The 55,608-nt window shown below is 73.3% G+C and carries 52 protein-coding genes (1 of these 52 only partly in view); 25 read left to right on the forward strand and 27 right to left on the reverse strand.

Translation table 11 applies throughout. The features are described from left to right. The 3 genes from ACFV9T_RS20510 to ACFV9T_RS20520 all read left to right on the forward strand — a co-directional run. On the forward strand, nt 1-422 hold a 422-nt coding region (locus ACFV9T_RS20510; RefSeq protein ID WP_385442274.1), incomplete at its 5' end, for an electron transfer flavoprotein subunit alpha/FixB family protein. Nucleotides 423-605: 183 nt separating this feature from the next. Further along, entirely contained in the window at nt 606-1,886 is a 1,281-nt protein-coding gene (locus tag ACFV9T_RS20515) for a DUF6986 family protein (RefSeq protein WP_385442276.1), read from the forward strand. 103 nt (nt 1,887-1,989) lie between these two features. Beyond that, nucleotides 1,990-3,186, forward strand: coding sequence for a hypothetical protein (locus ACFV9T_RS20520; RefSeq protein ID WP_385442279.1), 1,197 nt, complete (start codon nt 1,990-1,992; stop codon nt 3,184-3,186). Nucleotides 3,187-3,205: 19 nt separating this feature from the next. On the opposite strand, the gene ACFV9T_RS20525 is transcribed toward ACFV9T_RS20520, so the two are convergent. Then, nucleotides 3,206-3,838 carry a GAP family protein gene (locus ACFV9T_RS20525; protein ID WP_385442281.1) on the reverse strand — a complete coding sequence of 211 codons (633 nt, stop codon included), beginning with the start codon at nt 3,836-3,838 and terminating at the stop codon, nt 3,206-3,208. 185 nt (nt 3,839-4,023) lie between these two features. Between ACFV9T_RS20525 and ACFV9T_RS20530 the strand changes: the two genes are divergently transcribed. Next, the gene (locus ACFV9T_RS20530; protein ID WP_385442284.1) at nt 4,024-4,407 is read left to right on the forward strand and encodes an SHOCT domain-containing protein; all 384 of its coding nucleotides are present in this window, start codon (nt 4,024-4,026) and stop codon (nt 4,405-4,407) included. A gap of 222 nt (nt 4,408-4,629) precedes the next feature. On the opposite strand, the gene ACFV9T_RS20535 is transcribed toward ACFV9T_RS20530, so the two are convergent. After that, on the reverse strand, nt 4,630-5,694 hold the full coding sequence (locus tag ACFV9T_RS20535) for a LacI family DNA-binding transcriptional regulator (RefSeq protein WP_385442285.1): 1,065 nt from the start codon (nt 5,692-5,694) through the stop codon (nt 4,630-4,632). Nucleotides 5,695-5,849: 155 nt separating this feature from the next. Between ACFV9T_RS20535 and ACFV9T_RS20540 the strand changes: the two genes are divergently transcribed. Continuing rightward, nucleotides 5,850-6,824 (forward strand): ROK family protein, encoded by a 975-nt coding sequence (locus tag ACFV9T_RS20540; protein ID WP_385442287.1) that lies wholly within the window; start codon nt 5,850-5,852, stop codon nt 6,822-6,824. A gap of 62 nt (nt 6,825-6,886) precedes the next feature. Next, nucleotides 6,887-8,497, forward strand: a complete 1,611-nt coding sequence (locus ACFV9T_RS20545; RefSeq protein WP_385442289.1) for a protein kinase — start codon at nt 6,887-6,889, stop codon at nt 8,495-8,497. Nucleotides 8,498-8,554: 57 nt separating this feature from the next. Here ACFV9T_RS20545 and ACFV9T_RS20550 read toward each other — a convergent pair whose 3' ends face one another. Beyond that, the gene (locus ACFV9T_RS20550) at nt 8,555-10,627 is read right to left on the reverse strand and encodes an NPCBM/NEW2 domain-containing protein (RefSeq protein ID WP_385442291.1); all 2,073 of its coding nucleotides are present in this window, start codon (nt 10,625-10,627) and stop codon (nt 8,555-8,557) included. 210 nt (nt 10,628-10,837) lie between these two features. On the opposite strand from ACFV9T_RS20550, the gene ACFV9T_RS20555 reads away from it, so the two are divergent. The 4 genes from ACFV9T_RS20555 to ACFV9T_RS20570 all read left to right on the forward strand — a co-directional run bounded on the left by ACFV9T_RS20555 (nt 10,838) and on the right by ACFV9T_RS20570 (nt 15,057). Continuing rightward, entirely contained in the window at nt 10,838-12,121 is a 1,284-nt protein-coding gene (locus ACFV9T_RS20555) for an ABC transporter substrate-binding protein (protein ID WP_385442293.1), read from the forward strand. Nucleotides 12,122-12,133: 12 nt separating this feature from the next. Then, nucleotides 12,134-13,048: a carbohydrate ABC transporter permease gene (locus ACFV9T_RS20560; RefSeq protein WP_385442296.1), complete on the forward strand. Its 915-nt coding sequence runs from the start codon at nt 12,134-12,136 to the stop codon at nt 13,046-13,048. Further along, on the forward strand, nt 13,045-13,908 hold the full coding sequence (locus tag ACFV9T_RS20565) for a carbohydrate ABC transporter permease (RefSeq protein ID WP_385442298.1): 864 nt from the start codon (nt 13,045-13,047) through the stop codon (nt 13,906-13,908). Before ACFV9T_RS20560 ends, ACFV9T_RS20565 begins: the two co-directional genes overlap by 4 nt. A 114-nt stretch (nt 13,909-14,022) precedes the next feature. Next, a complete protein-coding gene (locus tag ACFV9T_RS20570; protein ID WP_385442300.1) occupies nt 14,023-15,057 on the forward strand; it encodes an NUDIX domain-containing protein in 1,035 nt (344 codons plus the stop codon). Between the two features lie 178 nt (nt 15,058-15,235). On the opposite strand, the gene ACFV9T_RS20575 is transcribed toward ACFV9T_RS20570, so the two are convergent. Beyond that, nucleotides 15,236-16,588: a dipeptidase gene (locus tag ACFV9T_RS20575; protein WP_385442302.1), complete on the reverse strand. Its 1,353-nt coding sequence runs from the start codon at nt 16,586-16,588 to the stop codon at nt 15,236-15,238. A 149-nt stretch (nt 16,589-16,737) separates the two neighbouring features. On the opposite strand from ACFV9T_RS20575, the gene ACFV9T_RS20580 reads away from it, so the two are divergent. Continuing rightward, a complete protein-coding gene (locus ACFV9T_RS20580; RefSeq protein WP_385442305.1) occupies nt 16,738-17,943 on the forward strand; it encodes a geranylgeranyl reductase family protein in 1,206 nt (401 codons plus the stop codon). Between the two features lie 7 nt (nt 17,944-17,950). Here the strand turns inward: ACFV9T_RS20580 and ACFV9T_RS20585 are convergent, their stop codons facing one another. Then, on the reverse strand, nt 17,951-18,403 hold the full coding sequence (locus tag ACFV9T_RS20585) for a nitroreductase family deazaflavin-dependent oxidoreductase (protein ID WP_385442307.1): 453 nt from the start codon (nt 18,401-18,403) through the stop codon (nt 17,951-17,953). Nucleotides 18,404-18,543: 140 nt separating this feature from the next. Here ACFV9T_RS20585 and ACFV9T_RS20590 point away from each other — a divergent pair, with 140 nt between their 5' ends. The 3 genes from ACFV9T_RS20590 (at nt 18,544) to ACFV9T_RS20600 (ending at nt 21,333) form a co-directional block, all read left to right on the forward strand. Further along, complete coding sequence (locus ACFV9T_RS20590) at nt 18,544-19,242, forward strand: TetR/AcrR family transcriptional regulator (RefSeq protein ID WP_385442309.1); 699 nt, start codon at nt 18,544-18,546, stop codon at nt 19,240-19,242. Between the two features lie 100 nt (nt 19,243-19,342). Further along, nucleotides 19,343-20,662, forward strand: a complete 1,320-nt coding sequence (locus tag ACFV9T_RS20595; RefSeq protein WP_385442312.1) for a sensor histidine kinase — start codon at nt 19,343-19,345, stop codon at nt 20,660-20,662. Between the two features lie 5 nt (nt 20,663-20,667). Next, on the forward strand, nt 20,668-21,333 hold the full coding sequence (locus ACFV9T_RS20600) for a response regulator (RefSeq protein WP_385442503.1): 666 nt from the start codon (nt 20,668-20,670) through the stop codon (nt 21,331-21,333). 25 nt (nt 21,334-21,358) lie between these two features. On the opposite strand, the gene ACFV9T_RS20605 is transcribed toward ACFV9T_RS20600, so the two are convergent. The 4 genes from ACFV9T_RS20605 to ACFV9T_RS20620 all read right to left on the reverse strand — a co-directional run bounded on the left by ACFV9T_RS20605 (nt 21,359) and on the right by ACFV9T_RS20620 (nt 24,531). Continuing rightward, complete coding sequence (locus tag ACFV9T_RS20605; protein ID WP_385442313.1) at nt 21,359-22,258, reverse strand: DUF2797 domain-containing protein; 900 nt, start codon at nt 22,256-22,258, stop codon at nt 21,359-21,361. Further along, nucleotides 22,255-22,506: a DUF6332 family protein gene (locus ACFV9T_RS20610; protein WP_385442314.1), complete on the reverse strand. Its 252-nt coding sequence runs from the start codon at nt 22,504-22,506 to the stop codon at nt 22,255-22,257. Before ACFV9T_RS20610 ends, ACFV9T_RS20605 begins: the two co-directional genes overlap by 4 nt. Further along, complete coding sequence (locus tag ACFV9T_RS20615) at nt 22,503-23,237, reverse strand: maleylpyruvate isomerase family mycothiol-dependent enzyme (protein WP_385442317.1); 735 nt, start codon at nt 23,235-23,237, stop codon at nt 22,503-22,505. Before ACFV9T_RS20615 ends, ACFV9T_RS20610 begins: the two co-directional genes overlap by 4 nt. 61 nt (nt 23,238-23,298) lie before the next feature. Next, nucleotides 23,299-24,531 (reverse strand): MFS transporter, encoded by a 1,233-nt coding sequence (locus ACFV9T_RS20620; RefSeq protein WP_385442319.1) that lies wholly within the window; start codon nt 24,529-24,531, stop codon nt 23,299-23,301. Here ACFV9T_RS20620 and ACFV9T_RS20625 point away from each other — a divergent pair. Next, entirely contained in the window at nt 24,522-25,775 is a 1,254-nt protein-coding gene (locus ACFV9T_RS20625; protein WP_385442321.1) for an ROK family protein, read from the forward strand. The genes ACFV9T_RS20620 and ACFV9T_RS20625 overlap by 10 nt on opposite strands. A gap of 6 nt (nt 25,776-25,781) precedes the next feature. On the opposite strand, the gene ACFV9T_RS20630 is transcribed toward ACFV9T_RS20625, so the two are convergent. The 4 genes from ACFV9T_RS20630 to ACFV9T_RS20645 form a co-directional block, all read right to left on the reverse strand. After that, nucleotides 25,782-26,369, reverse strand: coding sequence for a DUF4865 family protein (locus tag ACFV9T_RS20630; protein WP_385442323.1), 588 nt, complete (start codon nt 26,367-26,369; stop codon nt 25,782-25,784). Between the two features lie 51 nt (nt 26,370-26,420). After that, nucleotides 26,421-27,002 (reverse strand): TetR/AcrR family transcriptional regulator, encoded by a 582-nt coding sequence (locus tag ACFV9T_RS20635; protein ID WP_385442325.1) that lies wholly within the window; start codon nt 27,000-27,002, stop codon nt 26,421-26,423. A 98-nt stretch (nt 27,003-27,100) separates the two neighbouring features. Next, on the reverse strand, nt 27,101-27,739 hold the full coding sequence (locus ACFV9T_RS20640; protein WP_385442327.1) for an ATP-binding protein: 639 nt from the start codon (nt 27,737-27,739) through the stop codon (nt 27,101-27,103). A gap of 186 nt (nt 27,740-27,925) precedes the next feature. Beyond that, nucleotides 27,926-28,252: a hypothetical protein gene (locus tag ACFV9T_RS20645; RefSeq protein WP_385442328.1), complete on the reverse strand. Its 327-nt coding sequence runs from the start codon at nt 28,250-28,252 to the stop codon at nt 27,926-27,928. A 175-nt stretch (nt 28,253-28,427) separates the two neighbouring features. Between ACFV9T_RS20645 and ACFV9T_RS20650 the strand changes: the two genes are divergently transcribed. Beyond that, nucleotides 28,428-29,561, forward strand: coding sequence for a PLP-dependent cysteine synthase family protein (locus tag ACFV9T_RS20650; protein ID WP_385442330.1), 1,134 nt, complete (start codon nt 28,428-28,430; stop codon nt 29,559-29,561). A 7-nt stretch (nt 29,562-29,568) separates the two neighbouring features. Here ACFV9T_RS20650 and ACFV9T_RS20655 read toward each other — a convergent pair whose 3' ends face one another. Together ACFV9T_RS20655 and ACFV9T_RS20660 are read right to left on the reverse strand one after the other, a co-directional pair. Next, complete coding sequence (locus ACFV9T_RS20655) at nt 29,569-30,039, reverse strand: SRPBCC family protein (protein ID WP_385442333.1); 471 nt, start codon at nt 30,037-30,039, stop codon at nt 29,569-29,571. A 44-nt stretch (nt 30,040-30,083) separates the two neighbouring features. Further along, nucleotides 30,084-30,935: a DeoR/GlpR family DNA-binding transcription regulator gene (locus ACFV9T_RS20660; protein WP_385442334.1), complete on the reverse strand. Its 852-nt coding sequence runs from the start codon at nt 30,933-30,935 to the stop codon at nt 30,084-30,086. A gap of 567 nt (nt 30,936-31,502) precedes the next feature. On the opposite strand from ACFV9T_RS20660, the gene ACFV9T_RS20665 reads away from it, so the two are divergent. Next, a complete protein-coding gene (locus ACFV9T_RS20665; RefSeq protein ID WP_385442505.1) occupies nt 31,503-33,539 on the forward strand; it encodes a hypothetical protein in 2,037 nt (678 codons plus the stop codon). Here the strand turns inward: ACFV9T_RS20665 and ACFV9T_RS20670 are convergent. The 5 genes from ACFV9T_RS20670 to ACFV9T_RS20690 all read right to left on the reverse strand — a co-directional run bounded on the left by ACFV9T_RS20670 (nt 33,509) and on the right by ACFV9T_RS20690 (nt 40,139). Further along, the gene (locus ACFV9T_RS20670; protein WP_385442336.1) at nt 33,509-35,950 is read right to left on the reverse strand and encodes a right-handed parallel beta-helix repeat-containing protein; all 2,442 of its coding nucleotides are present in this window, start codon (nt 35,948-35,950) and stop codon (nt 33,509-33,511) included. The two genes, ACFV9T_RS20665 and ACFV9T_RS20670, sit on opposite strands and share 31 nt — an antisense overlap. A 202-nt stretch (nt 35,951-36,152) precedes the next feature. Then, entirely contained in the window at nt 36,153-36,755 is a 603-nt protein-coding gene (locus ACFV9T_RS20675) for a hypothetical protein (RefSeq protein WP_385442507.1), read from the reverse strand. 91 nt (nt 36,756-36,846) lie between these two features. Continuing rightward, a complete protein-coding gene (locus ACFV9T_RS20680) occupies nt 36,847-38,598 on the reverse strand; it encodes a GAF domain-containing protein (protein ID WP_385442338.1) in 1,752 nt (583 codons plus the stop codon). A gap of 91 nt (nt 38,599-38,689) precedes the next feature. Further along, entirely contained in the window at nt 38,690-39,577 is an 888-nt protein-coding gene (locus ACFV9T_RS20685) for a universal stress protein (RefSeq protein WP_385442339.1), read from the reverse strand. A 94-nt stretch (nt 39,578-39,671) separates the two neighbouring features. After that, the gene (locus ACFV9T_RS20690) at nt 39,672-40,139 is read right to left on the reverse strand and encodes an ATP-binding protein (protein ID WP_257231666.1); all 468 of its coding nucleotides are present in this window, start codon (nt 40,137-40,139) and stop codon (nt 39,672-39,674) included. A gap of 209 nt (nt 40,140-40,348) precedes the next feature. Between ACFV9T_RS20690 and ACFV9T_RS20695 the strand changes: the two genes are divergently transcribed. After that, nucleotides 40,349-40,798, forward strand: coding sequence for a cyclic nucleotide-binding domain-containing protein (locus ACFV9T_RS20695; protein WP_385442341.1), 450 nt, complete (start codon nt 40,349-40,351; stop codon nt 40,796-40,798). Nucleotides 40,799-40,932: 134 nt separating this feature from the next. Continuing rightward, nucleotides 40,933-41,652, forward strand: coding sequence for a response regulator (locus ACFV9T_RS20700; protein WP_385442343.1), 720 nt, complete (start codon nt 40,933-40,935; stop codon nt 41,650-41,652). Between the two features lie 304 nt (nt 41,653-41,956). Here the strand turns inward: ACFV9T_RS20700 and ACFV9T_RS20705 are convergent, their stop codons facing one another. Beyond that, on the reverse strand, nt 41,957-42,811 hold the full coding sequence (locus tag ACFV9T_RS20705) for an MOSC domain-containing protein (protein ID WP_385442345.1): 855 nt from the start codon (nt 42,809-42,811) through the stop codon (nt 41,957-41,959). A gap of 135 nt (nt 42,812-42,946) precedes the next feature. Further along, nucleotides 42,947-43,459: a DUF6643 family protein gene (locus ACFV9T_RS20710; protein WP_385442347.1), complete on the reverse strand. Its 513-nt coding sequence runs from the start codon at nt 43,457-43,459 to the stop codon at nt 42,947-42,949. Nucleotides 43,460-43,665: 206 nt separating this feature from the next. On the opposite strand from ACFV9T_RS20710, the gene ACFV9T_RS20715 reads away from it, so the two are divergent. Further along, complete coding sequence (locus ACFV9T_RS20715; RefSeq protein ID WP_385442349.1) at nt 43,666-44,976, forward strand: TerD family protein; 1,311 nt, start codon at nt 43,666-43,668, stop codon at nt 44,974-44,976. Between the two features lie 11 nt (nt 44,977-44,987). Here ACFV9T_RS20715 and ACFV9T_RS20720 read toward each other — a convergent pair whose 3' ends face one another. After that, complete coding sequence (locus tag ACFV9T_RS20720; RefSeq protein WP_385442351.1) at nt 44,988-46,202, reverse strand: glycosyltransferase; 1,215 nt, start codon at nt 46,200-46,202, stop codon at nt 44,988-44,990. Between the two features lie 229 nt (nt 46,203-46,431). On the opposite strand from ACFV9T_RS20720, the gene ACFV9T_RS20725 reads away from it, so the two are divergent. Together ACFV9T_RS20725 and ACFV9T_RS20730 are read left to right on the forward strand one after the other, a co-directional pair. Next, complete coding sequence (locus ACFV9T_RS20725; RefSeq protein WP_385442353.1) at nt 46,432-47,235, forward strand: glutamate racemase; 804 nt, start codon at nt 46,432-46,434, stop codon at nt 47,233-47,235. A 72-nt stretch (nt 47,236-47,307) separates the two neighbouring features. Then, nucleotides 47,308-47,880, forward strand: a complete 573-nt coding sequence (locus tag ACFV9T_RS20730) for a hypothetical protein (protein WP_385442356.1) — start codon at nt 47,308-47,310, stop codon at nt 47,878-47,880. Nucleotides 47,881-48,469: 589 nt separating this feature from the next. On the opposite strand, the gene ACFV9T_RS20735 is transcribed toward ACFV9T_RS20730, so the two are convergent. After that, nucleotides 48,470-49,534: an O-antigen ligase family protein gene (locus ACFV9T_RS20735; RefSeq protein WP_385442358.1), complete on the reverse strand. Its 1,065-nt coding sequence runs from the start codon at nt 49,532-49,534 to the stop codon at nt 48,470-48,472. A 210-nt stretch (nt 49,535-49,744) separates the two neighbouring features. Between ACFV9T_RS20735 and ACFV9T_RS20740 the strand changes: the two genes are divergently transcribed. The 3 genes from ACFV9T_RS20740 to ACFV9T_RS20750 are packed head-to-tail and all read left to right on the forward strand — an operon-like array spanning nt 49,745 to nt 53,023. Continuing rightward, the gene (locus tag ACFV9T_RS20740; protein ID WP_385442360.1) at nt 49,745-50,224 is read left to right on the forward strand and encodes an NUDIX domain-containing protein; all 480 of its coding nucleotides are present in this window, start codon (nt 49,745-49,747) and stop codon (nt 50,222-50,224) included. 55 nt (nt 50,225-50,279) lie between these two features. After that, complete coding sequence (locus ACFV9T_RS20745) at nt 50,280-51,083, forward strand: 3-hydroxybutyrate dehydrogenase (RefSeq protein ID WP_385442361.1); 804 nt, start codon at nt 50,280-50,282, stop codon at nt 51,081-51,083. Then, a complete protein-coding gene (locus ACFV9T_RS20750; RefSeq protein WP_385442363.1) occupies nt 51,068-53,023 on the forward strand; it encodes a helix-turn-helix domain-containing protein in 1,956 nt (651 codons plus the stop codon). Before ACFV9T_RS20745 ends, ACFV9T_RS20750 begins: the two co-directional genes overlap by 16 nt. 44 nt (nt 53,024-53,067) lie before the next feature. Here ACFV9T_RS20750 and ACFV9T_RS20755 read toward each other — a convergent pair whose 3' ends face one another. The 3 genes from ACFV9T_RS20755 to dhaL all read right to left on the reverse strand — a co-directional run. After that, nucleotides 53,068-54,456: an MFS transporter gene (locus ACFV9T_RS20755; protein WP_385442365.1), complete on the reverse strand. Its 1,389-nt coding sequence runs from the start codon at nt 54,454-54,456 to the stop codon at nt 53,068-53,070. 185 nt (nt 54,457-54,641) lie between these two features. Further along, a complete protein-coding gene (locus tag ACFV9T_RS20760; protein ID WP_385442366.1) occupies nt 54,642-55,058 on the reverse strand; it encodes a PTS-dependent dihydroxyacetone kinase phosphotransferase subunit DhaM in 417 nt (138 codons plus the stop codon). After that, nucleotides 55,055-55,608 carry the 3' portion of a dihydroxyacetone kinase subunit DhaL gene (gene dhaL, locus ACFV9T_RS20765; RefSeq protein ID WP_385442369.1) on the reverse strand. 82 nt of this gene lie beyond the right edge of the window, so 554 of the gene's 636 nt are visible here — the last part of the coding sequence; the start codon falls outside the window, past its right edge; its stop codon occupies nt 55,055-55,057. The genes ACFV9T_RS20760 and dhaL overlap by 4 nt, the downstream gene beginning before the upstream one ends.

The raw sequence follows: 55,608 nt of genomic DNA on the forward strand, positions 1-55,608 counted from the left end.
CGAAGGTCGTCTCCCGCGCCGCGCGTGAGTCGACGGGCCGTCCGGACCTGACCGAGGCCGCGATCGTGGTCTCCGGCGGCCGTGGCGTGGGCGGCGCGGAGAACTTCCCCGTCGTCGAGGCCCTCGCGGACTCCCTCGGTGCGGCGGTCGGCGCGTCGCGCGCGGCGGTGGACGCCGGTTGGTACCCGCACACCAACCAGGTCGGCCAGACCGGCAAGACCGTCTCCCCGCAGCTCTACATCGCGGCCGGTATCTCGGGCGCGATCCAGCACCGGGCCGGTATGCAGACCTCGAAGACCATCGTGGCCGTCAATAAGGACGCCGAGGCCCCGATTTTCGACCTGGTCGACTACGGCGTGGTCGGCGACCTCTTCGAGGTCGTTCCGCAGCTCACCGAGGAGGTCAAGACCCGCAAGGGCTGACCGCTCGATCGATGACCGTGAGGCCCCGTACGCACTGCGCGTACGGGGCCTCACGTGCGTCAATGGGGTGTTGACCTCCACTCGGAGCCCGTATAACTTCGCTCTACGGATATTTGTTTCCGTAGAGCGGAAACATCTGGTCGGTTCGTTGTTCGAGTGAAGGCGAAAGGCGGAGGTGCGGGCATGACTCAGCACGAGACGGCGGGGACCAGCCTGCCGCGCGGCGTAGGCGAGGGGATCACCGCGTTCCTGGCCCCCGTCGACGCCGACCTCGCCCGCCGCTACCCGGGCGACTCCGGCACCCGCCAGCCCGTGCACACCGTCTACGTCCCCGCCGACGCCCTCACCGATACCACCGTGCGCGACTGGGGCGACCAGGCGCTCGCCGCCCTCGACGCCCACGCGCCCGACGCCGCCGCCCTCGCCGCCGTCCTCGGCATCCCCGACGAGCTGGCCGACCCCGTGTACCGGCGGGTGCGCGCCAAGCTGGAGCGCGAGCCGGTCGAAGACCTGCGCATCGACTTCGAGGACGGCTACGGGCCGCGCCCCGACACCGAGGAGGACGCCGCGGCCGCCCACGCCGCCACCGTGGTCGCCGCCGCCCACGCTGCGGGCACCGCACCGCCCTATGTGGGCATCCGGATGAAGTGCATGGAGGCCGCCGTCCGCGACCGTGGCATCCGCACCCTCGATGTCTTCCTCACCGGACTGATGGACTCCGGCGGTCTGCCGGACGGGCTCGTGCTCACCCTCCCCAAGGTGACGTACGCCGAACAGGTCAGCGCCATGGTCCGGTTGTGCGAGGAGTTCGAGAAGGCCCGTGGCCTCCCCTCGGGGCGGCTCGGCTTCGAGATCCAGATCGAGACCACCCAGGCCATCCTCGGCTCCGACGGCCGCGCCACCGTCGCCCGGATGATCGAAGCGGCCCAGGGCCGCGCCACCGGACTCCACTACGGCACCTTCGACTACAGCGCCTCCTGCGGCGTCAGCGCCGCCCACCAGTCCATGGACCACCCCGTCGCCGACCACGCCAAGGCCGTGATGCAGGTCGCCGCCGCGGGCACCGGCGTACGGCTCTCCGACGGCTCGACCAATGTGCTTCCCGTAGGCCCCACCGGGCGCGTCCACGACGCCTGGCGGCTCCACCACGGCCTCGTCCGGCGGTCCCTGGCCCGCGCGTACTACCAGGGCTGGGACATGCACCCCGGCCATCTCCCCACCCGCTACGCCGCCGTCTACGCGTTCTACCGCGAGGGCCTGGAGACGGCGGCGGCCCGGCTCGCGGCCTATGTGAACCGTACGGGCGGGGACGTCATGGACGAGCCCGCCACCGCGAAGGCGCTCAGCGGCCATCTGCTGCGCGGCCTGGACTGCGGCGCGGTCGACGCCGCCGAGGTGGAACAGCTCACCGGGCTGAGCCGCGCCGAACTCGACGCCCTCGCCGGACGCGGCCGACCCGCCTGATACGTCTGATCCCCCTGATCTCTCTGATCCGCCTGGCCACATCCGCTCACCCCTCCGTGTCACCCGGGATGCGCTCCCGGCGGGGAGGGCGGGAGATGGTGGCATGGTCAGAAGTGCCGTGTCAGCCCTGCTGATCCTGCTCGCCTGCCTGCTCGTACCGGTGTCCGTGCTGACCGTATGGGTCCACGGCATCGTGCTGGACACCGATCGCTACGTGGCGACTGTCGCCCCGCTGGCGTCCGATCCGGCGATCCAGGAGGCGGCCGTGGACCACGTCGGCGACGCCGTCGACCTCCGGCACAACAGCCGGAAGGTCACCTCCGACATCGCCGACTGGCTGCGCGACCAGGGCCTGCCGCCCCGGGCCGCCGACACCATCGAGGGCCTGGCCCCCCAGCTGGACGCGGCCCTCGACCAGGCCGTACGCAAGGTCGCGACGCACATCGTGCACACCGAGGAGTTCGCCGCCGTATGGACCGGCGCCAACCGGGCCGCCCACGCCGCCGTCGTGCACGCGCTCACCGGCGAGGGCCGCGGCCCGGTCGGCGTACGCGGCGACACCGTCACCCTGAACGTCGGCGCCGCCATGGAGAAGGTCAAGGTCCAGCTCGTGAACGCCGGATTCCCCTCGGCCCGCGACATCCCCGACATCCACCACCGGACGATCCTCTTCCACTCCCATCAACTCGACCGCGTCAAGCGGGCGGTGCGCCTGCTCGACCTGGTCGGCAACTGGCTGCCCACCCTGACCACCGTGCTCGGCGCCACCGGTGTGCTGCTCGCCCGGGGCCGCCGCCGCGCGCTCGCCCGCGCCGCCCTCGGCGCCGCCGTCGCCTCGCTGGCGCTGGCCCTCGCCCTCACCGTGGCCCGCCGGTACTGCCTCGACCATGTGCCGCCGGGCGTGCTGTCCCGGCCCGCCGCGTCGGCCCTCTTCGACACCGTGGTGCGCTTCCTGCGGTTCACCGTGCTCACCGTGCTGGTGCTCAGCGCCGTCGTCGCGGCGGGCGCCTATCTGGCCGGGCCCGGACGGCTGCCGCGCGCCGTACGGGACGCGGCCGAGCGCGCCGCCGACTCCGCCGCGTACTGGGGCGCGGCCCATGGGATGCGCACCGGACGGGCCGGGGTCTGGACCGCGGACCACCGGCGGGAGCTGACCGTCGCCGCGCTGCTGGCCCCGGCCGCCGTCTTCGCGCTGTGGAACCACCCCACCGTGCTGACCGTGCTGTTCCTGGTGCTGGTCCTGCTGGCCGTCCTCGCGGTGATCACCCTGCTGGCCGCGACGGGCCGGGACCGGCTCTGAGGCGTGCATCAGGGGCGAGTCAGGGGGTGAGGAGGAGCACGATGAAGAGCAGGCAGGCGGCGATGTTGACCACCCAGCTGTGGGTGTTCAGCCACTCCCGCAGCCGGGGCATCGCGCGCCGCGCCCGGTTCCGGAAGACGACGTAGACCAGCAGCGGCAGCGCCGCGATCAGCACGGTGGCACCGATGAACGGCAGCGCCTCCGCCAGGGGAGCCCGGTGCTGCTCCAGATGCGCCCCCACCGTCAGCAGCACCATGATGTCCGAGGGCATCAGCAGGATGACCAGCAGCCCGGTCCTCAGGGCCCGCAGGGGGCCCGCCTCCATCAGCGAACCCAGCCACTTCGGCGGTTCGACGGACTCCCGGCGTACGAAGTTCTTCAGTGCCACCAGGACCAGCAGCCCCACCAGCACCAGCTGCACGATCGTCGCGGCCGCCCCCCGGTCGGAGGGCTGGCCCAGGGTGACCGCGCTGCCCAGCAGCGCGAAGATCCCCCGGGCGACGGCGACCCCCACCGTCGTCGCGACCGCCACCCCCAGCAGGAACGCCGCCGACACCCGCACCGGCCGCGCGGTGGTCACCAGGATCACGTCGGCCACGATCTGCGGCCCCGCCATCATCGTGATGGCGAGCGGGAGAATCTGGAGGTCCATGGCCTGCCCTTCCGGCCCCGTCCGTCCTGCCTCCATTGGCACGCGGCCGGGCCTGCGGCGCACCTCGTGATGCGCCGACCGGGCCCGTGCTCCGGCCGGTGCCGCGCGCCCGCCGCCGTACGCTGGATACGTCGGCTCCGGTGGTGGCACCGGTCCCGCCGGGCATGTCCGACGGGAGGCAGACCATGGACTACCCACTGCTCAATGTGTTCTGGACCACGATGTGGATCTTCCTGTGGGTCCTGTGGCTGATGCTGCTCTTCCGGGTGATCGGGGACATCTTCCGCGATGACTCGCTCAGCGGCTGGGCCAAGGCGGGCTGGTGCGTCTTCGTCGTCGTCCTGCCCTTCCTCGGCGTCTTCGTGTACCTGATGGCACGGGGCCGTGGGATGGGCGGACGCGAGATGAAGCGGGCCGAGCGGGCGGAGGAGGAGTTCCGCGAGTTCGTCCGGGGGACCGCGGGAACGAGCCACGCCGAGGAGCTGTCACGGCTCGTGGAGCTGAAGAACCACGGTGACATCACGGCCGAGGAGTACGAACGGGCCAAGGCCAAGGTGCTAGCCGCCTGAAGGAAGGCCGGGACACCGCGGCCGACGGGGTGCCGCCCTCCTGTGAGCGGTCCGCGGCGACCGGTGCCTGCGCGGCCTGGGGGTTCGCCGCGCGGATCGTTCGCGTACGGCGTCCGGTCGTCGCCTCTCCCGTCCCGTCGGCTGGGGTCTCCCGGCCCTCCGCACCCACCGTGACGTGGGCGGCGGCCCGGGGCAACCGGTGCGGGGCCGTTCGCGACGTGCTCAGGACAGGGACGGGGGCAGTTCGCCGGAGCCTCGGGCGATCAGGCGGGTCGGCAGCACGACCCGCCGCGGTTCGCCGCTCGCGCCGTCGAGGCGGCGGAAGAGCAGATCCGCGGCGGTGCGGCCGAGCTGGGCCGCGTCCTGGGCGACCACGGTGATGCCGGGGGAGAGCAGATCGGCGAGTTCGAAGTCGTCGAAGCCGACCAGGGCGACGGGGGCGGCGGCGCCGGGGCGCTCGGCGAGGACCCGTACGACGGTGACCGTCACCCGGTTGTTGCCCGCGAACAGCGCGGTGACCGGCTCGGCGGCGTCCAGCATGGCGGCGGCCGCGCCGCGCACCCGCTCCGGGTCGGTCGGGCCGAGCGAGAGCCAGCCGTCGTGGACCGGCAGCCCGGCCCCGGCCATCGCGGCGTGGTAGCCGCGCAGCCGCTCGGCGGCGGTGTGGATGCCCGGCTGGTCGCCGAGGAAGCCGATCCGGCGGTGGCCCCGGGCGATCAGATGGGCGACCGCGTCCCGCGCGCCGCCGAAGCTGTCGGAGAGCACCGCGTCCGCGTCGATACGGCCCGCCGGGCGGTCGACGAAGACGGTGGCGACACCGGCCGCCATCTCGGGGGCCAGATAGCGGTGGTCGTCACCCGCCGGAATGACGACGAGGCCGTCCACCCGGCGCGCGCACAGGGCGAGCACCAACTCCTGCTCGCGGACCGGGTCTTCGGCGCTTGAGCCGTTGATCAGCAGCGCGCCATGGGACCGGGCCACCTCTTCGACGGCGCGGCTGAGCGGACCGTAGAACGGGTCGGCGAGGTCTTCCAGGACCAGGCCGACGCTCGCGGTGCGCCCCTTGCGGAGGATGCGGGCACTGTCGTTCCGGCGGAAGCCGAGCGCGGTGATCGCCTCCCGCACCCGGCGCTCGGTGTCGGGGGTGACGCCCGGCTCGCCGTTGACCACGCGCGAGACCGTTTTGAGGCCGACCCCGGCCCGGGCGGCGACGTCCTTCATCGTGGGCCGGGAGCCGTAGCGGTGGGGTGGCGTGGCGGCGGCGGTGTCCCGGGCGGTCTCGGTCACGGTGTGCTCGTCCCGTCGCTGGTCGTCGTGGCGGAAGTGGCGGAAGGGGTGTCGAGCATAGCCTCTGGACAACGTTGTCAGCGGCAGGGAAGACTGTGGCCTATACCGACGACACCGACCGATGACACCGACGCCCACCAGGAGAGTCGACCGCCATGGCACGTGACCTCATCGCCGCGCTGGACATCGGCGGCACCAAGATCGCGGGCGCCCTGGTGGACGGCGGCGGCAAGCTGGTCGTACGGGCCCGGCGCGCGACCCCCACGCAGCCCGACGGCACGGCGGTGATGCGGGAGGTCTCCGCGGTGCTCGGCGAACTCGGCTCCACCGCGCACTGGTCCCGGGTGGCCGCCGTCGGCATCGGCAGCGCGGGCCCGGTGGACGCCTCGGTGGGCACCGTCAGCCCCGTCAACATCCCCGGCTGGCGGGACTTCCCGCTGGTCGCCGGGGTCCGGGAGACCACCGGCGAGCTGCCCATCACCCTCGTAGGCGACGGACCGGCCATGACCGCCGCCGAGCACTGGCAGGGCGTCGCGCGCGGGCGCGCGAGCGCGCTGTGCATGGTGGTGTCCACCGGTGTCGGCGGCGGGCTGGTGCTCAACGGGCGGCTCTACCCCGGCCCCACGGGCAACGCCGGGCACATCGGCCACATCAGCGTCGACCTCGACGGCGATCTGTGCCCGTGCGGCGGGCGCGGCTGTGTCGAGCGCATCGCCAGCGGCCCCAACATCGCCCGCCGGGCGCTGTCCGGCGGCTGGCGGCCGGGCCCGGACGGCGACACCAGCGCCGCGGCCGTCGCCGTCGCCGCGCGCGCCGGTGACCCGGTCGCGCAGGCATCCTTCGACCGCGCGGCACAGGCCCTGGCCGCTGGGATCGCCGCGACCGCCGCGCTCGTCGAGGTCGAGGTGGCGGTGATCGGCGGCGGGGTGGCGGGCGCCGGTGACGTGCTCTTCGCGCCCCTGCGGCGCGCCCTGCGCGACTACGCGACCCTGTCGTACGTGCGGGGGCTGGAGGTCGTACCGGCGCAGATGGGCACCGACGCGGGCCTGGTCGGGGCTGCCGCGGCGGCGGCCCAGGACCAGCGGCTGGAGGGTTTCGCCCCGGCGGGCGCGCCTGGCGAGTCGAGTTGAGCCGTGCTGTCACCGGCTACCCCTAAGCTGTTCGCTCACTGCTGGCGATGGCGAGGGAGCCGATGGTGGCACCGGGGGACATGGGCGGTGATCTGTCCGGCAGGCTGCTGGGCGGTCGCTATCGGGTGACGGGGCAGCTCGGCCGTGGCGGCATGGGCGTGGTCTGCCGAGCGGTGGACGAAGTGCTGGGCCGAGAAGTCGCGGTCAAGGTGCTGCGCGCCTACACCGACGCGTCCGGCGCGGAGCTGGCGGATCTGCGCACCCGGATGCAGCGCGAGGCGCGCGCCGCGGCCCGGATCCGCCATTCGGGTGTGATCACGGTGCACGATGTGGCGGACGAGGACGGGCTGCCGGTCATCGTCATGGAGCTGATCGACGGCCCGTCACTGGACGACCTGATCGACGAGCGCGGCGTCGTCGACCCCCTGGAGGCCGCCCGGATCGGCGCGAAGGTGGCCGACGCGCTCGCCGCGGGCCATGACGCCGGGGTGCTGCACCGCGATGTGAAGCCGGGCAACGTGCTGATCGACCGCGGCGGCCGGGTGGTGCTCACCGACTTCGGCATCGCCAGCATGGAGGCGCCCGATGACGGCGCGACCACCAAACTGACCCGCAGCGGCGAGCTGATCGGCTCGCTGGACTACCTCGCGCCGGAGCGCGCCCAGGGCCAGGAGCCGGGCCCGGCCTCGGACGTATGGGCGCTGGGCATGACGCTGTACGCGGCGGTGGAGGGGTCATCGCCCTTCCGCCGCACCTCCGTGTGGTCGACGCTGACCGCGATCGTCACCGAGCCGCTGCCGGAGCCCCGGCTGGCCGGTCCGCTGGGGCCCGTCCTGCGCGAGCTGATGGACAAGGACCCGCAGCGGCGTCCGACGGCGGCCGAGGCGCGGCAGCTGCTGGAGGCCGTCGCCGCCGGTGCCGCGCCGGAGCCCCGGCCGTCTCCGCCGCAGATCTCGCAGGCGCGGATCTCGCAGGTCCCGCGGACCCCGACCGCACCGGATCTCGCGGCCGCGCCGCTTCCGGAAGGCGCGCCCGCGCCCGCGCCGGGGCGCGGGCGGACGCGGGTGCTGGTGGCGGCGGCCGTCGCCGGGGTGGTGCTCGTCGGGGGCGGTGTGACGTACGCGCTGCTCGGCGGCGAGAGCGACGATACGACGACGCGACGGCCGGGGCAGTCGCCGGAGCCGACACGATCCGGAACCCCCGCGTCCGGCGGAGCGCCCCGCGAGGCGACCGGCGAGGCGGACCCGAGCGGCCCGCCCTCGCCACCGGCCTCCCGCGCGCCCGGCGGCGCGGAGGACAGCACGCCGGACGGCAACGGCGGCGGCAAGGACGACGACAAGGGCGACGGCGGCAAGGCCACCCCCTCCCCGTCCTCCGCCTCCGGCACCGCCCCGGCGTGCAGTGACATCGGCGGCGGCAAGTACAACTGCGTCGTGTGGCGCGATGCCACGTCGCACACCCACGGCGGCGAACCGGTCGGCGCGCTCAAGCAGGGCGTCAACTACTTCTACTGCCAGGAGAATCTGAACCGCCCGGAGCGGTACGGCAAGTGGACGAACGTCTGGTGGGCGAAGACGGACGACGACAACGGCAACAAGGACGTGTACGTCAGCGACGTGTACATCCGGGGCGGCGACAACGACCGGCCCATCCCCGGGCTGCCGGTCTGCTGAGGCAGCCGTAGCGGCCGTACGGGGGAGCGGGCCGGTCATCGTCGTATCGCCCTGACGTCAGCAGCTGAACGCGGCGTCCGCCCAGTCGCCGTGGTCGCTGGTGACGTCGTCCCCGCCGTCGGTGACGACGAGCCGGACCACCGCCGCGCCGTCGATGTCGGCGGTGATGGCCTTGGCCGGGTCGGCGTTGCTCAGCGGGCCGGTCGACAGCGCTCTGGTGCCGTCCGCCCACACCTCGAAGGCGACCGTTCCGGCGGTGCCCTCCTCGTCGTCCACGCCGACCTTCGCCGTGAAGGCGGAGCAGTGGCCACCGGTGTAGTACGTGACCTCACTGGGCGCGTGCACGCCCAGGCCCTTGGCATAGGCGGTGCCGTCGAGGGTGATCGGATGGCCGTCGCCCGCCGCGTTCTCGCCGACGCTGGTGTCCTTCTCGACCGGGCCCCAGCCGTTGGACGCGCTCAGCCACGGCAGATCGCTCGCGTAGTTGGCACCGGCGGGCGGCGCGACCACCACGTTCACCGGCACGGGCAGTTCGGTGGAGACCGCCTCGCCGCGCGCCGAGCGGTAGTCGGCGCGCACGGTCAGCCCGTACGCCCCGGGCTTGACGTCCTTCGGCGCGGTGACCTGCCAGCGGGTGGTGAGCCTGCTGCCGCCGGGCAGGGTGGCGGCGCGGGTCGGCGAGGTGGTCTTGATCCGCCAGCCGTCGGGGCCGGTGAGCTTGACCCGGGCCTGGTGGGCCGGGGTGCCGCCGAGGTTGCGGAGCGCCGTCTCGACCGGTGCGGTGGCTCCGGCCTCGGTGAACGGGGCGGCGCCGACGCCGAGTTCGGCGGCGGGCGGGTACGAGGCCCAGCGCCGGTCGGCGGAGACCCGGTAGAGCACCGTGCCATGGGCCGGGACGGTGGCCGCCACGGAGCCCGTGGTGTTCTGGTCCTGGTGCCGCCACAGGTCGCGCAGCCGGTATCCGTCCGCCTGCGGCAGGCCGAGGCGGGCCGCGGTGGTGGTGATGCGCTGCGGCCGGTCGGACTCGTTGAAGAGGGCGACGGCGCGGCTGCCGTCCGCCATCTCCTTGGCGATCACCCAGCGTCCGCCCTCGGAGGAGAGCACGGTGCCCTGCTTGCCCAGCGGGTCCTGGTCGACGGCGATGACATCGCGGTTGCCGAGGATCTCGAACGTCTTGGCGTCGGCCTTGCGCAGATCGCTGCCGATCAGCAGCGGCGCGGCCATGATCGACCACAGCGAGAAGTGGCTGCGGTACTCGGTGTCCGTCATGCCGCCGTTGCCGACCTCCAGCATGTCGGGGTCGTTCCAGCGGCCGGGTCCGGCGTACGGGGCGAGCGGCAGGTTCTTCTTGGCGATCGACAGCATGCTGCCCCAGGTGTCACTGATGTCGCCCGTGGTGCGCCAGAGTTGGCCGACATCCGCCGCCCACTCCCACGGCTTGTTCTGCCCCCATTCGCAGATGCTGTAGACGATCGGGCGCCCGGTGGTCTCGGACGCGGCCTTCAGCGCGTCGCGCATGGTGCGGTAGCGCTGCTTTGCGTCTACGCCCTGGTTATTGCAGTTGTCGTACTTGAGGTAGTCGATTCCCCAGTCGGCGAACTGCTGGGCGTCGGACCTTTCATGGCCCAGCGCGCCGGGGAAGCCCGCGGTGTTGCAGGTCTTGGTGCCCGCGCTGGTGTAGATGCCGATCTTGAGGCCCTTGGCGTGGACGTAGTCGGCGACGGCCTTGATGCCGTTCGGGAAGCGCACCGGGTCCGGGACGAGCTTGCCGTTCGCGTCGCGCTGCGGGAGCGCCCAGCAGTCGTCGAGGTTGACGTAGGTGTATCCGGCGTCCTTGAGCCCCTTGCTCACGAAGATGTCGGCGATGCCCTTGACCATCGCCTCGTTGAACTCCGCCCGGCAGTGGGTGGAGTTCCAGTTGTTGAAGCCCATCGGCGGGGTGAGCGCGAGCCCGTCCCCGGGCGCGGCGGGCGCGGCGGGCGCGGCGGCTTCAGCGGCCGCCGGGGCGGGCTGGGCAGCGGTGGCCGGGGCGGCCACGGCGGGGAGGGCGAGACCGGCCGTGCCGAGCAGTGCGGCGGCCAGTCCTCCGATGACTCGGTGTCTCGCGGTACGTAAAGAGCGGTGGCGCATGATGCGGATCCTCCGTTCTCAACGGGTGACGCAGCGTTGCGGACGCGTCACATGCGAGCGTTTACGGTAGGCCTTGTTGGAGTCTGTTGGAAGAGATGCGATAACAGTTGTTCGATATCTCGTCCAAACCCTTGACTATGCCGCCTCTTGCCCGATGGGATCCAGCCACTCGCGTTCGGTTGTGTTTGATTGATCCTCTGTGGAGGGCCCATGGCACAGTCATCGTCAGGACATCGGATCTCCCGCCGTACGTTGCTCCGCGGCACCGCGGTCGGAGCCGGGGCGGTCACCCTTCCCGCGCTCCTCACCGCCTGCGGCGGTCCGGGCAACGAGGTGAAGATGGGCTCCAACGCCTCGGACGCCGTGCCCCGCAAGGCGTTCGCCGAAGTGTTCGCGGCGTACGAGAAGAAGTCCGACAAGAAGGTCAAGGTCAACACCGTCAACCATGAGGCCTTCCAGGAGGGCATCAACCGCTATCTGAAGGGCACCCCGGACGACGTCTTCATGTGGTTCGCCGGATACCGCATGCAGTTCTTCGCCGAACAGGGGCAGCTCGCCGAGATCGGCGACCTCTGGAAGGGCTTCAGCGGTTTCTCCGACGCGCTCAAGAAGCAGTCCACCGGCAAGGACGGCAAACAGTACTTCGTGCCGTATTACTACTACCCGTGGGCGGTCTTCTACCGGAAGAGCGTCTTCGAGCAGCACGGCTACGAGATCCCCAAGACCTTCGACGCGTTCCGGGCGCTCGCCAAGCGGATGGACAAGGACGGCCTCGACGCCTTCGCCTTCGGCGACAAGGACGGCTGGCCCGCCATGGGGACCTTCGACTATCTGAATATGCGGGCCAACGGCTACGACTTCCATGTCTCGCTGATGGGCGGCAAGGAGTCCTGGACCGATCCCCGGGTCAGAAACGTCTTCGACCTGTGGCGCGGCCTCATGCCGTACCACCAGCAGGGCGCCAACGGGCGCACCTGGCAGGAGGCGGCACAGAGCCTGGCGCAGAAGAAGTCCGGCATGGCGGTCTTCGGACTGCCCCACCCCGGGCAGCAGTTCTCCGCCGCCGACCGCGACGACCTCGACTTCTTCCCCTTCCCCGAAATCGACTCCGCCTACGGCCAGGACGCGGTCGAGGCGCCGATCGACGGATTCCTGCTGGCGAAGAAGTCCAAGCGGCAGAAGGAGGGCAAGGAACTGCTGAAGTACCTCGCCACCCCCGCCGCCGAGGAGATCTATCTGAAGCGGGACCCCAACAACATCGCGTGCAACGACAAGGCGGCCACCTCGTCCTACAACGCGCTGCAGAAGAAGGCCGTGGCGCTCGTCTCCGGCGCCAAGCAGATATCGCAGTTCATGGACCGCGACACCCGCCCCGACTTCGCGTCGCAGGTGATGATCCGGGCGATCCAGCAATTCATCAACAAGCCGGATGACATCGACACCCTGACCAAGGACATCGAGTCCCAGAAGAAGACCATCTTCGCCGACAGCTAGGAGAACCGCGCCGTGCCGCTCACCACCGCGCGGCGTGCCAAACGGCGGGGACCGCGGAGGTTCACCTCCCGCGACCTCGCCGTCATCGGCGTGCTGCTGGGCATACCCGTCCTGCTCGACCTGGTCCTGGTCTGGGGCCCGACCCTCGCCTCCATCGGCCTGTCCTTCACCAGCTGGGACGGGATCGGCGACCTTCGCTGGGTCGGCTTCGACAACTACCGGAACCTGTTCACCGAATATCCGCCGTTCTGGCCCGCCGTCCGCAACAACCTGCTGTGGGTGGCCTTCCTCGGCCTGGTCGCCACGCCCTTCGGACTGCTGCTGGCCGTCCTGCTCGACAAGGGCGTCCGGTTCAGCCGCTTCTACCAGTCGACCCTCTATATGCCGGTGGTTCTTTCGCTCGCCATCGTCGGCTTCATCGCCCAGCTGGTCTTCTCCCGCGATCAGGGCGCGCTCAACGCGATCCTCGGCAACGAGAGCCATCCGGTGGACTGGATCGGCGACCCCGACCTCAATATCTGGATGGTGCTGCTGGCGGCCGCCTGGCGGCACACCGGGTATGTGATGATCCTCTATCTGGCCGGGCTCAAATCCGTCGATCCTTCGCTCAAGGAAGCCGCCGCGATCGACGGCGCGAGCGAGACCCAGAGCTTTTTCCGGGTCGTGCTGCCCACGCTGCGGCCGGTCAATGTGATCGTCGGTGTCATCACGGTCATCGAGGCGCTGCGCGCGTTCGACATCGTCTACGCCATCAACCACGGCCGCAACGGCCTGGAACTGCTCTCCGTACTGGTCACCGACAACATCATCGGTGAGGCCAGCCGGATCGGATTCGGCTCCGCCATCGCCGTCGTCCTGCTCACCGTGTCCCTGGGATTCATCGTGACCTATCTGGTCCAGGAACTGCGAGGGGAGAAGAAGGGATGATCGCACGGGTCCGCCCCGGGCGGCTCGGTCTGCACGCGTTCCTGATGACCGTCTCGCTGGCCTTTCTCGCCCCGCTGCTGCTCGCCGTCTACGCCTCGCTGCGGCCGTACGAGGAGACCGCGAAATACGGATATTTCTCGCTGCCGCGCAATCTGTCGTTCGACTACTACCGGCAGGCGTTCAGCGACTCCGGAATGAGCAAGTACTTTCTCAACTCGATCCTCATCGCGGTGCCCGGAGTGCTGCTGACGCTGTTCCTCGCGTCCTTCGTGGCCTTCTCCGTCACCCGGCTGAAGATGCGCGGCGGGCTCGTCCTGCTGATGGTGTTCACGGCGGGGAACCTGCTGCCGCAGCAGGTCATCGTCACTCCGCTCTACGTCCTGTTCACCAAGATCGAGCTGCCCTACTGGATGTCGGACTCGATGACGATGTACGACTCGTACTGGGCCGTGATCGCCGTCCAGGTCGCCTTCCAGGTCGGGTTCTGCGTCTTCGTCCTCGCGAACTTCATGCGCACCCTGCCGATCGAGATCATCGAGGCGGCGGTGGTGGACGGCGCGGGGGTGTGGACGCGGTACTGGCGCATCACGCTGCCGCTGTGCCGCCCGGCCCTCGCCGCGCTCGCCACGCTCCAATTCACCTGGATGTACAACGACTTCCTGTGGGCGCTCGTCTTCATCTCCGACGGCGACAAGCTCCCCGTCACCTCCGCCCTCAACAACCTGCGCGGGCAGTTCTTCACCGACTACAACCTGCTGGCGGCGGGCTCGGTGCTGGTGGCGCTGCCCACGGTGCTGGTCTTCCTGCTGCTGCAGCGGCACTTCATCGCCGGGCTCACGCTCGGCGCCAACAAGGGCTGAGAAGCCTTGCGGGGCCGCCCTGCGACGGCGTGATCCGTCACTCAGTCGGATTCGGGCGTTTCCGTGGCAGGGTGATGCGGGCAACTGTCAGGAGGCGATGGATTAGGGGGAAATGTGATCGTCTGGCTGAACGGTGCGTTCGGCGCGGGGAAGACCACCGCGGCCCGCGAGCTGGTGGACTTCATGCCCGGCAGCACGTTCTACGACCCGGAACTGGTCGGCAACGGACTGCGCATGATGCTGCCGCGCAAGCGTCTGGAGCAGGTCTCCGACTACCAGGACCTGCCGTCGTGGCGGCGGCTGGTCGTGGACACCGGGGCGGCGCTCATCGCGGAGGTAGGCGGCCCGCTCGTGGTTCCGATGACCGTCCTCAGACAGGAGTACCGGGATGAGATCTTCGGCGGCTTCGCCGCCCGGCGTATCCCCGTGCGGCACGTTCTGCTGCACACCGATGAAACGATCCTTCGCCGACGCATAGCCGGGCGCGAGGAGATACCGGGCGACGCGGACGCCAGCGCGTCCGTGCGCCGCTGGTGTCTGGACCACCTCGCGCCCTACCGCGCGGCCCTGAACTGGCTGACCAACGACGCCCATGTGGTCGACACCACCGGGCTCACCCCGCGCCAGACCGCCGAGCACATCGCCGACGCGGTCCGCGAGGGCGCCGGGAAGTGCGACATCGTGCAGACGCCCGAGCCGACGGCCGAGACCCTGGCGGCCGGGGTGCTGCTCTTCGACGAGGCCGACCGGGTGCTGCTCGTCGACCCCACCTACAAGCCCGGCTGGGAGTTCCCCGGCGGCGTCGTCGAGCGCGGTGAGCCGCCGATGTGCGCCGGGCGCCGCGAGGTGGCCGAGGAGCTGGGCGTACGGCTCGACGAACCGCTGCGGCTGCTGGTCGCCGACTGGGAACGCCCCCAGCCGCCCGGCTACGGGGGCCTGCGGCTGCTGTTCGACGGCGGCCGCCTCACCGCCACCGAGGCCCAGAAGGTCCTGCTGCCCGGCGGGGAACTGCGCGGCTGGCGCTTCGTCACCGAGGCCGAGGCCGCCGACCTGCTGCCGCCGGTCCGGTTCAACCGCCTCCGCTGGGCGCTGCGCGCCCGCGAACAGGGCCGCCCGCTCTACCTGGAAGCGGGGGTTCCGGTGGGCTGACCGGCCATCGCCCCGCCGCTGTACGGCGGGTACCCCACGCCCCGGCGGCACCCGGTCCGGTCGCCGGGGCGAGCCTGCGGTCGTCCGGGCGGGGTTCGTTGCGTCGGGCTCGCTGTCATCCGGGACGTGTTCGCGGGGGCGGGTTCGCCCCGGGGTCGGACAGCCCCCGGGGCTCCGTTCAGCTCTTCGCGTACGCCTCAAGGAACAGCGCCTCGGTCAGCGAGAGCTTCTCCAACTCCTCCGGCGAGACGCTCTCGTTGACCGCGTGGATCTGCGCCTCCGGCTCGCTCAGGCCGATCAGCAGGATCTCCGCCGCCGGGTACAGCGAGGCGAGCGTGTTGCACAGCGGGATCGAACCGCCCTGGCCCGCCGTCGCCATCTCCTGGCCGTCGTACGCCACCCGCATGGCCTCGCGCATCGCCTCGTACGCCGGGCTCCCGGTGTCCGCGCGGAACGCCTGGCCCTGGCCGACCTGCTCCACCGCGACCCGCGCGCCCCACGGCGCCGCCGCCTCCAGATGGGCGGACAGTAGCCGGTCCGCCTCGGCAGCGTCCACGCCCGGCGGCACCCGCAGGCTGACCAGCGCCCGCGCGCTCGCCTGGACGGAGGCGGTGGCGCCGACGACCGGCGGGCAGTCGATGCCCAGCACCGTGACGGAGGGACGGGCCCAGATGCGGTCGGCGACCGTGCCCGAGCCCATCAGCTCGACCCCGTCCAGCACCCCGGCGTCCTTACGGAAGGCCTCCTCCTCGTACTGGAGGCCGTCCCACGCCGTCGCCGGGGCGAGGCCGTCGACCGTGGTCGAACCGTCCTCCGCGCGCAGCGAGTCCAGCATCCGGATCAGCGCGGCGAGCGCGTCCGGGGCGGCGCCCCCGAACTGGCCGGAGTGCAGATTCCCTTCGAGCGTGTCCACCGATACGCGCAGCATCGTCATCCCGCGCAGGGTCGCGGTGACGGTCGGCAGCCCCACCCGGAAGTTGCCCGTGTCACCGATCACGATCGCGTCGGCGGTCAGCAGTTCCGGATGCGCCTCGGCGTACCGCTCCAGGCCGCCGGTGCCCTGCTCCTCCGAACCCTCCACGATCACCTTGACGTTGACCGGGACGCCGCCGTGCTCCTTCAGTGCGCGCAGCGCCGTCAGATGCATGATCAGGCCGCCCTTGCAGTCCGCCGCGCCGCGCCCGTACCAGCGGCCGTCGCGCTCGGTCAGCTCGAAGGGCGGGCTCAGCCAGGCGTCCTCGTCCAGCGGCGGCTGCACGTCGTAGTGCGCGTAGAGCAGGACGGTCGGGGCACCGGCCGGGCCGGGCAGGAAACCGTAGACGGACTGGGTGCCGTCGGGGGTGTCCAGCAGCGCCACGTCCTCGAACCCCTCGGCGCGCAGCGCCGCCGCGACCCACTCCGCCGCCGCCTCGCACCCGCTGCGCGGGAACTGCGCCGGGTCCGCCACCGACGGGAAGGCCACCAGCTCGGCCAGCTCGGCCAGGGCGCGGGGCTGCAGAGCGGCGACGGTGGCGGCGAGGTCCTGTTCCATGGGGGAACGCTCCTGGTTTACGCGGCGTTGAGGGGTGGTGTGCGGAGTGGTGCGGTGCGCCGATCATCCCACAGCAGGTTCGGCCACCGGCGCGCCGTAGGATGCCCGGTAGGCGCAATCAGGACGGGCGATTGGGAGCGGAAGCACACGTGAGCAGCGACAACGCAGCCCCGGACAAAGAGACGGTATGGGACGTCGTCGTGGTCGGCGCGGGGCCCGCGGGTGCCTCCGCGGCCCACGCCGCGGCGTGCGCCGGCCGCCGGGTGCTGCTGCTGGAGAAGGCCGAACTGCCGCGCTACAAGACGTGCGGCGGTGGCATCATCGGCCCCTCGCGCGAGGCGCTGCCGCCCGGTTTCGAGCTGCCGCTGCGTGAGCGCGTCCACGCGGTGACCTTCTCGATGAACGGGAAGCTGTCCCGGACCCGACGCTCCAAGCACGCGCTGTTCGGGCTGATCAACCGGCCGGAGTTCGACGCCGGTCTGGTCGAGGCGGCCAAGGACGCGGGCGCCGAGGTGCGCACCGGCGTGAGCGTCACCCGGGTTGAGCAGCACGGCCCGTCCGTGCCGGACCGCCGCACCGTGGCGGTCGTCCTCGGGGACGGCGAGACGGTGCTGGCGCGGGCCGTGGTCGGCGCGGACGGCAGCGCGAGCCGGATAGGGGCGCATGTCGGGGTGAAGCTCGACCAGGTGGACCTGGGCCTGGAGGCGGAGATCCCGGTTCCGGAGACGGTCGCGGAGGACTGGGCGGGCCGGGTGCTCATCGACTGGGGCCCGATGCCCGGCAGTTACGGCTGGGTCTTCCCCAAGGGCGACACGCTGACCGTCGGCGTCATCTCGGCGCGCGGCGAGGGCGCGGGCACCAAGCGCTATCTGGAGGACTTCATCGCCCGGCTCGGCCTCGCCGGATTCGAGCCGAGCATCTCCTCCGGCCATCTGACCCGGTGCCGCTCCGACGACTCGCCGCTCTCCCGGGGCCGGGTGCTGGTGTGCGGGGACGCGGCCGGGCTGCTGGAGCCGTGGACGCGCGAGGGCATCTCCTTCGCGCTGCGCTCGGGCCGCCTCGCGGGGGAGTGGGCGGTACGGATCGCCGAGGCGCACGACGCGGTGGACGCCCGGCGCCAGGCCCTCAACTACGCGTTCGCGATCAAGGCCGGTCTGGGGGTGGAGATGGGCGTCGGCCGCCGGATGTACGCGGCGTTCGCCCGCCGCCCCGGGATGTTCCACGCGGCCATCACCGGCTTCCGCCCGGCGTGGCGCGCGTTCACGAAGATCACGCGCGGTACGACGACGCTGGCCGACCTGGTCCGTACCCACCCGGCGGCCCGCCGGGCGCTGGCGGCGATGGACAAGAAGTAGCGGAGGCTCAGGCGTCCGTGACGGTGACGCGGAAGACCGGGTGCATGAGGGCGATCCGGGCGAGTTCGGCGTCGTCGGAGGTGGCGGTCACGCCGTCGAAGAAGGCGCCGACCTCCCACCCCCACCGCTTCAGATAGGCCCGCAGCACCGCCGCCTTCTCCTCGCCCTCGGGCAGTTCGGCGGCGGTGAACGGCCGCGTCCGGCGGCCCTTGCGCAGCTGTCCGCCCCCGGCCGCCCGCAGATTGCGCACCCACTGGGCGTTGCCGCGCGCCGAGACGAGATACCGCTCGCCGTCCAGGGCCAGCGGGTTGACCGGGACGCGCCGCATCGCCCCGCTGGACCGGCCCGGAACGGACAGCTCCGCCGCGCCGAAGAGGCTGAGCCCGTGCCGCGCCAGCCACGCCACGGCACCGTGGACGGGCACCTCGAAGCGGCGGGGCTCGATGTAGTGCTGCGTCATGACGTCCTCCGTCTGCTGTGGTGAACCACCCGCGAGAGCGGTGCTCTCGTTGAAGAGCATTGTGCGCAGAGGTCCCGGAACATGGCAAGAGCAGTGCTCTCGTTTTAGGTCGCCGCTCCGAAAGATGGCAGACTGTACGCATGACCGCGATCCGAGGGGCCAGGGAACGGGCCCGCGCCGAAGTGACCGCCGCCATCAAGGAAGAGGCGCGCCGCCAGCTGGCCGACCAGGGCGCGGCCAAGCTGTCGCTCCGGGCCGTCGCCCGCGAGCTGGGCATGGTCTCCTCGGCCCTCTACCGCTACTACCCGAGCCGCGACGAGCTGCTGACCGCGCTCATCGTGGACGCGTACGACGCGATCGGCGCCGCCGCCGAGGCCGCGCTCGCCGCGACGCGCGGCGACGACGCCCCCGTGGCGCGCTGGACGGCGGTCTGCCGGGCGGCCCGGAGCTGGGCGCTCGCCCACCCGCACGAGTACGCGCTGATCTACGGCTCCCCGGTGCCCGGTTACTCCGCGCCCGAGGCCACCAACGCCCCCGCCGCCCGCATCGCCCTCACCCTCGTCGCGGTCGCCCGCGACGCCCACGCCGGGGGTGCCCTGCGCGTACCGGAGGCGGCGGAGCTGCCGGAGGGGGTGCGGGCGGACGTCGCGGCCCTGGCCGACGTCCTCGAGGCCGAGCTGCCCGCCGAGGCGCTGGCGGCGCTCGTCGCGGCGTGGGCGCAGCTCTTCGGGCTGATCAGCTTTGAGCTGTTCGGCCACTTCCATGGGGTGGTGGCGGCGCGGGACGAGTTCTTCGCGCACACGGCCGCCGCCCTGGGGCGCCAAGCGGGCCTGCGGTAGCGGGCCTTCCGTCGGTCCCCGCGGGCTACTCCGGGGGGAGTACGGGCGATCACCGCGCACGGGGGACGCCGTTCGCGGGTGGCCGGTCTAGCGTTGCCGTATGCACGAATTCACGGGGGAGCGGGGGCCTGGTCGCGAACCGGGGCGCGGTCCGGGCGGGTGGTGGCGCGGGGCGCCCTGGTACGGCGGGCCGTTCGGCCCGCCGGGCACCTCCGTGCCCTGGCGCTCCTCGCTCGTCGTCGCCGTCGTCCAGCTGGTGGGCACGGGGTTCGCCGCCCAGCGGCAGCCCGACCGGAGCGACCTCGGCCCCGGCCTGTACGCGCTGCTGCTGGCCGGGCCCGCGCTGCTGCTCCTGCGCCACCGCCACCCCCGGCTCGCCGTCCTCGGCGTCTCAGCGGTGACCTTGGGCTACCTCGCCGTGGGCGGGCCGAACGGCCCGGTCTTCCTCAGCGTCGTCGTCGCCTGCGTCGCGGCCGTCGCCGCCGGGCAGCGGGTGGCGGCCTGGTGCGCGGTCGGCGCGCTGTGGGCGGGGCGGCTGCTCATCGCGCACTGGCTCTACCGCTGGCTGCCGCCGCCGGGCGACCCGTCCGCCGGTTGGGGGCAGGAGGTGGCGGTCGCGGCCTGGGCGGCGGCGGTGCTCGCGGCGGCCGAACTCGTCCGCGTACGGCGCGAGCAGTGGGCCCGCGAGCGCGCGGAGCGGGCGGCGGCGGTACGGCGCCGGGCGGACGAGGAGCGGCTGCGGATCGCCCGCGAACTGCACGACGTCCTCGCCCACAGCATCTCGGTCATCAATGTGCAGGCGGGGGTCGGCCTCGCCCTCCTCGACCAGGACCCCGAACAGGCCCGCACCGCCCTGACCACCATCAAGGCGGCCAGCAAGGAGGCGCTGGGCGAGGTACGCCAGGTCCTGGACACCCTGCGCGCCTCCGGCGCCGCGCCGCGCCAGCCCGCCCCCGGCCTGGACCGGCTCCCGGAGCTGACCGAACAGGCGGCGGGCGCGGGGCTGACGGTGGAGGTCGCGACGCGGGGCACCCCGGCCGCCCTGCCGCCGGGCACGGACCTGGCCGCTTTCCGCATCGTCCAGGAGGCGCTGACCAACATCGTCCGCCACTCGGGCTCGCGGACCGCGCACGTCCGGTTGTCGTACGCCCCGGAGGAGCTGGAGCTGCGGGTGGACGACGACGGCCCGGCGACCACGGACGACACGGCGGGCCGAGCGACGGGCGGCGGGAACGGCCTGGTCGGCATGCGCGAGCGCGCCGCCGCCCTCGGCGGCACGGTGGAGGCGGGCCCCTGCCCGGACGGCGGCTTCCGCGTGCACGCGCGCATCCCGCTCACCGCCACGCCCGCCGCACACGATGCGCCCCAAACCGCCGCGCCAGAGGAGACCAAGACCGCCGCGCCCGAGGAGACACCGTGAGCCGAGTGATCCGCGTCCTGCTCGCCGATGACCAGCTCCTGGTCCGCGCGGGCTTCCGGGCGCTGCTGGCCGCCCAGCCGGACATCGACGTGGTCGCCGAGGCCGCCGACGGGGAGCAGGCCCTGAAGGAGGTGCGGGAGCGCCGCCCCGATGTCGTGCTCATGGACATCCGCATGCCCCTCCTCGACGGACTCGCCGCGACCCGCCGGATCACCGCCGACCCCGCCCTCGCGGAAGTGAAGGTGATCATGCTGACCACCTTCGAGCTGGACGAATACGTCTTCGAGGCCATCCGTGGCGGCGCCTCCGGCTTTCTGGTCAAGGACACAGAACCGGAGGAACTGCTGCGCGCGGTGCGGGCCGTGGTCGACGGCGACGCGCTGCTGTCGCCCGGGGTCACCCGCCGCCTCATCGCCGAGTTCGCCGCCCGCTCGAAGGAGCCCGCGCCCGCCTCCGTCCTCACGGAACTGACCGAGCGGGAACGGGAGGTGATGGCCCTGGTCGGAATCGGCCTGTCGAACGAGGAGATCGCGCGGCGGCTGGTCGTCAGCCCGCTCACCGCCAAGACCCATGTGAGCCGCACGATGGTGAAGCTGGGCGCCCGCGACCGCGCCCAACTCGTCGTCCTCGCCTATGAGTCGGGACTCGTACGCCCCGGCTGGCTGGGCTGACCTGCCCAGCCCGTGGCGCAGCGCGTCAGAACAGCGCCTCCGGACGCGCGGCCTCCCGCGCCGGAACCTCCACCGGGGCCGTCGTCTCCGCGTCCGCCGGGGCAGCGCCGAGCGGACGGCCCGCCAGCAGACGGCCATCCAGCAGCAGGGCGCGGCCGTCCGACGCGGTCAGCTGGATGTCCGGGCCCGCCACGCCCTCGACGCGCCCCGCCACCGTGCGGTCGGCGGCGAGCCGGATCGCCCCGTGCACCGGACCCAGCCGCTCCAGATGGAACGCCTCGTCGTGGTGGACCGGCGCGAAGGCGGTGACGGCCAGCGACTCCGGCAGACCGCCGAGCCCGCGCGCCCGCGCGTGCAGCGCCGCGAGTTCGGCGGCGCGGTGCTCCCGGGGCGGCGGCGCCTGCCGGGCGGCGCGCTTGGCCGCGTACGGAAAGCGGTCCGGGACGCCGAGCGCGGCCCCCAGCACGGCCTCCGCGCGGCGCGCGGCCATCAGCGGGCCCCGGCCGAGCAGCGCGTACGAGAGCGCTGCCTGCTCCAGCAGTCGTACGCCCTGCCGCTCGGCCGCCGTGATCCCGGCCTTGACCAACCCCGGCCCGAACCAGGCGAGATAGACGTCGTACGGGCGGGGGTCGTCGGTGCGGGTGTCGGCGGCGACCGAGTACGAGCGGTCGAGCCGGGCGCAGTCCGCGCACTGGGACGAGACGGCGGTCACCGACACCTCGGCGTCGTCCGGGCACGGGGTGTGCCTGGCCCCCCGGCGCACGCCGGTGCAGTGGCGCCCGGGCCCGGTGGTGAAGGCCAGCGGACGGCCCCGCGTCAGCGCGGACGTCCGCTCACCGTGGACCGGATGGCGCCAGACGAGGGCGGGGCCGGAGCCGTACGACCAGCGCAGCCCCGCGCACCGCCACCGCCCGTCCCCGGTCATTCGCGCCGCCCCTTACGGGGCAGCCACAGCACCCGTATCACGCGGTAGGCGAACCCGGCGGTGGCCGCGACGGCGGCCGCCGTCCGCCACGCGGCCTCCTGGGCCTGCCCCAGCTCCCCGAAGAGCGCGGGGCTCGCGACGGCGAAGAAGAGGACGGCCGCCAGCAGCCCGCCCGTGACCAGGGCGAACACGATCTCCACGGTGAGCGCGTCCCGGTCGGCCTGGCTACGGGGCCCAGGCCTGCTCACAGGGACGACCGCTCCCGCCACACCTGCGCCAGCGACAGATCGCCCTTGCCGCTCAGCGCGCTGTACGGCAGCCGGTTCCACGCCACCATGTACAGCTCCCCGGCCGGGCCGGTCAGCTCGCAGTCCGCGTCCCCCTCGCCGTCCCGCGTGGTGCGCGGGATCGCTTCGCTGAGCCGCACCGTCCAGATGTCGTCGGTGTCCGTGGCCCGCAGCCGCAGGGTGCGCGGGGCCTCCGTACGCACCTTGCTCAGCTCCGTCGCATGGAAACGGAGCAGCAGCTCATCGATCCCGTCCGCCGCGAAGGCCGGGTCGAAGGGCGAGTGGTCCGCGCCGAGCGCCGATTCCGCGTCGACCCGGTGGATCGACGTCTCGTGGGCCTGCCGCCGGGCCCAGAACGCCAGCGGCGCGGGGTCGGGCAGGAACGTGTAGCACTCCAGGGCCGGGTCGGCGTCGGTGAGCGCCTTGACCAGCGTCCGATGGCTGTCCCGGTACCAGGCGACCAGCTCGGCGCCGTCCAGCTCCGGCTCGTCACTCAGCTGAACCCGCTCCGTCAGGCCCTCGGCGAGGTAACGGGTCGCCCACCGGTGCACCCGCCCGGTGTGCGACAGCAGGTCCCGGACCTGCCACCCGGGGCAGGTGGGCACCCGGGCGTCCGTGCCCGCCTTGGCCGCGGCGTCGGCCAGCAGCTGCCCCTCGCGGTTCACGACGTCGATCAGCTCGGCAATCTCCATGGCGGAATTCTGCCAGCCACCTCTGACATGCGGGGTGACGTGGCGAAATTCAATCCGGCGGTCAATCCGGCCCGGGGCGTACGGCGTTGCGGGTGGCGTACGCGACGACGGCCGCGACCGCCGCCAGCCCCGCGACCGTGGTGAGGGCTGCGGGCAGCGAGAACCAGTCGGCGAGGAAGCCGATCGCGGGCGGGCCCAGCAGCATGCCGCCGTAGCCGAGGGTGGAGGCCGCGGCGACCCCGCTGGGGCCGGCCAGCGCGCCCGCCCGGGCGATGGCCACGGGGAAGAGATTGGCCAGGCCGAGCCCGGTGACCGCGAAGCCCAGCAGGGTGAGCCAGACCGTCGGCGCGAGCGCGCCCAGCAGCATCCCGGCCGCCGCCGTGGCGCCGCCCGCGGTCAACGTCGCGGTCTGGCCGATCCGTTCGAGCAGCGCCGTACCGGAAAGCCGCCCAATGGCCATCGTCAGCGCGAATACGGAGTAACCGGCGGCCGCGACGCCCGCGGACGCGTGGAGGTCCTCGCGGAGATGGAGCGCGGCCCAGTCCGCCATCGCCCCCTCGCCGTACGCCGTGCACAGGGCGATCAGGCCGAATACCGCCACCAGCCAGCGCGCGGGCCCGCGCCGCGCTCCGGCGGATGCCCCGGCCGCCGGGCTCGTATCGGTTTCGGGCGGCGACGGCGGCGGAACGGAGAGCAGGGTGCGGCCCGCGCCCGCCGCGAGCACCAGCCCGACGGCGGCCAGCAGCGCCAGATGGCGGGTGGGGGAGAGATGGCCCGCGAGCAGCCCGCCGAGCCCCGCCCCGGCCATCCCGCCCAGGCTGAACGCCGCGTGGAAGCTGGGCATGACGGGCCTGCGCAGCGCGGCGATGAGATCGACGGCCGCGCTGTTCATGGCGACGTTGAGCCCGCCGAAGGCGGTGCCGAAGACCAGCAGCACCAGCCCGAGGGCGAGCGCGGAGTGGGTCAGCGGCGGCAGCGTGACGCTGAGCGAGAGCAGCACGGCGAGGGCGACCGTCGTGGCGTGGCTGCCGAACCGGCGGCAGAGCCACCCGGTGGTCATCATGGTGGCCGTGGCACCCACCGACACGCACAGCAGGGCGAGCCCCAGGGCGCCCGCGGAGGCGCCCGTCTGGTCCTTGATCGCGGGGATGCGGGCCACCCATCCGGCGAACACGAAGCCGTCGAGGGCGAAGAACACGGTGAGGGCGGCGCGGAGTTGGGAGAGGGCGCGCTCGGGGGTCGCCGGCCCGCGCTTCCCCGGAATGGCCGTCCATGTTTTGTTTGATGTCGGCACAAAGTGAGAATAGAGGCGTGACCCAGACACGGACAAGGCTCGAGCGGGGCCGGGGCGCTCTCGGCCCGGCACTGGCGCTCGTACACACCGGCCGCGCACCCACCCGCGCGGTGCTCACGACCGAACTCGGGGTGACCCGCGCGACCGCGGGGGCCGTCGCCGCCGAGCTGGAGGCGCTCGGCCTGATCGAGGTCGACGCGCGGCCGCTCGGCTCCGCCGGGGCGCAGGGCCGCCCCTCGCACCGGCTCTCGATCGCCCCGCGCGGGCCCGTCGCGCTCGCCGCCCAGGTGCACGCCGACGGCTTCCGGGCGGCGCTCGTCGGGCTCGGCGGGAACATCGTCGCCACCGCCCCCGGCCGCATGACGGTGCCCGCCGACCCGGCGCACGTCATCGACGCGGTCGTCGAGGCCGGAGCCCAGCTGCTGCGCGAGACCGGCCGCCGCTGCGTGGGCGCCGGGCTGGCCGTGCCGTCCGCGGTCGCGGAGCCCGAGGGCACCGCCCTCAACCCGCTGCACATCGCCTGGCCCGCGGGCGCGCCGGTGCGCGAGCTGTTCACCCGGAGCCTGGCCGAAGCGGGGATCCGCGGCGCGGACGGGGAACCGCTCACCGGCCACGCGGGCAACGACGTCAACCTCGCCGCCCTCGCCGAACACCGGCACGGCGCCGGGGGCGGCGCGCAGCATCTGCTGTGCGTCGCCACCGGACACCGCGGCGTCGGCGGCGCGCTGGTCCTCGACGGGCGGCTGCACACCGGCAGCGCGGGGCTCGCCCTGGAGGTCGGCCATCTGACCGTCAACCCCGAGGGGCCGCCCTGCCACTGCGGCAGCCGCGGCTGCCTGGACATCGAGACCGACCCGCTCGCCTTCCTCGACGCCGCCGGGCGCGAGCCCGGCCCCGAGGGGTCGCTGCTCCAGCAGGCCCGTGACCTGATCCGCGCGGACTACGCCGATCCGTCGGTGCGGGCCGCCGCCGAGCAGCTCATCGACCGCCTGGGCCTCGGGCTCGCCGGGCTCGTCAACATCCTCAACCCCGACCGCATCATCCTCGGCGGCCTCCACCGCGAGCTGCTGGAGGCCGACGCGGAGCGGCTGCGGGCGGTCGTCGCCGAGCGCAGCCTGTGGGGGCGCAGCGGGGGCGTACCGATTCTGCCGTGCACCCTGGACCACAACGGCCTGGTGGGCGCGGCGGAGCTGGCGTGGCAGCCGGCGCTGGACGACCCGCTGACGGCGCTGGGTGTGGCGTAGCACCGCCTACCAGTGCCGTCCCTCGGGGAGCGCGGTCAGGTCCGGGGCCGACAGATGGAGCACCTGGTAGCGGTCGCCGGGCTCTTCGGGTGGCGCGGAGTGGGCCCAGAGCGTGAAGCGCATCAGCTCCCAGCCGCGCGGGTCGATGCCGAGCGCCGCCGAGTGCACACCCTCGGCGGTCGCCCGGCGCCGCAGCTCCTTAAGCGCGCCGTCGACGGCCGTCGCGGGATCGGCGGCGGCCGGGACCGGCTCGGTGTGGCGGACGGCGGTGCGCGGCGCGGTGCCGACGGCCGGGCCGCGGTGGAAGGCCAGGCCCTGCCAGTGTTCGACGGCGGGGCGGCCGAAGTCCTGGACGATGCCCCGGAATCCGGGACCCCACAGGAAGCGGTTCATGGCGTCCGGGGCGGACCAGAGGTAGAACGGCGCGTAGGAGTTGACCGGTGAGCCGTCGACCCCGCGCTCGCGGATGCCGTACGCCTTGAGGCCGAGCCCCGGGAAGTCGTCCAGGAGGTGCCCCCTCGACTCCACCCGATGCCGGATGATCTTCATGTCGTAGTCGGCGGGCAGCGTGATCCGGTACTGCATCGCGTGCATGAGCGGACTCTTTCCTTCTCCTGGAACCTTCTCCTGGAACCGGCAATTCCGTTACCTGGCGGGGGAGTCGGGCGCCCGGTGGGCGGCCAGCAGGGCGAGCAGGCCTTCCGCGGCGCTGTCGAAAGGGGCCGCCGACTCGGCCGCGCGGGCCAGCACATAGCCGCCCTGTACGGTCGCGACGACCGCCGAGGCGGTACGGGCCGGGTCCAGCCCGGCCGTGAACTCGCCGCGCTCCCGCCCCTCGGCGAGGACGTCCGCCAACCGCCCGCGCAGCCAGTCCAGCGTCTCGTCCACCGGCTGCCGCAGCACCGGATCGGCGATCACCTCCGGATCCATCGTCAGCCGCCCGATCGGACAGCCGCGCAACACATCGCGCTCGCGCCGCAGATAGCCGCGCACGCGGTCGTACGCGCCCCCGGGGCCGGACAGCGACGCCTCCGCCGCGGCCCGCAACTCCTCGGCGGTGCGGCGGATGGCCGCGAGCGCGAGATCGGGCTTGCCCGTGAAGTGGTGGTACATGCTGCCCTGGCCCGCCCCCGCCCGCTGCTGGATCGCCTTGGGGCTGGTGCCCACGTAGCCGCGCTCCCACAGCAGTTCCCGGGTGCTCTCGATCAGCCGTTCCGAGGTGGTCATGCGAGGAGTGTACATACCAGTAGGTACAGAGAGGGTGGTGAGCGGGCCGTCCCGTCCGCCTGGGGGCGGGGCGGCCCGAACGCCCGGTGCCGAAACGCTCAGTGGGATACGGCCGACCGGGCGGCCGGTGCCCGCTCCCGTACGGCCGGTGCGGGCGCGGGCGCCGCCACGGGAGCCGGTGCGGGCGCCGGGGATACCGGGGATACGGGAGACACCGGGGCCGGTGCGGAGGCCGGGGTGGGGGCCGTTACCGGACGGGCCAGGCCCGCCCGGTGCGGCGGCGGCGCGGTGCGGCCCGCTCCGTACGCCGCGTACGGCGAGCCGGTCACGGTGGCGGGCTGCGGCACGGCCAGCGTGAACCAGACGACCTTGCCGCTGCCGTCGTCCCGTACGTCCATCCCCCAGGTCTGGCTGACCGCCGCGACCAGCGCGAGCCCCCGGCCGTGCGTGGACACGGGGTCGGATTCGCGGACCCGGGGCAGCCGCGGATCCTGGTCGCGGACCGAGACCGTCAGCCGGTCCAGCATGAGGGCGATCTCGACCGTGCACTGCTTGTCCGGCTCGGCGTGCCGGTGGACATTGGTGAGCAGCTCGGTGACACCGAGCGCCGCCGGGTCGATGAGCGGATCCAGATGCCAGTAGCGCAACTGCGCCGACACGATTCTGCGGACCTGACCGATCCGCGACGGCAGGGCTTGCAGCTCCACCGTGCAATGCCTGCTAGGACGACTGATCACGGCTGCGACTCCCTGAAGAAGTTGGGGCTAGCCTGATGCAGATGCGGGCGGCGAACGCGTTCAGCAGTGGTGGCTGCCGTGCGCGACCGGTGGGCCGGTTCTCAGCGTCACCGCTTGTTGACCCTCAGTGATACTGATGCTCGTCCAGGGTCGGTCCCCCCGCGCGCATGCGCAACTCGGCCGCCTTCACCCCTTGCGGACGTGGTCCCGGGCGGACCGGACCGCGTCGAGGAAGCGGCCGGCGGCGCCGGACCCGGAGGGCTTGGCCGCGTCCTGCTGGCCGAGGGTGAGGCGGTAGCGGGTGCCGTTGACGGTCGCCATCGCCTGGTCGCCGTCCACGAACCACGGTTTGCTCGCCCGGACCGACTGCACGGGCGCGCTGTCGATCTCGCGCCCGTAGCTGGTCAGCAGCTGCAGCCTGCCGTCCTTGATCGAGACCTGTCCGGCGCGGGTGACCGAGCGCAGGAATCGCTCGATCCGCACGCCCCTGGCGTTGAATTCGGTATCGGCCATCACGACCGCCTCCCCGGTGGCTTCCGACTGGCAAGCGCTGCTGCCTCATTCTCCCTGCTGCGCAGTGTGCCCGTGACCGGCCCGGGGCACCAGGGCGCACCGGGGTCCATTTAGGATCGAAACGGACCGAGTATGCCACTCGGAACGGGCACGGGGCACAAGCACGAGGAGCGGCGTGGACAGTACGACGCGGACGGTCATCGACACGGTTGACGTGGACCGCAGTGACCACGACTACCGGGCCTGGCTCAAGGAGGCCGTCCGGAAAGTGCAGGCCGACGCACAGCGATCAGCTGATACGCACCTGCTGAGCTTCCCGCTCCCGCAGCGGTGGGGGATCGACCTCTACCTCAAGGACGAGTCCACCCATCCCACAGGGAGCCTCAAGCACCGGCTCGCCCGCTCGCTGTTCCTCTACGGGCTGTGCAATGGCTGGATCCGCCCCGGCAAGCCCGTCATCGAGGCGTCCAGCGGCTCCACCGCCGTATCCGAGGCGTACTTCGCGAAGCTGATCGGCGTCCCCTTCATCGCGGTGATGCCGCGCACGACGAGCCGGGAAAAGTGCCGCCTGATCGAATTCCATGGCGGCCAGTGCCATTTCGTGGACGACCCGCGGAAGATGTACGAGGAGTCCATCGCCCTCGCGGCGGAATCCGGTGGCCACTACATGGACCAGTTCACCTACGCCGAAAGGGCGACCGACTGGCGAGGCAACAACAACATCGCCGAGTCGATCTACCAGCAGCTGCGGCTGGAGCGCTATCCCGAACCGGCCTGGGTGGTCGCCACCGCGGGCACCGGCGGCACCTCCGCGACCATCGCGCGCTATGCGCACTACATGCAGTACGACACCCGGGTGTGCGTCGCCGACCCGGAGAACTCGTGCTTCTTCGACGGCTGGGTGCACCACGACGCCCACGCGTGCAGCGAGTCCGGTTCCCGTATCGAGGGCATCGGCCGCCCCCGGATGGAGCCCAGCTTCCTGCCCGGCGCGATCGACCGGATGATGAAGGTCCCGGACGCGGCGAGCGTCGCGGCCGTACGGGCGCTGGAGCGGGCGATCGGGCGCAAGGCGGGCGGGTCCACGGGGACCGGGCTGTGGAGCGCGCTGAAGATCGTCGCGGAGATGGTGGAGCGGGGGCGCACGGGAAGCGTGGTGACACTGCTGTGCGACCCGGGCGACCGGTATCTGGACAAGTACTACTCGGACGCCTGGCTGGAGGAACAGGGGCTCGACATCGAGCCGCACGCGAAGGCGATCGACACCTTCCTGGCGACCGGACGCTGGCCGGACCAGCTCACGGCCTGATCCACCCTCAGCCCGTCGTCAGCCGCCGGTCCAGGCACCGGACCGCGTCGTGGAACGCCCGCCGCAGCCCCGGGCGGAAGATCCGCGCCGAGGCCCGGACCGGCGCCGTGCCGTCCAGCGCGAACGTGTAGCGCACCACCGTGCCGGAGCGCCACGGCACCAGCCGCCATTCCTCCAGCAGCGCCCGCAGCCCCGGTACGTTCGTCTCGTCGATCCGGTACGCGTACCGCTCGCAGGGGTCCGCCGCCACCACCGTCTCGCGGAAGCGGGTGCCGCCCAGCAGGCGGATCTCCCGCCCCGTCCCGTCGGCCGTCGCGCGGGCGTCGGTCACCTGGCGGAACCAGCGGGGCCAGCCCTCGACATCGGCCAGCGCCCCGAACACCGCCTCGGGCGGCGCCGACGCCTCGGCGGTGAAAGCGAGTTGGACCGGGGCCGTCTCGGTGTAGTCCAGCCCCACGGAACGCAACCGGTATGCCATGCGGCCACGATAGCCGCACGGCTGTCGCTCCGTCAGAGGTCCCGTCAGAGGACCGACGCGGCCTCGCCCGGCTCGCCCGCCACCACCAGCTCCGGCAGATACTCGGCGATCTCGGCACGCGCCGCGGCCGGCAGCCCGGGGTCCGTCACCAGCGCGTCCACCTGGTCCAGCGAGGCGAAGGAACTCAGGCCCACCGTGCCCCACTTGGTGTGGTCGGCGACCACCACCACCCGCCGCGCGGACCGCACGAAGTGGCGGTTGGTCTCCGCCTCCGCCAGGTTCGGCGTGGACAGCCCGGCCTCGACCGATATGCCGTGCACGCCGAGGAAGAGCACATCGAAGTGGAGCGCGCGCACCGCGGCGTCCGCGACCGGCCCCACCAACGTGTCCGACGGGGTGCGCACCCCGCCCGTGAGCACCACGGTGGCCGCCCCGGGGCGCGGTGCGGCCCCGCCGAGCGCCGCCGCCGACCGCTGCGCGTTGTAGAACACGTCCGCCACCCGGACCGAGTTGGTCACCACCGTCAGATCCGGCACCTCCAGCAGCTGCTGGGCCAGCGCGAACGCCGTCGTACCCCCGGCCAGCCCGATCGCCGTCCCCGGGGTGACCATCGCGGCGGCGGCCTTCGCGATGTCCTCCTTGGCGGACAGCTCCAGGCCCGACTTGGCCTCGAACCCCGGTTCGTACGTGCTCGCCTCGGCGACCGGCACCGCGCCGCCGTGCACCTTCTCCAGCACACCCTGCCGGGCCAGCGCGTCCAGATCGCGACGGACCGTCATGTCCGACACATTGAGCTTGCGCGTCAGCTCGTTGACCCGCACTCCACCGCGCCGCCTGACCTCGTCGAGAATCAGGGCGCGCCGCTGCTCGGCGAGGAGATTCTGGTTGTCGCTCACCCTGCCCGTTCCCTTCCGGCCGTCGCACGTCGCCCGCGCGGCCATCTTCGCATGTGGGGCGGACAGCCGGGCCCTGAGTACCGGGGGGTTACGATTTCGCCACGCCCGGCCTGTCATGCTCCGTGTCCCACCCCGCTGGGCACAATCCTGGAGCGAAGACCGGGAGAAGACCGGGGACAGACCTGGGGAAGACCGGGGCGGGACGACCGCACGACACCGGGATCGGGGGGCACGGTGGCATCGACCACGGGTACCAGCGCATCGGCAGCGGGGGCGGACCGGGCGCTGGGGGCGCCACCGCCGCCCCGGAACGGTGAACCACCACCCGACCTGGAACTCCTGGTCCACGGCGTCGGCGGCACCACCCCCCAGGAGATGCTGACCGATCCGCGCACCACCCCGGTCACCGGCGACGAGACCGCCGCGGTCTACCGGCGCATCGACGACATCGACGCCGAGTCGCGCCCGGAGGACCACCGGGGCGCCCCGGTCCGCGAGGCGTACGTCTGGTCCAACCTCACCTCCGGCAACAGCGCCCGCGCCCTGTGGTTGCTCCTGCTGCCCTTCATGGTCGTCAACCTGGCCCACTGGATGCGCCCCGCGGCCGACCGCCGGGAGCGCACCGTGCGCAGCTACGGGCTGCTGGTGCGGCTGGTCGCGCTCAGCCTGACCGTGCTGCTGATCGCCGGGGCCGGCGAGGTCGCCCTCGACCTGGTCGCCTGGCAGTGCGCGGGCGCCGCCGAGTGCGCCGACGGCACCTGGCTCGGCTTCCTGTCCGCCGGGGACGACGGCTGGTGGAGCCAGCCCGGCCGCCGGCTCGCGCTCGCCGCCGTCGTACCGGCGGCCCTCAACGGGCTGCTGTGGTACCTGTCCAACCGCACCTGGAGCGCCTACGAGTCGCAGCCCCCGCTGGAGCGGCCGGTGGACGAGACCTGCGCCGAGTCGGGCAACCAGCCCGCGCTGTGCCTGCCGGGCTTCTGGTACGGCCGCCGCATCGTCGCCCGGCTGCGCGCCGCCCACACCGCCGCGGGCTTCCTGACGATCGCCGCGGCCATCACCGCGGCCACCGCAGGGTACGACCGCGAGGCGGGCGGCGGCGCCCTGCTGGACGCCGTGGGCTGGACGCTGCTCGCCCTGGTGATCACCGGCGGGTGCCTGGTGGTGATCGTGGTGTGCCGCCGAGGCCGCAGCGAGACCAAGGCCGACAGCGATCTGGACCGCCTCACCATCACCGCGCTGCCCGGCGCCGCACTCGGCGTGCTCGCGCTCGCCATGCTGTACGCGGGCTGGTCCCGCCCCGACTGGGTCTCCCACGGAAGGCTGCCCGGCGACCAGACCTTCGTCACGATCGCCATCGTGCAGGGCGCGCTCATCGTGGCCATCGCGGTGTGCGCCCTGCTCCTGTACCGGGAGGCGCCCACCGCGCGCACCCCGCTGCGCGGACTGGCCGGTCCCGCCGTCGCCATGCTCGCCTGCGGGCTCGGTTCGGTGCTCGCCGGAGGCGTCGCCCAGCGCATCGCCGACTGGCTGGACGGCGGTGCCACCCCGGGCGAGGGCGGCACCATCGCGCCGCCCATCCTGCTGTCCTGGTGGGCCACGGCCATACCGGTCCTGCTGCTGATGATCCTGCTGCTGGCTGTGATCTTCGCCCTGCGGGCCTGGCGGATCCGCGAGCGGCTCATCCCCGGCGTCCTGGACAGCTACCCGGGCGAGCCCGCCGACGCGGTGCGCACCCGCCGGATCGCCACCACCATCGCCCGCGCCGGGCTCACCGACTCCACGCCCTGGCTCGTCGGCCCCGTCGCCCTGTTCACTCTGCTGCTCGGCGGGCTCGCGGTCATCGGGACCTGGCTCACCAACGAGGTGCCGGGGCGGGCCGCCGACGACACCCCGGGGTTCATCGACGCGGCCACCCAGACGGCCCAGGCGCTCGGCTCCTGGATGATGGGCTTCGCGGTCCTGATGCTGGTCACCTGGGCCCGTCGCGCGTACCGCAGCCCCTCCGCGCGGCGCACCATCGGCATCCTGTGGGACGTCGGCACCTTCTGGCCGCGCGCAGCGCACCCCTTCGCCCCGCCCTGCTATGCCGAGCGCGCCGTCCCCGACCTGACCTGGCGGATGGAGACCTGGACCCGCACCTACGGCGGCCGCCTCGTCATCTCCGGGCACTCTCAGGGCAGCGTGCTGGCCGCCGCCGCGGTCTGGCAGGTCGACCCGCGCACCCGCGCCCAGGTCGCGCTGCTCACCTACGGCTCACCGCTGGAGCGGCTGTACGGGCGCTGGTTCCCCGCCTACTTCGGCCCCGCCCAACTGCGCTCGCTCCACGGCGAGGTGCGGTGCTGGCGCAACCTGTGGCGCTACACCGACCCCATCGGCGGCCCGATCCGGCTGACCGAGACCGATGGGGCCGACGGGCCCGACGTGGACTGCGACGCGTTCAAGGACCCGCTCGCCTACGGCCGTACCGCCGAACACCCGCTGCCCGCGCCGATCCTGGGGCACGGCGAGTACCAGGCGGACCCGGCCTTCGACCGGGAGCGGGCCGCGCTGCTGGCCCGCCTCCCCGAGCAGGCTCAGAGCAGTTCGGGCAGATCCTCCGGGTAGAGCAGCGTGAGGTCGTCGGTGCTCGGGTCGCTCACCTGCGCGACCCGGCCCGCGTGCCGCTCCACCATCGCCTCGAAGGTCTGCCGGGCCGTACGGCCATTGCCGAACGCCGGACCCTTCGGCAGCGCCGTGAAGTACTTCAGCAGCGCCTCCGACGCGCCCTCGCCGATCCGGTACTCCTGGTCGTCGGCCTGCTGCTCCACGATCCGCAGCAGCTCCTCGGGCGCGTAGTCGCCGAACGTGATGGTGCGGGAGAAGCGGGACGCCACACCGGGGTTGACGGACAGGAAGCGCTCCATCTCCGCCGTGTACCCGGCGACGATGACCACCACCGAGTCCCGGTGATCCTCCATCAGCTTCACCAGGGTGTCGATCGCCTCGCGCCCGAAGTCCCGGCCGGAGTCCTCGGGCGAGAGCGCGTACGCCTCGTCGATGAACAGCACCCCGCCGCGCGCCCGGTCGAACGCCTCCTGGGTGCGGATCGCCGTCGAGCCGATGTGCTCGCCGACCAGGTCCACCCGGGAGACCTCCACCAAGTGGCCGCGCTCCAGCACCCCCAGCGAGGCCAGGATCTCGCCGTAGAGCCGGGCGACCGTCGTCTTGCCGGTGCCGGGGGAGCCGGTGAATACCAGATGGCGGCGGACGGAGGCGGCCTTCAGCCCGGCCTCCTGACGCCTGCGGCCGACCTCGATCATGTCGGTGAGGGCGCGCACCTCGCGCTTGACGCTGTCCAGCCCCACCAGCGCGTCCAGTTCGCCCAGCACCGTCGTGGAAGGCCGTACGGACACCGGCTCCTCGGCGGGCGCGGCGGTCACGGCCGGGGGCTGGACGGCGCGCTGCGCCGGGAGGCCGCCCAGCAGCCCGCCCGTCGAGGCGGCGGTCTCCACGGCGGGCGCCGGGAGCGCGGGGGCGGTCGCCGGGGTGGTGACGGCACTGGTGGCGCTCTCGTCGCTGGTGCAGTCCTCGACGGCCGGGCCCGCCTCGGAGAACTCGTAACCGCCGCGCGCGCACCGCTCGGTGCGGCACCGGGTCAGGGTGGTGCGGCAGCCGTCGATGATGTGGAAGCCATAGCCGCTGCTGCCCGTCACCCGGCAGTTGCTGAAGGTACCGCGGCCCTCGGCGGACACATAGAACCCGGCCTCCGTCGGCGAGGAGACCGTGGTGCGCTCGACCGTCGGGTCGGCGCCCTTGGTGACGATCACTCCGGTCGCGGCGCCGTCGATGACGCAGTTCGCGAGGGTGCCGCCGCTGCCGTGGTCACGGAACCAGGCGCCGGTGGCCGCCTCCCGGATGCGGCAGTCGTCCAGCTGGGCGGTCGCCCCGTCGCTCACCGACACCGCCGTGTTGCGCACCTGGGACAGGTCGCTGTCGACGACGTCCACGCGCGAGCCGCGGTCCAGCACGAACAGCGCGTCGGGCACGTCGCGCACCCGGCACGAGTCGAGCACGGCCGTCGCGCCGTCGCTCACCCACACCGCCGGATAGTCGCCCGTGCTCTCGTGCAGCTCGCACTGGTTGGCGTCCACCCGGGTGCCCGGGTCCCACACCGACAGGCCGTTGCGCCCGAACTTGCGTACGGTCGAGCGGGTCAGCGTGAGCACCGAACGGGACCGCAGGTCGACCGCGTTCTCCGGGACGTCGTGGATCTCGCAGTCCGCGAGCGTGAGCACGGCGTCGGTGTCCAGGTTGACGCCGTCGCCCGTGGTCCGGTGCACCTTGCAGTCGGTGAGATGCCCGGTGGCGCGCGAGGACACCGTCACCCCCGCGCCCCGGATCTCGTACACCTCGCAGCCGACGGCCTCCAGCGAACTGCCCTCGCCGGTCAGGGTGACCCCGGCGCCCGACGAGTGGTGGATGCGGCAGCGCTCCAGGCGCGGGCGGGCGCCGCCGCGCACCGCGACCCCGGACTGCCCGGCCGCCATCACCTCGCAGTCCTCGAACACCCCGCCCGCGCCGTCCAGCACGCTCAAGCCCACGCCCGCCGGGTTGTCCACGGTGCAGCGGCGCACGGTCGGCCGGGCGCCGCCGCGCACCTCGATGCCGACGGCGGAGCGGGTCGCGACCCGTACGTCCGTCAGCTCCGGGGTGCCCTCCTCGACCAGCAGCGCGGGCGACGCCGAGTCCATGCCCTCCACGTGCAGGTCCTGGACCACCGCCGACGCGCGTATCGTCAGGGCGACGCCGTCGGCGGGGGCGATCCGCACCGAGCCGCGCGAGGAGCCCTCGGGGCCGCGCAGGGTGACGGCCCGTCCCACCACCAGATTCTCACGGTAGGTGCCGGGCGAGATGGAGAGCACATCGCCGTCCCCGGCGGCCTCCAGGGCCGCGGCGAGGGAGGCGTACTCTCCGGTGCGGCGCCGCCACCGCGACGTCCCGCTGTGCGTCACCTGGACGACCGAGCCCTGTGCCATGGTGCTGCTGTGCCCCCACCTCGTGCGTATGCCGGATGTGCGCGACTGTGCCGCTGTTCACGTGAAGGCCCCACCGTAGCGTGCGCGCGGCACGCCGAGTTGACCTGCCCGGAAGGTCCGGCGCACGGGGTGTCCCGTACACAGGGTGTGGTGGTGAAGAGCCGCGCGCGGGAGCGGTGCCCGGCTCTACGTTACTGCCGCGTCAGCTGCCCGCGTCGGCTCGGCCCCAGTCCTGACCGGCCCGCTCCCACGCGATGTCCCACTGGGCGTAACGCCGACGCATGAGCCGCCATACGACCAGCCGCCGAGCGCCGTCGACCAGCCCCGCCGTCGCCGCGCCCGCGGCGATCCCGGCCAGCACCGCGTGGGTGGCCGCGGTGGCCGAATCCAGCGGACGGGCCTTCAGCTGGCCCTGGTCGTCCGTCCAGATCCGGAACGTCTCGCCCGGGTCGGCGCTCGGACCGGCGGCGAGCGTGCCGTCGTGCCTGCTGCCGTCCGGACCCGTCCACTGCGCGAGCACCCTGCGCTGGGCGTCGCGCGCGGAGGCGGTCTCCGGGTCCGAGTCGATGGGTGGCTGTGGCAGCACCTTGACCACGGTCGCCGCCACGTCATGGCGTTCGGCGCGCTGCTCCTGCATGGTCCGTTTCAGCGCTCCATGCGCCAGGGACCCCGCCGCCCAGCCCGCGGCCGGGGCCGCGAGCACGATCAGCACGGCGGCGACCAGCGCCGCGTATGCCTCTGCCAGGTCGGTCTTACGGCGCAGCGAGTTCCGTCGCCAGCGCCACAAGCCCTTGATCATTCGCATCATCCGCACGTCTTTCGACAATCCCCTTCCCCGTTCGTGGATACCGCATGGGAGGCCGGATATGCGCGAATTCGGTGAAGAGAGAGCCATATCACGGGCCGAGCCCCTTGGCCGTGTGAGCTGGGCCACCTACGGTCCGTGGCACGCGCCACACCACCCGGGTGCCGCCTGCCTCGGGGGCCTCGACGCTCAGCGTGCCGCCCAGCAGCTCGGCCCGCGACCGCATGTTGACCAGGCCTCCGCTGGGCGCGGCGGCGCCGATGCCCACCCCGTTGTCGGTGACCGTGAGGACGACGTCGGCACCGACCGTGAATCGCACGTCCACCCGCTGGGCGTACGCGTGCCGGACAGTGTTGCTGAGCGCCTCGGCGAGCACCGCGAGCGCCTGATCGCCGGTCTCGTCCGGTACGTCGGTGTCGACCGGCCCGTCCATCAGCAGCGACGGCGTGAAGCCCAGGATGTCCGACGCCGACCTTACGGCCTTCACCAGCCGCCGCCGCAAGGTGGCCGGTTCGCCGTCCTCGTCGCCGACCGCGCGCAGCGCGAAGATCGTCGAGCGGATGATCTTGATCGTCTCGTCCAGGTCGTCCACCGCCCGGCCGACCCGCTCACCCGCCTCCGGATGCTCGATCAGGCGGCTCGCGCTCTGCAGCGTAAGCCCCGTCGCGAACAGCCGCTGAATCGCCAGATCGTGCAGGTCACGAGCGATCCGGTCGCGGTCGTGGAGCAGCGCCAGATGCTCGGACTCGGCACGGTGCCGGGCCAGTTCGAGCGCGAGCGCCGCCTGCGCGGCGAAGCCCGACAGCAGCTCCACCTCGTGGTCGTCGAACGCGGGCCGCCCGGCCAGACGGCACAGCCGCAGCGCCCCCGAGGACCGCTCGTGCGCGACCAGCGGCACGGCCACCAGCGGGCCGAACTCGCTCTCCTGGTCCGGCAGCGGCCAGGCCCGCGCCCGGGCGTCGGTCCGTACGTCGCTCGCCACCGCGGGCCGCCCGGTGCGCACCGCGAGACCGGCCAGCGAGCCGTCGGAGGGCACCACGAGACCGCCGACGCGCTCCGCGTCATGGCCTTCCGCGACCTCCACCATCAGGCTGTCCGTGCCCGGCGCGGGCAGCAGGATGGCCGCCGAATCGGCCAGCGAGACCTGGAGGGCCAGCCGGGCGATCAGACTCAGCACCTCGGCCGCCGGAGTGCCCGCCAGCAGCGTGCGGGTGATCACGCCCAGCGCCTCCAGCCACTGCTCGCGGCGGCGGCTCTCGTGGTACAGCCGGGCGTTGTCGATGGCCACCCCGGCGGCGACCGACAGGGTGGTCAGCACCGCCTCGTCGTCGGGGTCGAACTGCGCGCCGCCGCGCTTCTCCGTGAGGTACAGATTGCCGAACACCTGGTCCCGGACCCGGATCGGCACCCCCAGGAACGAGCGCATCGGCGGATGGTGCTCCGGGAAGCCATGGCTCGCCGGATGCTCGGACAGATCGGTCAGCCGCAGCGGCTGCGGATGGCGGATCAGCTCGCCCAGCAGACCGTGGCCGCTCGGCAGCGGGCCGATCCGGTGCGCCAGGCCCTCCGATATGCCCACCGGCAGGAACTGCGACAGCCGGTCGCTGTCGACCACGCCCAGCGCCCCGTACTCCGCGTCCGCCAGCACCACCGCCGACTCCACGATCCGCCGCAGCACCTGCTCCAGGTCCAGCTCGCGGCCCACGCTGAGCACGGCCTCCAGCAGGCTGTGCATCCGCCCCTGAGTGGCCCGGGCGGCGTCCAGCCGCGCCTGCAGCTCGTCGAGCAGCTGATCCAGCCGGAGTTGAGGCAGCGTGGGATGGCGCCCCTGATCCCCACGCACATGATCCCCACGAGCCTGATCCTCACGAGCCGACACGTGGACCCCCCTTGGTCTCCGCCGCTGCACACAGCGTATCGAGGGGGAGCGACAGTCAGGGCTGCGGGACCACCGCCACCGGGCAGCGGGCGTGGTGCAGGACGGCGTGGTTGACCAGCCCCAGCTGCATCCCGAAGTGGCCCTGCCGCCGCCGGGCGCCCACCACCAGCAGGTCGGCGTCGTCCGACGCGTCCAGCAGCGCCTTGCGGGCCGGGCCCTCGAACGCCCGGTACGCCACCGGTACCGGCGGCCGCGCCATCTCCGTCACCCCGCCCAGCGCCTCGTCCAGCAGCTCGGCGGCGTGCCCGGAGTGGTCCTCGTGCGGCCCGTGGTCCTCCGGCCCCGCGCAGCGCCAGGCGTGCACCGCCGCCAGCTCACAGCCGCGCAGCCGGGCCTCCCGGAGCGCGAAGGCGACGGCGGGGGAGGGCGGGGCGTGGTCGTGCTCGCCGGGGCGCTCGCGCTCGGCGATGCCCACCGCGACGCGGTTCATCCGGCCGTACCCGCCCTCCGGACGGCCGCGGACGACGATCACCGGGCAGGACGCGCGGGCCGCGATGCCGAGCCCGACGGAGCCCAGCAGCAGCGACGCGAACTCGCCGCGCCCGCGCGACCCGACGACCACGGCCTCCGCGCTCTGCCCGGCGCGCAGCAGGGCGGTCACCGCCTCGTCGGGCGCCAGATCGGTCATCACCTTCAGCGCCGGCGCGCGCCGCCCGGCCCGCTCGGCCGCCGTGGCCAGCACGGTCTCGCTGTGCAGCCGCTCGGTGGGGCGGTCGGCGGCCGCGGCGGGTACGTAGCCCTCGTACCGCTCCCACAGGGAGGCGTGCACGATGCGCAGGGGGAGACCCCGGCGGGACGCCATGTCGGCGGCCCAGTCCAGCGCGCCGGAGGCGGCGTCCGAACCGTCGACCCCGACGACCACGGGAAGCTCCACGGTGCCCACCGCCTCTCCTGTCGGCACAGGGCTGTATGCCCGCTCATTGTCCCGCCGAAGCGGTGGCCATGACGCGGTATCGGGGCAGCGGGAGTAACGCGGGCTAGCGCAGCCGCATGGCGAGCGTCACGACGGCGCCCATGGCCCCGGCGCTGATCACCAGCCGGTCGGTGACCAGGCGGGTCAGCCACAGTCCGCGGCCGCTGGTCGCGCCGTCCAGCCCGGGGAGGATCTGCGGGATGACGTCCTCGGAGAAGCCGGGGCCGGAATCGCTGATCCGGCACTCCAGCTCGTCGCCCACCCGTCGCAGCAGCAGGGAGCCCGTTCCGCCCGCGTGTTCGATCGCGTTGCTGGCGATCTCGTCGACGGCGAGGACGAAGTCACCGCGGCGGGCCTCGCTGAGCCCGGCCCAGGCGGCGCACTCCTCGACGAGGACGCGCAGCCGCGGCAGCTCGCCCGCGGTGAAGCGGCGGTGCAGCAGATGTTCCAGGTGTGCTCCGGCTCGGTTGGCGGACCGACGGAGAGAGTCGGCTGGCACCAGGGCCTCCCGTGTGACGAGGGCGAGCGACATCAGGCTCGATGAAGGAGCCGAGGGTATGGGGTGTGGGGTGCCATGGGGAGGTGTGACCGTGAATGACGTGTCATATCCCCAACTCGACTGGAAATGACTACAGGAGGGTCGGTGCGCGTCCATCGGCGTACCGCTTTGGATCGGCGGCGGCTCGCACGCACGGTCACCGCCGAGGGGCGAGGCGGGGGAGGAGACGGCAGAGTGAGGACATGAAGGGACTTCTGGGCGCGTTGAAGACCGAGCACCGCGAGCGGCTGATGGCGCTCGCCGACGATGTGTCCTTCCCCTCGGGCAGCCGCATCTTCGAGGAGGGCCGGAAGGCCGACCGCTTCTGGGTCATCCGCACCGGCGCCATCACCCTCGACCTGCGGGTTCCGGGCCGCCGGGCCGCGGTGATCGAGACCCTGGGCCCCGGCGAGCTGATCGGCTGGTCCTGGCTGTTCCCGCCGGACACCTGGCACCTGGGGGCGGAGGCGCTCAGCCCGGTGCGCGCGTACGAGTTCGACGCGGAGACGGTGCGCAGGCTGTGCGACGACGACGCGGAGCTGGGCTACGCGCTCGCGCTGGCCTGCGCCCAGGTCATCGGGCGGCGGCTGCAGGCCGCCCGGGCCCGGCTGCTGGACCTGTACGGGCCGTACGCGGGCGGTATGTCCCCCTGACCTTGAGCGTACTGATCTTGGGTAGGACCGTGATCGGGGAGGGCCGAATGGCCCCTTACCCCTTCCCGCGGCAGGACGTAAGAGTGGGCAGCCGGATCACGACCGGCGCCCCGCGCGCTACGGAGGAGAGGGCAGTGCCCGAGACAGCCGACACCGCCGATGCCGGGGGAGTCGACCCTCCCGCCGAGCCCATCGGGGTCTTCCTGCTCGACGACCACGAGGTGGTGCGGCGGGGCCTGCGCGACCTGCTCGACGCGGAGCCCGATCTCACGGTCGTCGGCGAGGCGGCGAGCGCCCGCGAGGCCATCGCCCGCGCCCCCGCCGTACGGCCCCGGGTGGCGGTACTCGACGTACGGCTGGGCGGGTCGGGCGAGGGGGCCGATCACGAAGGGATCGCGGTCTGCCGGGAGTTGCGGGCCCGGCTGCCCGGGCTGGCCTGTCTGATGCTCACGTCCTTCGACGACGACGAAGCGCTCTTCGACGCCATCATGGCGGGCGCCGCGGGCTATGTGCTCAAGCAGATCAACGGCTCCGACCTGGTGTCCGCCGTACGCACCGTGGCGGGCGGCCGGTCGATGCTCGACCCGGGCGCGACCGCCCGCGTCATGGCCCGGCTCCGCGGACCCCAGCCCAGCGTGCCCGACGAGCTGGAGCGGCTGTCCCCGCGCGAACGGGAGATCCTGGAGCTGATCGGGGACGGGCTGACCAACCGGCAGATCGCCGAGCGGCTGTTCCTCGCCGAGAAGACCGTCAAGAACCGGATCTCCTCGATCCTGTCCAAGCTGGGTGTGGGACGGAGGATCCAGGCCGCGGTGATCGCCGAGCGGATCAGGGAGCGCGAGACCGGGCAGTGAGCCGTGTGCCGGGCCCGTGCGCGGATCCGTGCGCGGTGCCGGGTCGGTGCCGCGCCTGGCCGGTGCGCGGGGTCGCGGGGGGCACGAGGCCGGTCCCCATCCGGCCCCGCACCCCACGCCGAACGGGGCTCGGCCGGTCGTGGATGCTCATCACCGCAGTGAAGTGAGAGCCCGGCTGCCCCGTGGTCAACCGGCTCACACCGCCGACGGCCAGCATCCCGCGCCCCGCCCCCGGCCGGGGAGGGCCGAACGGCCCCCGGTCCGGGGCCGTATGGGCCACCGCGCGGCCGCCACCCCGCCGCGGCTACTCCAGGATCTCGACCGGGTCACCCAGCCGCAGCGTGCCCGTGCCCTCCGGCACCAGGTTCTGCCCGAAGATCAGGGCGTCCCCCACCCGCCGGTGCCGCGCCAGCGTCCGCAGCGGCTCCTTGCCGCGCTCCCCGGTGCTCTGGTCGGTCGTCGTGATGACACAGCGGGAGCAGGGTTTGGCCACCCGGAAGACGACCTCGCCGATCCTTATCCGCCGCCACTCGTCCTCGGCCCAGGGCGCGGTGCCGTCGATGACGACGTTCGGCCGGAAGCGGTTCATCGGCAGGGGGCCCTCATCCGGGTGGTCACCCTGGGCGATGAGCGAGTTGAGCGCGTGCAGCGACGCGGTGGTGGTGAGCAGCAGCGGAAACCCGTCGGCGAGGCTCACGGTCTCCCCGCCGAGCGCGTATTCCGGGGTCAGCGGGCGCCGCCGCGCCGGATCGTCGAGGTGGACCAGCCGCGCCTCGGCACCCAGGAACTCGCTGAACCAGGCGTCGGCGTCGGCTCCCGCCGACACCACCTCGACCTCCGTTCGCGCCAGCATCACCGGGAAGGGGGCGAGCGACGGCACCGACGGGTCCCCCGGCCCGGGCGCGGTCACGGTCAGCGGCTCATGGCCCTCGGCGCTCAGCCGGACGCCACCGCCCGGCAGCGGCTCGGCCGAGGCGAGCGCCAGCCTCGGCTGCTGGCGCTGGGTCACATAGCGCCCATCGGGCTCGACGACCATCCACCTGCGGTCCCCGGCCAGCCCCCAGGGCTCTACCGTCGCGGCACCTGGCGCCAAGCCCGCGACGGACTTGACGGGGTAGACGTGGATGGCGCTGACGGCGCTCAGCTCTGGGTTGACCATGCCGAACATCCTGCCAGCAGGGTCCGACAGGCCGGGATGGCCACGGGGTGAACACATGCCGGGGCCCGGTGGGCCGGAATTGGGAGCACCCGGCCCCGGCCGCGGTGCGAAGGGTGCGCGAAAAGTGCGCAGGGGTCAGTAGCCGCCCCCCGGCTGCTGGGGACGCCCCGGGTACTGCTGCTGCTGACGGCCGTACGGGTCGTCGTACGGGGACGGCGCGGGAGCCGCCGGGCGGGGCGCCTGAGGGCGCGGCATCGCCGGGCGCATCGCCTCGTACCCGTTCGGCGCCGCCTGGCGGGGCTGCTGCGCGCCCGGGTAGCCGCGCGGGCCACCCTGCGGCGGGATGTACGGGGAGGGGGCCTGCTGGAGCCCGCCCGGCTGCATGCCGCCGGGCTGCATTCCACCCTGCTGCGGGGCCTGCTGCTGATAGCCCTGCTGCGGGTTCTGCTGGGAGGGGGCGGCCGGGAGCGCGGGAAGCGCCGAGGGCAGTGCCGGGAGGTGACTTCCGCTGTCGTACGCGGAAGGCACCCGGATGGGTGCGATCTGAGGCGTTCCCCGCTCGGCGACAAGGCTGTCGTAGATGGGGGTGTCCGGGAAGGACGGCGAGGAGTAGTAGCCGCCGCCGTAGGTGCTGCGGGGGGAGGTCATAGACCATAAGTTAAGCCCACCATGTGCTGATTGGGGAGCCCGGTAAGAAGGTTGTTTTCAGTGTTCGGAGCGGTCGTGGATCCCCAATCGGACGGAACCCGGGAAAAACGGTCGTCAGGGTACGTTGAGATCCTGTAAAGAGCGCGTTTTCAGAGGGTCACATGCCCGTCCAGAAGATGAAGCGAACAGAAAGACAGGGGGACAGCATGGCGATGCGCAAAGGCAGCAATATCCAGGTCACGGCAGGGGAGGTGCGGGTCGAACTCGGCTGGCGCTCCGGCCCCGGAGCGCCGGATGTGGACGCCTCCGCGCTGCTGCTGGTGTCCGGAAAGGTTCGCTCCGACGCGGACTTCGTGTTCTATAACCAGGCGGTGCACACGTCGGGTGCCGTTCGTCACGAGGGCAAGCGGACCGCCGGAGATTCCGTGACCGACACCCTCGCGGTCGATCTGGGCCGGGTGGAGCCCGCGGTCGAGACCGTGGTGCTCGCCGCCTCCACGGATGGCGGAACGTTTGGCCAGGTGCCCGGCCTGTTCATCCGGGTCCTCGACGCGTCCGGCGGCGCCGAGATCGCCCGCTTCGACAGCGAGGACGCCTCCGTGGAGACCGCGTTCGTCCTCGGTGAGCTGTATCGCAGGCAGGGCGGGTGGAAGTTCCGCGCGGTCGGCCAGGGGTACGGCAGCGGGCTCGCGGGGCTCGCCACCGACTTCGGCATCAGCGTCGACGAACCGCAGCAGGCGCCCGCGCCCGCTTCCGTCCCCGCGCCCCCGGCGCCGCCCTCGGGGCCTCCGGCCGCCGCCGTCCCGCCGCCCCCGGCCGCCGCGCCCGCGGCTCCGGCTGCCGCACCGGCTGCTGCTCCGGCTCCGGCTTCGGCTCCGGTGAGTCTCAGCAAGGTGACGCTGACCAAGGAGTCGCCCGCCGTCTCGCTCACCAAGCAGGGCGGCACCTCCGGCGCTCTGCGGGTCAACCTCAACTGGCAGGTGCACAAGCAGTTCCAGGGGTGGGGCCAGAAGCTCGGCAGGGCCCTGGCCCTCCACGGTGACCTCGACCTCGACCTGGGCTGCCTGTTCGAACTCGCCGACGGCAGCAAGGGCGTGGTGCAGGCGCTCGGCAACTCGTTCGGCTCGCTGCACCAGCCGCCGTTCATCCACCTCGACGCCGACGACCGGACCGGCGCCCGGTCGTCCGGCGAGAACCTCACCGTCAACCTCGACCACAAGGACGCGTTCCGCCGCATCCTCGTCTTCGTCACCATTTACGAAGGTGCCCGCAGCTTCGCGAACCTGCACGCCACCGTCACTCTTCAGCCACAGTTCGGTGCGGCGGTCGATTTCTCCCTCGACGAGTGCACCGTGCCGTCCACGGTCTGCGCGCTCGCGCTCATCACCAACAACGGCGGCGACCTCGTCGTCCAGCGCGAGGCCCGCTATCTGGTGCCGGACCGCGGCGTCAGCCCGCAGCGCACCCTGGACCACGCGTACGGCTGGGGCATGAACTGGACCCCGGGACGCAAGTGAGGGGCTGTGCCTCATTCGCCGGGCGCGGTGCTGGGGCGGGCGTACGTGCGCCCCTTCCAGGCCGCGCCCCGCCCCCGCCAGTGCCGCACCGCCGAGTCGATGGTCATCAGCAGATAGAGAAAGGCCGTCAGCGGCAGCAGCGGAGCCAGCCAGAGGGTCTGCCGGTAGTAGCGCAGCATCGGGACGTACGTAGCGGTCATCAGTGCCCACGCGGCGGCACCCGCCGCGAGCGGCGCCGGGCGCCCGGTGAGTGCGCCCGCGCACAGCGCGACGGGCGGCACGAGGTACACCACCGCGAGCCCCGCGACGGTCGCCATCAGCAGCAGCGGACTGTGCCGCAGCTGGGCGTACGCGCTGCGCGCGACCATCCGCCACAGCTCGCCGAGCCCCGGGTACGGCCGTACGCTGTCGACCCGGTCGGCGAGGCCCAGCCAGGTCGCCCCGCCGGAGCGCTTGACCGCGCGGGCGAGCGCCACGTCGTCGATGACCGCCTGCCGGATGGCCTCCGGGACCCCGGCCCGCTCGGCCGCCTCCCGGCGCAGCAGCACGCAGCCGCCCGCGGCGGCCGCCCAGCGCCCCCGGCGGCGGTTGACCCAGCGGAACGGGTACAGCTGGGCGAAGAAGTACACGAACGCCGGGACGATCAGCCGTTCCCAGCCGGTCGTCACCCGCAGCCGCGCCATCTGCGACACCAGGTCCAGGCCGTGGGCCCGGGCGGCCCGCACCAACTCCCGCAGCGAGTCCGGTTCATGGGCGATGTCGGCGTCCGTCAGCAGCAGGAAGTCGGCCTGGTGGGTGCTCTCGTGGCTGCTCTTGGCGAGCGCGATTCCGTGCCGTACCGCCCACAGCTTCCCGGTCCAGCCGGGCTCCGGCTCGCCCGGTGAGGCGACGGTCAGCGGCAGTCCGCCGTGGGTGTCGGCGAGTTCACGGGCCAGCTTCCCGGTGCCGTCGGAGCTGCCGTCGTCGATCAGGAAGACCTCGGCCGGGCCCGGGTAGTCCTGGGCGAGCAGCGACGGAAGGCTCGCCGGGAGGACGGCGGCCTCGTCCCGGGCGGGCACCACGATGGCCACCGACGGCCAGTCGCCCGGTCCGCCCGGCTCCTCACCGGCGCCGCCGGATGGGGCCCAGGGCAGCCGGATGTCCGTACGCCAGAAGAACCCCTGGCCCAGCAGCAGCCACACCCATGCCACCAGCGCACCGGCGGCGATCCACGTCAGCAGGCTCACCCGCCGCAGTCTGCCCGAACCCGCGCCCGGGTGCCGGGGATTAGGGGGTGTCTTCCGGATCATGCCGGGCTCCCGACGCCTGGCACGGCACCTCGCGGCCCCGCGCTCGTCGCACGCAGCGCCGCTGCGCTCTCCTCACGCGGGTTGCGAGCTACCGCACCAGACGCCGCTCGCTGATCCGGCCTGACCCGAAAGACACCCCCTAGGGCCGATCCATTAAAGTGATCGGGTGAAGATCGCGCTCATGGACTCCGGATTCGGCCTGCTGCCCGCCGCGGCCGCGATGCACCGCCTTCGACCCGACGCCGATCTCGTTCTCTCCTCCGACCCCGACGGCATGCCGTGGGGGCCGCGTACTCCCGAGGGCATCACCGAACGCGCCCTGGCCTGCGCCCGCGCCGCCGCCGCGCACCGGCCCGACGCGCTGATCATCGCCTGCAACACCGCCTCCGTCCACGCCCTGCCCACGGTGCGGGCCGAGCTGGAGCCCGGGCTTCCGGTCATCGGGACCGTACCCGCGATCAAGCCCGCGGCGGCCGGTGGCGGGCCCATCGCGATCTGGGCCACGCCCGCTACCACCGGCAGTCCGTACCAGCGCGAGCTGATCCGTGACTTCGCGGACGGCGTCGAGGTGACGGCCGTGCCCTGCCCCGGCCTCGCCGACGCCGTCCAGCACGCCGACGACGCGGCGATCGACGCCGCGGTGGCCGCCGCGGCGGCCCGTACCCCGGACGACGTCCGGGCCGTCGTCCTCGGCTGCACCCACTACGAGCTGGTCGCCGAGCGCATCCGGGCCGCCGTCCAGCCCGCCGGGGCGCCGCCCATCGCCCTCCACGGGTCGGCCGGAGCCGTCGCCGCGCAGGCGCTGCGGCGGATCGGCGCCGAGCCCTCGCTGCCGCCGGGGGCGGCCGCGTCCGCCCGGGGCACCCTCACGGTCATCCTCAGCGGCCGCGAGGCCACGCTCCCGGAGGGCGCGCTCGCCTACGCCGAGGGCACCCTGCTGGCCCCCGCCGCCGCCCCGGCGCGCCGCTGACCCGCCCCCTCTGACCGGCCAAAACGGCTCGGTCGGCTGCCGTGGTAGCGGAACGTGAGTACCCTGCCAAACATGAGGCCCCACGCCGAGGACCCCGAGCCCCACGGCAAGCAGACCCCGGGCCAGGACACGCCCGCGGTCTGGACCGGTCATGCCCACAACCGTGTGCAGTGGGTGCTGGCGACCGTGGGCGCCGCGTGTGTGGCGCTCGGCATCGACCTGGCCGTCGCCTCCCCCTGGACCACCGGACTCGCCCCGCTCCTGATGTCGGTCGTCGGCTGCCTCGCCGCCGGGCTGCTGATGCTCTTCGGCACCCTCGCCTTCGTCCACGTGGCGGTGCGTGTCGACGAGGAGTGCCTGGAGGTCCGCTGCGGCCATATGGGGCTGCCGCGCCGCCGTATCCCCCTCAGCGACGTGGTCCACGCGGATGTCGCGCCGCGCGTCACGCCCTGCCAGTGGGGTGGCTGGGGTTACCGGTGGCGGCCCGACAAGGGCACGGCGGTGGTGGTGCGGCGTGGTGAGGGGCTGGTGGTGCGGCTGGGGGACGGCCGTATCTTCACGGTGACGGTGGACGACGCGGAGGCGGCCGTCCGCGTCATCCGTGACCGCCTCCGCCTGATCGCGACCCCCACGTCCCAGGTCTGACCGGCGATACCCCGGCCCCCGGGTGCGGCTGCGCTTGTTCCCCACCCCGCCCCTTCCCGCACTTGTCGCTATGCGGCTCCGCCGCGTGGCGGGGACGCCCCGGACCCCGGTCCGGGCTTCGTCCCGGGGCGTCCCTTGCTCGCGCGTGTGCCCGGTTCCCGCTGTTGGGTGGGCTCGTGCGGTGGGGTTTCTTCCCCAGCCCCGCCCCTTCCCGAAACCGGGGCTCCGCCCCGGGCCCCGTCCGGGGCTTCGCCCCTGGACCCCGGTTTGGGCTTCGTCCTGGGGCAGTCTGCGGCTCGCGTTTCCGCCTCGGGCTCGGTTTGGGGGCTCCCGCTCCCACGCCTCCACCGGGGCTTCGCCCCTGGATCCGGTTTGGGCTTCGTCCTGGGGCAGCCCCCGGCTCGTGCCTGTGCCCGGCTTCCGTAGGGGGCCTTCGCTGCCGTTGTTGCGGTGGCGGCTTGTTGTGGGTAATGGCACAGCCCGGCCCCCGGGCCGCGCCCGGGTGCGAGACGCTCGGCGGGGGCCGGGGTGTCCCCGGGTCGGGAAGGGGCGGGGTTGGGGAAGGACCCCCTCAGTGCGGTGAGGAGCGTCAGGGGACGGTTCGGGCCGGGGGTTCCTCCGGGAGGCTGGCTGTCGCCAGGCCCGCCAGGAGGCCCGCGCCCGCCGTTATCTGCGGGAAGCTGAGCGCGTTACCCAGGGACGCCTCGACGGCCAGGGCCGTCAGCGCGGCCGCCGCCGTCAGGGCGATCGGGGTGGAGCGGGGTGAGCGCCACAGGGCGTACAGGAGCCAGGCGAAGGCCGCGGCCAGGAGGGCCACGCCCGGCAGGCCCTGGCCGGCGGCCTGCTGGAGTGGGGCGGAGTGCGGTGTGGTCTCCGGTTCGGGCGAGGCCGCGACGGCCGGGCTCAGCTCGGCGAAGCGGTCGGGCCCGGTGCCGCGTACCGGGTTCGTCGCGGCGAGGTGGGCCGCGTCCTGCCACAGTCGGACGCGGTGCTCGGTGAGGTGGGCCCGCAGCGAGGGCGGCAGCCCGCCCGGCACCGCGTCCGCCGCGACCGCCCAGCAGCCGCCGACGCCGACCGCGGCGACGAGCGCGAGGGCGGCCAGGCCCGCGAGCCGTCGCCGCAGCCGGGCGGCGGCCAGGGAGCACAGCAGGACCGCGCCGCTCGCGACCCAGCCCGCGGGCGGGCCGGTCACCACGGCGGTGAGCGTGATCGTCAGGGCCAGCAGCCACAGGGCCAGCCGGAGCGTGGGCCGCCGGGCGGCCCACGCGGCGCAGCAGACCGCGCCGGTGGCCAGGGTCAGCTCGGCCGTGGCCAGCCCCTGGTGGCCGCCCGGGCCGGTGTCGGTGGCCAGGGCCAGCCCGAGCCCCGCGAGCCCGGCGGCGGCACCGCACAGGACCGGCAGGAGCGATCCGGCGATGCGGCCGCAGGCGTACCCGGCGGCCACGGCCAGTACGGCGAGCAGAACCCCCTCGGGGCGCGCGGTGCGCCCCATGGCGGAGATGAGCGCCCAGAGGGCGCAGGAAGCGAGGATCGCCACGCCCGCGATGTCGGGCACACTGCCCAAGGACTGGCTGTCGTGATCGGTGCTGTAGTGATCGGTGCCGTGGTCCTGGTCGTACTCCCTGACGACCGGTTCCAGTGCAGATGACGTCATCCCGTCGACCCCCCGTCGTGACGGGCATCGCGCGGCGACCGGTAGTCGCGTCGCGAGCCATGCACCAGGAACGGTAGCGCCAGCGGTGAGTTATGTGTATATGTTGCGCAGAAACGATGTGTCAGTGGTGAAACGCGCTCCGAGCGCGCAGAACGGGCGCCGGGCGCGGGCCACCGGCGCGGACGTGGGCCCGGCGGCTACCCTCACCGCATGGCGACCCCCGACTTCATCCGAGGCCTCCGGTCCTCCATCGGTCATCAACTGCTCTACCTGCCGGGCGTGAGCGCCGTCGTCTTCGACGACGGGGGCAGAGTGCTGCTGGGCCGCCGCGCCGACAACGGCCGTTGGGCGATCATCTGCGGCATCCCCGAACCGGGCGAGCAGCCCGCCGAGGCCATCGTGCGCGAGGTGCTGGAGGAGACCGCGGTGCGCTGCGTACCGGAGCGCATCGTGCTCGTACGGACCCTGGCGCCGGTGACGTACCCCAATGACGACCAGTGCCAGTTCATGGACGTCTGCTTCCGCTGCCGCGCGGTGGGCGGCGAGGCGCGGGTGAACGACGACGAGTCGCTGGACGTGCGCTGGTTCCCGCTGGACGCGCTGCCGGAGCTGGAGGACTTCTCGCTCACCCGGATCAAGCAGGCCCTCGGCGAGGGGCCGACGTGGTTCGAACCCATTCCGGGGGAGTGAAGAGTGTGCGGCGCCCCCATCGGTCCGGGCGCGGCCGCCACCTAGTGTGCGCCTCATGAGCGCGTCCCTCGCATCCAGTCCAGAAGCCCCCGGACTCTCCGGCCGTACCGCAGTCGTCACCGGCGCCGCCGGGGGCATCGGGCGGGCGTGCAGCCTGCGGCTGGCGGCCGCCGGGGTACGGGTACGGGCGGTCGACCGGGACGCGGAGGGCCTGGCCGACCTGGTCGCCTTCGCCGAGCACGAGCGTACGGCCCCGGCGGGCACCGTCGAGGCGTGCGCCCTGGACCTGACCGACCTCGACGCGGCCGAACGGGCCGCCGAGGGCGCCGACATCCTCGTCAACAACGCGGGGATGCAGTGCGTCCGCCCGATCGAGGACTTCCCGCCGGAGGTCTTCTCCCGGATGCTCACGGTGATGCTGGAGGCCCCGTTCCGGATGGTGCGCGGCGCGCTGCCGGGGATGTACGAGCGGGGCTGGGGGCGGATCGTGAACATCTCCTCCGTGCACGGGCTGATCGCCTCCCCGTACAAGTCCGCGTATGTGGCCGCCAAACACGGGCTGGAGGGGCTGTCCAAGACCACCGCCCTGGAGGGCGCGCCCTACGGGGTGACGTCCAACTGCGTCAGCCCCGGCTATGTACGCACCCCCTTGGTCGAGCGTCAGATCGCCGACCAGGCCGCGGCGCACGGCATCTCCCCGGAGCGCGTCGTCTCCGACGTGCTGCTGGCCGACGCGGCGGTCAAGCGGCTGGTCGAGCCGGAGGAGGTGGCGGAGGCCGTGGCGTATCTGTGCGGTCCGCACTCCTCGTTCATCACCGGTGCCTCGCTCACCATGGACGGCGGATGGACGGCCCACTGAACCCGCCCGACGATCCGCCGGAGACCCCGTACCTGGAACTGCTCGCGCGCGGCGCGCCCGCCGAGGCCTACGAGCGCCCCGGCCTGCTCGCGCGCGCCGGGAAGGCCCCGGCCGAGCGGCTGGCCGCCCTGGAGCGCGCCAAGCTGCTCGCCCTGCGGGTACGCGGCGAACTGGAGGGGCGCAGGCGGCGCGAGGCCGAGCTGTCCGCGCTCTTCGAGACCGCCCACGACCTCGCCGGGCTGCGTGACCTGGACGCGGTCCTCCAGGCCATCGTGCAGCGCGCCCGCTCGCTCCTGGGGACCGAGGTCGCGTATCTGACCCTCAACGACCCGACCGCCGGTGACACCTATATGAGGGTCACCGACGGCTCGGTCTCGGCGCGCTTCCAGCAGCTGCGGCTCGGCATGGGGGAGGGGCTCGGCGGGCTCGTCGCCCAGACCGCGCGCCCCTATGTGACCGACAGCTACTTCGACGACCCCCGGTTCCAGCACACCCGCACCATCGACGCGGGCGTCCGCGACGAGGGCCTGGTCGCCATCCTCGGGGTGCCGCTGCTGCTCGGCAGCAACGTCATCGGGGTGCTCTTCGCGGCCGACCGCCGGGTCCGCGTCTTCGAGCGCGAGCAGATCGCCCTGCTCGCCTCCTTCGCCGCCCACGCCGCCGTCGCGATCGATACGGCCCATCTGCTCGCCGAGACGCGGACGGCGCTGGCCGAGCTGGAGGACGCCAACGAGATCATCCGGGACCGCAGCGGTGTCATCGAGCGCGCCTCCGAGGTCCACGACCGGCTCGCCGAACTGGTGCTGCGCGGCGGCGGGGTGCGGGACGTCGCCGCCGCCGTGGCCGAGGTGCTGAGCGGCTCGGTGGAGTTCCTGGAGGCGGACCAGGCGCCCCCGGACGCCCTTGACCGGTCGCGCGCCGACGGTCACGCCGTACGCCACGGCGAGGACTGGATCGCGGCCGTCTCGGCGGGCGGTGAACTCCTCGGCGCGCTCGTCCTGCACGGCCACCCCCGGCTCGACCCCGTGGACCAGCGCACCCTGGAGCGCGCCGCCATGGTCACCTCACTGCTGCAGCTCGCCCGCCGTTCGGCGGGCGAGGCCGAACAGCGGGTGCGCGGCGAGCTGCTGGACGATCTGCTCGACGCGCCCGACCGGGAGCCGCGGCTGCTGCGGGAGCGCGCCGCGCGGCTGCGGGCGGACCTGGACGCGCCCCACGTCGTCCTCGCCGCGAGCATCGACGCGCCCCGCGCCGAACTCGCCCCCGGTACCGCCGAGGACGCCGCCGACCGGCAGCGCCTGTGGTCCGCCGCGTCCCATCTGGCCGCCACCCGGCAGGGCCTGGCCGCCGCGCGCGACGGCGGCACAGTGCTGCTGCTGCCGCTCGCCGAGAGTGACGGCGCCGACGCCCTCGCCCGCCGCACCGCCCGCCAGCTGGCCACCGCCGTCCACGCGCCCGTCACCGTCGGCGCCTCCGCACCCGTCGCCGCGCCCGCCGCCCGCCCCGCCGAGGTCGCCGCCTCGTACGCCGAGGCCCGGCGCTGCCTGGCCGCGCTGCGGGTGCTCGGCCGGTCCGGTGAGGGCGCAGCCGCCGAGGACTTCGGCTTCCTCGGCCTGCTGCTGGCCGGTACGCGGGACGGCGCCCCGGACGGCACCCGGGTGCGGGACTTCGTCACGCGCACCATCGGGGCGGTCGTGGAGTACGACGCGCGGCGCGGCACCGGGCTGGTCCGCACGCTCGACGCGTACTTCGCCAGCGGGATGAGCCCGGCGCGCACCAAGGACGCGCTGCATGTGCACGTGAACACCGTGGCACAGCGGCTGGAGCGGGTCGGGCGGCTGCTCGGCGAGGACTGGCAGTCGCCCGCGCGGTCCCTGGAGATACAGCTGGCCCTGCGGCTGCACCGGCTGACGGCGGGGGCGGCGGAAGCGGAACGCTGAGCCGGGCGGGCTCTCCTCGCGGCCCGCCCGACGCGCCGCTACGCCTACGCCGAGGCCGAACGGGACGCCTCCGACGCCGCCCGGGGCTCATCGCCCGTGCCCGGCCCGATGGCGGACAGGTCGCGGTCGCGGGTCTCCTTCGCCGCGCCGACCGCCACCACCGTCAGCAGCGCCGCCGCGATGACGTACAGGGCGATCGGCGTGGCGCTGCCGTAGTCGGCGAGCAGCGCGGTGGCGATCAGCGGGGCGGGCGCCCCGGCCGCGACCGAGGAGAACTGGGCGCCGATCGAGGCGCCCGAGTACCGCATCCGGGTCGCGAACATCTCCGAGAAGAAGGCCGCCTGCGGCGCGTACATCGCACCGTGGAAGACCAGCCCGACCGTGACCGCGAGGAGCAGCGGCCCGAAGCCCTTGGTGTCGATGAGGGCGAAGAAGGGGAACGCCCACGCGCCGACGCCCACCGCGCCCAGCAGATAGACCGGGCGGCGGCCGATACGGTCCGAGAGCGCGCCCCAGGCCGGGATCGTCGCGAAGTGCACGGCGGAGGCGATGAGGACGGCGTTCAGCGCGCTCTGCTTGCCGAGGCCGACATGGTCGGAGGTGGCGTAGACGAGGACGAACGCCGTGAGCACGTAGTAGCTGATGTTCTCGGCCATCCGGGCGCCCATCGCGACCAGGACGTCCCGCCAGTGGTGGCGCAGGACGGCCACCAGCGGCATCTTCTCGGCCACATCGTCGGACTTCCGGGCCTCGGCCTGGGCCAGCGCGGCCTTGAACACCGGTGATTCATCGACAGAGAGACGAATCCACAAGCCGACCAGCACCAGCACGCCCGAGAGCAGGAACGGCACCCGCCATCCCCAGGACTCGAAGGCGGACTCGGAGAGCAGACCGGTCAGCGCGGACAGCACCCCGGTGGCCAGCAACTGCCCGGCGGGGGCGCCGGTCTGCGGCCAGGACGCCCAGAATCCGCGCCGCCGCGCGTCCCCGTGCTCGGACACCAGCAGCACCGCCCCGCCCCATTCGCCGCCGAGCGCGAAGCCCTGCACCAGCCGCAGCGCGGTGAGCAGCACGGGCGCGGCGGAGCCGACGGTGGCGTGGGTCGGCAGCAGCCCGATCGCACAGGTCGCCCCGCCCATCAGCAGCAGGCTCAGGACCAGCAGCTTCTTCCGGCCGAGCCGGTCGCCGTAGTGCCCGAAGACCAGGGCGCCGATCGGCCGGGCCGCGAAGCCGACCGCGTACGTCAGGAACGACAGCAGGGTGCCGACGAGCGGGTCGGAGTCAGGGAAGAACAGCTTGTTGAAGACGAGCGCGGCGGCCGACCCGTACAGGAAGAAGTCGTACCACTCGATGGTCGTGCCGATGAGGCTCGCCGCGACGACGCGGCGCAGCGAGCCGGGGCTGGTCGGGGGAGCGGGGGCCGGGGTAGCCATGGTTACCACTTCCGAGCGGGTGCGGGGACGGATTCGTGTGCCACACCGTAGAAATGCGCATGTCAGCTCGGATATGTACGGGGGCTCCATACTTGGGCCGTTCGCTGCGGGCCCCGCACCCATACGGAGGGAAACCAAGGAAGCGGGCCCGGGGCAGCCGATGCCCCGGGCCCGTACGCCCTGCCTCAGACCTTGCGGTAGTCGTACGCCTCCGCGGCGGCCCCCGCGACCGTGTCCACGTCCGCGCCGGTCGACGCGGTGACGACGGCCGCCACCGCGCCCTCCACCAGCGGCGCGTCCACCAGCCGGGAGCCCTCCGGCAGCTCGTCCTCCTCGGCCAGCAGTGCCTTGACGGTCAGTACGGCGCTGCCGAGGTCGACCAGTATGGCCACCCCGGCGCCCTGGTCGACCGCGTACGCCGCCTCCCGTATCAGCTCCTCGCTGGTGCCGAATCCGCCGTCCGGGGTGCCGCCCGCGGCGCGTACGGGCGCGGTGCCGCCGCCCGCCAGCGCGGTGGCCAGCCGGGCGACCGACTCGGCGACCTCCCCGCTGTGCGACACGACCACGACCCCGACCAGCTTCTCCCCGCTCTCCTCGGTCATCGGACGGCCTCCGCCAGCGCCGCGACGATCAGCGCGGACGAGGTGGCGCCGGGGTCCTGGTGGCCGACGCTGCGCTCGCCCAGATAGCTGGCCCGGCCCTTGCGTGCCAGCATCGGTACGGTGGCCAGCGCGCCCTTGTCGGCGGCCTCGCCCGCCGCCGTGAACGAGGCGGTGTCGCCGCCCAGCGCCTCGATCGCCGGGAGCAGCGCGTCCAGCATGGTCTTGTCGCCCGGCGCGGCGCCGCCGAGCTGGGCCACCGCGTCCACCCCGGCCCGCAGCGCGTCCGCGAGCTGCTGGGGCGTGACCTCGGCCGCGTCCCCCAGTGCCTTGCCCGCGCGCCGCAGCAGCGTCCCGTACAGCGGCCCGGAGGCGCCGCCCACCTTCGAGATGAGCTGGCGTCCGGCCAGGATGAGCGCGGCGCCGGGCGATCCCGGCGGTTCCTTCTCCAGCGCGTCGGTCACGGCCGTGAAGCCGCGCTGCATATTGGTGCCGTGGTCGGCGTCGCCGATCGCGGAGTCCAGCTCGGTGAGCCGGGCCGCGTCGCGCTGTA

The sequence above is a fragment of the Streptomyces sp. NPDC059850 genome, assembly GCF_042731515.1.
Taxonomy (GTDB): domain Bacteria; phylum Actinomycetota; class Actinomycetes; order Streptomycetales; family Streptomycetaceae; genus Streptomyces.

What these genes read in the sequence shown, in the direction of transcription:
- ACFV9T_RS20515 (WP_385442276.1), top strand. Translation starts at nt 606, where the DNA reads ATGACTCAGCACGAGACGGCGGGGACCAGCCTGCCGCGCGGCGTAGGC.
- ACFV9T_RS20520 (WP_385442279.1), top strand. Translation starts at nt 1,990, where the DNA reads ATGGTCAGAAGTGCCGTGTCAGCCCTGCTGATCCTGCTCGCCTGCCTG.
- ACFV9T_RS20525 (WP_385442281.1), bottom strand. Translation starts at nt 3,838, where the DNA reads ATGGACCTCCAGATTCTCCCGCTCGCCATCACGATGATGGCGGGGCCG.
- ACFV9T_RS20530 (WP_385442284.1), top strand. Translation starts at nt 4,024, where the DNA reads ATGGACTACCCACTGCTCAATGTGTTCTGGACCACGATGTGGATCTTC.
- ACFV9T_RS20540 (WP_385442287.1), top strand. Translation starts at nt 5,850, where the DNA reads ATGGCACGTGACCTCATCGCCGCGCTGGACATCGGCGGCACCAAGATC.
- ACFV9T_RS20545 (WP_385442289.1), top strand. Translation starts at nt 6,887, where the DNA reads ATGGTGGCACCGGGGGACATGGGCGGTGATCTGTCCGGCAGGCTGCTG.
- ACFV9T_RS20550 (WP_385442291.1), bottom strand. Translation starts at nt 10,627, where the DNA reads ATGCGCCACCGCTCTTTACGTACCGCGAGACACCGAGTCATCGGAGGA.
- ACFV9T_RS20555 (WP_385442293.1), top strand. Translation starts at nt 10,838, where the DNA reads ATGGCACAGTCATCGTCAGGACATCGGATCTCCCGCCGTACGTTGCTC.
- ACFV9T_RS20565 (WP_385442298.1), top strand. Translation starts at nt 13,045, where the DNA reads ATGATCGCACGGGTCCGCCCCGGGCGGCTCGGTCTGCACGCGTTCCTG.
- ACFV9T_RS20575 (WP_385442302.1), bottom strand. Translation starts at nt 16,588, where the DNA reads ATGGAACAGGACCTCGCCGCCACCGTCGCCGCTCTGCAGCCCCGCGCC.
- ACFV9T_RS20585 (WP_385442307.1), bottom strand. Translation starts at nt 18,403, where the DNA reads ATGACGCAGCACTACATCGAGCCCCGCCGCTTCGAGGTGCCCGTCCAC.
- ACFV9T_RS20590 (WP_385442309.1), top strand. Translation starts at nt 18,544, where the DNA reads ATGACCGCGATCCGAGGGGCCAGGGAACGGGCCCGCGCCGAAGTGACC.
- ACFV9T_RS20595 (WP_385442312.1), top strand. Translation starts at nt 19,343, where the DNA reads ATGCACGAATTCACGGGGGAGCGGGGGCCTGGTCGCGAACCGGGGCGC.
- ACFV9T_RS20605 (WP_385442313.1), bottom strand. Translation starts at nt 22,258, where the DNA reads ATGACCGGGGACGGGCGGTGGCGGTGCGCGGGGCTGCGCTGGTCGTAC.
- ACFV9T_RS20615 (WP_385442317.1), bottom strand. Translation starts at nt 23,237, where the DNA reads ATGGAGATTGCCGAGCTGATCGACGTCGTGAACCGCGAGGGGCAGCTG.
- ACFV9T_RS20625 (WP_385442321.1), top strand. Translation starts at nt 24,522, where the DNA reads ATGTCGGCACAAAGTGAGAATAGAGGCGTGACCCAGACACGGACAAGG.
- ACFV9T_RS20630 (WP_385442323.1), bottom strand. Translation starts at nt 26,369, where the DNA reads ATGCACGCGATGCAGTACCGGATCACGCTGCCCGCCGACTACGACATG.
- ACFV9T_RS20635 (WP_385442325.1), bottom strand. Translation starts at nt 27,002, where the DNA reads ATGACCACCTCGGAACGGCTGATCGAGAGCACCCGGGAACTGCTGTGG.
- ACFV9T_RS20645 (WP_385442328.1), bottom strand. Translation starts at nt 28,252, where the DNA reads ATGGCCGATACCGAATTCAACGCCAGGGGCGTGCGGATCGAGCGATTC.
- ACFV9T_RS20655 (WP_385442333.1), bottom strand. Translation starts at nt 30,039, where the DNA reads ATGGCATACCGGTTGCGTTCCGTGGGGCTGGACTACACCGAGACGGCC.
- ACFV9T_RS20665 (WP_385442505.1), top strand. Translation starts at nt 31,503, where the DNA reads ATGGTCGTCAACCTGGCCCACTGGATGCGCCCCGCGGCCGACCGCCGG.
- ACFV9T_RS20670 (WP_385442336.1), bottom strand. Translation starts at nt 35,950, where the DNA reads ATGGCACAGGGCTCGGTCGTCCAGGTGACGCACAGCGGGACGTCGCGG.
- ACFV9T_RS20675 (WP_385442507.1), bottom strand. Translation starts at nt 36,755, where the DNA reads ATGCGAATGATCAAGGGCTTGTGGCGCTGGCGACGGAACTCGCTGCGC.
- ACFV9T_RS20690 (WP_257231666.1), bottom strand. Translation starts at nt 40,139, where the DNA reads ATGTCGCTCGCCCTCGTCACACGGGAGGCCCTGGTGCCAGCCGACTCT.
- ACFV9T_RS20695 (WP_385442341.1), top strand. Translation starts at nt 40,349, where the DNA reads ATGAAGGGACTTCTGGGCGCGTTGAAGACCGAGCACCGCGAGCGGCTG.
- ACFV9T_RS20705 (WP_385442345.1), bottom strand. Translation starts at nt 42,811, where the DNA reads ATGGTCAACCCAGAGCTGAGCGCCGTCAGCGCCATCCACGTCTACCCC.
- ACFV9T_RS20710 (WP_385442347.1), bottom strand. Translation starts at nt 43,459, where the DNA reads ATGACCTCCCCCCGCAGCACCTACGGCGGCGGCTACTACTCCTCGCCG.
- ACFV9T_RS20715 (WP_385442349.1), top strand. Translation starts at nt 43,666, where the DNA reads ATGGCGATGCGCAAAGGCAGCAATATCCAGGTCACGGCAGGGGAGGTG.
- ACFV9T_RS20730 (WP_385442356.1), top strand. Translation starts at nt 47,308, where the DNA reads ATGAGGCCCCACGCCGAGGACCCCGAGCCCCACGGCAAGCAGACCCCG.
- ACFV9T_RS20735 (WP_385442358.1), bottom strand. Translation starts at nt 49,534, where the DNA reads ATGACGTCATCTGCACTGGAACCGGTCGTCAGGGAGTACGACCAGGAC.
- ACFV9T_RS20740 (WP_385442360.1), top strand. Translation starts at nt 49,745, where the DNA reads ATGGCGACCCCCGACTTCATCCGAGGCCTCCGGTCCTCCATCGGTCAT.
- ACFV9T_RS20745 (WP_385442361.1), top strand. Translation starts at nt 50,280, where the DNA reads ATGAGCGCGTCCCTCGCATCCAGTCCAGAAGCCCCCGGACTCTCCGGC.
- ACFV9T_RS20750 (WP_385442363.1), top strand. Translation starts at nt 51,068, where the DNA reads ATGGACGGCCCACTGAACCCGCCCGACGATCCGCCGGAGACCCCGTAC.
- ACFV9T_RS20755 (WP_385442365.1), bottom strand. Translation starts at nt 54,456, where the DNA reads ATGGCTACCCCGGCCCCCGCTCCCCCGACCAGCCCCGGCTCGCTGCGC.
- ACFV9T_RS20760 (WP_385442366.1), bottom strand. Translation starts at nt 55,058, where the DNA reads ATGACCGAGGAGAGCGGGGAGAAGCTGGTCGGGGTCGTGGTCGTGTCG.